This is a genomic window from Burkholderia sp. AcTa6-5 (assembly GCF_017815075.1).
Lineage (GTDB): Bacteria > Pseudomonadota > Gammaproteobacteria > Burkholderiales > Burkholderiaceae > Burkholderia > Burkholderia sola.
Genome location: NZ_JAGIQE010000041.1, coordinates 1 through 44960, shown reverse-complemented (window position 1 = coordinate 44960; position 44960 = coordinate 1). Strand labels below are relative to the sequence as shown.

41 protein-coding genes and 2 pseudogenes are annotated in these 44960 nt (G+C 68.4%); 27 read left to right on the top strand and 16 right to left on the bottom strand.

Annotation, left to right across the window (positions count from 1 at the left end):
* Positions 1 to 97: 97 nt before the first annotated feature.
* Together J8I33_RS32910 and J8I33_RS32905 are read right to left on the bottom strand one after the other, a co-directional pair.
* Positions 98 to 433, bottom strand: coding sequence for a cytosine permease (locus J8I33_RS32910; RefSeq protein WP_245172620.1), 336 nt, complete (start codon positions 431 to 433; stop codon positions 98 to 100).
* A 254-nt stretch (positions 434 to 687) separates the two neighbouring features.
* Positions 688 to 1029 (bottom strand): hypothetical protein, encoded by a 342-nt coding sequence (locus J8I33_RS32905; protein WP_239468967.1) that lies wholly within the window; start codon positions 1027 to 1029, stop codon positions 688 to 690.
* Positions 1030 to 1116: 87 nt separating this feature from the next.
* On the opposite strand from J8I33_RS32905, the gene J8I33_RS32900 reads away from it, so the two are divergent.
* Positions 1117 to 1671, top strand: a complete 555-nt coding sequence (locus J8I33_RS32900; RefSeq protein WP_050013744.1) for a DUF3005 domain-containing protein — start codon at positions 1117 to 1119, stop codon at positions 1669 to 1671.
* Positions 1672 to 1779: 108 nt separating this feature from the next.
* Here the strand turns inward: J8I33_RS32900 and J8I33_RS32895 are convergent, their stop codons facing one another.
* The gene (locus J8I33_RS32895; protein WP_209939841.1) at positions 1780 to 2541 is read right to left on the bottom strand and encodes a DUF4397 domain-containing protein; all 762 of its coding nucleotides are present in this window, start codon (positions 2539 to 2541) and stop codon (positions 1780 to 1782) included.
* Positions 2542 to 3050: 509 nt separating this feature from the next.
* Between J8I33_RS32895 and J8I33_RS32890 the strand changes: the two genes are divergently transcribed.
* On the top strand, positions 3051 to 3383 hold the full coding sequence (locus J8I33_RS32890; RefSeq protein WP_209939840.1) for a hypothetical protein: 333 nt from the start codon (positions 3051 to 3053) through the stop codon (positions 3381 to 3383).
* 115 nt (positions 3384 to 3498) lie between these two features.
* On the opposite strand, the gene mmsB is transcribed toward J8I33_RS32890, so the two are convergent.
* The 3 genes from mmsB to J8I33_RS32875 all read right to left on the bottom strand — a co-directional run bounded on the left by mmsB (position 3499) and on the right by J8I33_RS32875 (position 7369).
* Positions 3499 to 4389, bottom strand: coding sequence for a 3-hydroxyisobutyrate dehydrogenase (mmsB, locus tag J8I33_RS32885; RefSeq protein WP_209939839.1), 891 nt, complete (start codon positions 4387 to 4389; stop codon positions 3499 to 3501).
* Positions 4390 to 4406: 17 nt separating this feature from the next.
* Positions 4407 to 5933, bottom strand: coding sequence for a CoA-acylating methylmalonate-semialdehyde dehydrogenase (locus J8I33_RS32880; protein WP_124554077.1), 1527 nt, complete (start codon positions 5931 to 5933; stop codon positions 4407 to 4409).
* A 116-nt stretch (positions 5934 to 6049) separates the two neighbouring features.
* Entirely contained in the window at positions 6050 to 7369 is a 1320-nt protein-coding gene (locus tag J8I33_RS32875; RefSeq protein ID WP_209939838.1) for an MFS transporter, read from the bottom strand.
* A gap of 156 nt (positions 7370 to 7525) precedes the next feature.
* Here J8I33_RS32875 and J8I33_RS32870 point away from each other — a divergent pair, with 156 nt between their 5' ends.
* Both J8I33_RS32870 and J8I33_RS32865 read left to right on the top strand, forming a co-directional pair.
* Positions 7526 to 8485 (top strand): LysR family transcriptional regulator, encoded by a 960-nt coding sequence (locus tag J8I33_RS32870; RefSeq protein ID WP_209939837.1) that lies wholly within the window; start codon positions 7526 to 7528, stop codon positions 8483 to 8485.
* Between the two features lie 93 nt (positions 8486 to 8578).
* Positions 8579 to 9370 carry a uracil permease gene (locus tag J8I33_RS32865; protein ID WP_209939836.1) on the top strand — a complete coding sequence of 264 codons (792 nt, stop codon included), beginning with the start codon at positions 8579 to 8581 and terminating at the stop codon, positions 9368 to 9370.
* Positions 9371 to 9427: 57 nt separating this feature from the next.
* On the opposite strand, the gene J8I33_RS32860 is transcribed toward J8I33_RS32865, so the two are convergent.
* Positions 9428 to 10150, bottom strand: a complete 723-nt coding sequence (locus J8I33_RS32860) for a haloacid dehalogenase type II (RefSeq protein WP_050013752.1) — start codon at positions 10148 to 10150, stop codon at positions 9428 to 9430.
* A 490-nt stretch (positions 10151 to 10640) separates the two neighbouring features.
* On the opposite strand from J8I33_RS32860, the gene J8I33_RS32855 reads away from it, so the two are divergent.
* Entirely contained in the window at positions 10641 to 12890 is a 2250-nt protein-coding gene (locus J8I33_RS32855; protein ID WP_124630461.1) for an EAL domain-containing protein, read from the top strand.
* A 36-nt stretch (positions 12891 to 12926) separates the two neighbouring features.
* On the opposite strand, the gene J8I33_RS32850 is transcribed toward J8I33_RS32855, so the two are convergent.
* Positions 12927 to 13988 carry a diguanylate cyclase gene (locus J8I33_RS32850; RefSeq protein ID WP_050013754.1) on the bottom strand — a complete coding sequence of 354 codons (1062 nt, stop codon included), beginning with the start codon at positions 13986 to 13988 and terminating at the stop codon, positions 12927 to 12929.
* Between the two features lie 67 nt (positions 13989 to 14055).
* Positions 14056 to 15060 carry a chemotaxis response regulator protein-glutamate methylesterase gene (locus tag J8I33_RS32845; RefSeq protein ID WP_175974972.1) on the bottom strand — a complete coding sequence of 335 codons (1005 nt, stop codon included), beginning with the start codon at positions 15058 to 15060 and terminating at the stop codon, positions 14056 to 14058.
* A gap of 314 nt (positions 15061 to 15374) precedes the next feature.
* On the opposite strand from J8I33_RS32845, the gene J8I33_RS32840 reads away from it, so the two are divergent.
* The gene (locus J8I33_RS32840; RefSeq protein ID WP_124651123.1) at positions 15375 to 15803 is read left to right on the top strand and encodes a hypothetical protein; all 429 of its coding nucleotides are present in this window, start codon (positions 15375 to 15377) and stop codon (positions 15801 to 15803) included.
* Positions 15804 to 15852: 49 nt separating this feature from the next.
* On the opposite strand, the gene J8I33_RS32835 is transcribed toward J8I33_RS32840, so the two are convergent.
* Complete coding sequence (locus tag J8I33_RS32835; RefSeq protein WP_034179850.1) at positions 15853 to 16077, bottom strand: hypothetical protein; 225 nt, start codon at positions 16075 to 16077, stop codon at positions 15853 to 15855.
* A 275-nt stretch (positions 16078 to 16352) separates the two neighbouring features.
* On the opposite strand from J8I33_RS32835, the gene J8I33_RS32830 reads away from it, so the two are divergent.
* The 5 genes from J8I33_RS32830 to J8I33_RS32810 all read left to right on the top strand — a co-directional run bounded on the left by J8I33_RS32830 (position 16353) and on the right by J8I33_RS32810 (position 20877).
* Positions 16353 to 17042, top strand: a complete 690-nt coding sequence (locus J8I33_RS32830; protein ID WP_209928955.1) for a DUF969 domain-containing protein — start codon at positions 16353 to 16355, stop codon at positions 17040 to 17042.
* On the top strand, positions 17039 to 17989 hold the full coding sequence (locus tag J8I33_RS32825) for a DUF979 domain-containing protein (protein ID WP_209928953.1): 951 nt from the start codon (positions 17039 to 17041) through the stop codon (positions 17987 to 17989). The genes J8I33_RS32830 and J8I33_RS32825 overlap by 4 nt, the downstream gene beginning before the upstream one ends.
* A gap of 19 nt (positions 17990 to 18008) precedes the next feature.
* Positions 18009 to 19031, top strand: coding sequence for a DUF2891 domain-containing protein (locus J8I33_RS32820; protein WP_050013760.1), 1023 nt, complete (start codon positions 18009 to 18011; stop codon positions 19029 to 19031).
* Between the two features lie 20 nt (positions 19032 to 19051).
* The gene (locus J8I33_RS32815; RefSeq protein ID WP_209939835.1) at positions 19052 to 19501 is read left to right on the top strand and encodes a DUF4279 domain-containing protein; all 450 of its coding nucleotides are present in this window, start codon (positions 19052 to 19054) and stop codon (positions 19499 to 19501) included.
* A 314-nt stretch (positions 19502 to 19815) separates the two neighbouring features.
* A complete protein-coding gene (locus tag J8I33_RS32810) occupies positions 19816 to 20877 on the top strand; it encodes an asparaginase (RefSeq protein WP_209939834.1) in 1062 nt (353 codons plus the stop codon).
* 73 nt (positions 20878 to 20950) lie between these two features.
* Here the strand turns inward: J8I33_RS32810 and J8I33_RS32805 are convergent, their stop codons facing one another.
* Positions 20951 to 21925, bottom strand: coding sequence for a LysR family transcriptional regulator (locus J8I33_RS32805; protein ID WP_050013763.1), 975 nt, complete (start codon positions 21923 to 21925; stop codon positions 20951 to 20953).
* 142 nt (positions 21926 to 22067) lie between these two features.
* On the opposite strand from J8I33_RS32805, the gene aspA reads away from it, so the two are divergent.
* Both aspA and J8I33_RS32795 read left to right on the top strand, forming a co-directional pair.
* Positions 22068 to 23474 carry an aspartate ammonia-lyase gene (gene aspA / locus J8I33_RS32800; protein ID WP_050013764.1) on the top strand — a complete coding sequence of 469 codons (1407 nt, stop codon included), beginning with the start codon at positions 22068 to 22070 and terminating at the stop codon, positions 23472 to 23474.
* Between the two features lie 77 nt (positions 23475 to 23551).
* Positions 23552 to 25057 carry an amino acid permease gene (locus J8I33_RS32795; protein WP_050013765.1) on the top strand — a complete coding sequence of 502 codons (1506 nt, stop codon included), beginning with the start codon at positions 23552 to 23554 and terminating at the stop codon, positions 25055 to 25057.
* 84 nt (positions 25058 to 25141) lie between these two features.
* On the opposite strand, the gene J8I33_RS32790 is transcribed toward J8I33_RS32795, so the two are convergent.
* Positions 25142 to 25825 (bottom strand): phospholipase, encoded by a 684-nt coding sequence (locus J8I33_RS32790; RefSeq protein ID WP_124593776.1) that lies wholly within the window; start codon positions 25823 to 25825, stop codon positions 25142 to 25144.
* 147 nt (positions 25826 to 25972) lie between these two features.
* Here J8I33_RS32790 and J8I33_RS32785 point away from each other — a divergent pair.
* A pseudogene (locus J8I33_RS32785) lies at positions 25973 to 26134 on the top strand (type II toxin-antitoxin system VapC family toxin); the annotation flags it as partial.
* A gap of 56 nt (positions 26135 to 26190) precedes the next feature.
* Here the strand turns inward: J8I33_RS32785 and J8I33_RS32780 are convergent.
* Entirely contained in the window at positions 26191 to 26532 is a 342-nt protein-coding gene (locus J8I33_RS32780; protein ID WP_209939833.1) for a hypothetical protein, read from the bottom strand.
* Here J8I33_RS32780 and J8I33_RS32775 point away from each other — a divergent pair.
* From J8I33_RS32775 to J8I33_RS32750, 6 genes are all read left to right on the top strand, one after another.
* Positions 26531 to 28918, top strand: coding sequence for an MCP four helix bundle domain-containing protein (locus tag J8I33_RS32775; RefSeq protein WP_176015370.1), 2388 nt, complete (start codon positions 26531 to 26533; stop codon positions 28916 to 28918). The two genes, J8I33_RS32780 and J8I33_RS32775, sit on opposite strands and share 2 nt — an antisense overlap.
* A 22-nt stretch (positions 28919 to 28940) precedes the next feature.
* Positions 28941 to 29669: a methyl-accepting chemotaxis protein gene (locus tag J8I33_RS34805; RefSeq protein ID WP_209928970.1), complete on the top strand. Its 729-nt coding sequence runs from the start codon at positions 28941 to 28943 to the stop codon at positions 29667 to 29669.
* The gene (locus J8I33_RS32765) at positions 29666 to 30247 is read left to right on the top strand and encodes a hypothetical protein (protein WP_050013768.1); all 582 of its coding nucleotides are present in this window, start codon (positions 29666 to 29668) and stop codon (positions 30245 to 30247) included. The genes J8I33_RS34805 and J8I33_RS32765 overlap by 4 nt, the downstream gene beginning before the upstream one ends.
* Positions 30248 to 30269: 22 nt before the next feature.
* Positions 30270 to 31229, top strand: a complete 960-nt coding sequence (locus J8I33_RS32760; protein WP_209939832.1) for a chemotaxis protein CheX — start codon at positions 30270 to 30272, stop codon at positions 31227 to 31229.
* Between the two features lie 36 nt (positions 31230 to 31265).
* The gene (locus J8I33_RS32755) at positions 31266 to 31631 is read left to right on the top strand and encodes a response regulator (protein WP_006486240.1); all 366 of its coding nucleotides are present in this window, start codon (positions 31266 to 31268) and stop codon (positions 31629 to 31631) included.
* A gap of 145 nt (positions 31632 to 31776) precedes the next feature.
* Positions 31777 to 32235, top strand: a complete 459-nt coding sequence (locus J8I33_RS32750; protein WP_209939831.1) for a DUF3592 domain-containing protein — start codon at positions 31777 to 31779, stop codon at positions 32233 to 32235.
* Positions 32236 to 32257: 22 nt separating this feature from the next.
* Here J8I33_RS32750 and J8I33_RS32745 read toward each other — a convergent pair whose 3' ends face one another.
* Positions 32258 to 33136 (bottom strand): LysR family transcriptional regulator, encoded by an 879-nt coding sequence (locus tag J8I33_RS32745; protein WP_209939830.1) that lies wholly within the window; start codon positions 33134 to 33136, stop codon positions 32258 to 32260.
* Between the two features lie 137 nt (positions 33137 to 33273).
* Here J8I33_RS32745 and J8I33_RS32740 point away from each other — a divergent pair, with 137 nt between their 5' ends.
* Both J8I33_RS32740 and J8I33_RS32735 read left to right on the top strand, forming a co-directional pair.
* Positions 33274 to 34701 (top strand): MFS transporter, encoded by a 1428-nt coding sequence (locus tag J8I33_RS32740; RefSeq protein ID WP_209939829.1) that lies wholly within the window; start codon positions 33274 to 33276, stop codon positions 34699 to 34701.
* A gap of 188 nt (positions 34702 to 34889) precedes the next feature.
* The gene (locus J8I33_RS32735) at positions 34890 to 35684 is read left to right on the top strand and encodes an enoyl-CoA hydratase (protein WP_209939828.1); all 795 of its coding nucleotides are present in this window, start codon (positions 34890 to 34892) and stop codon (positions 35682 to 35684) included.
* A gap of 90 nt (positions 35685 to 35774) precedes the next feature.
* On the opposite strand, the gene alr is transcribed toward J8I33_RS32735, so the two are convergent.
* A complete protein-coding gene (gene alr / locus J8I33_RS32730) occupies positions 35775 to 36896 on the bottom strand; it encodes an alanine racemase (RefSeq protein WP_209939827.1) in 1122 nt (373 codons plus the stop codon).
* Between the two features lie 313 nt (positions 36897 to 37209).
* Between alr and J8I33_RS32725 the strand changes: the two genes are divergently transcribed.
* The gene (locus J8I33_RS32725; protein WP_209939826.1) at positions 37210 to 37581 is read left to right on the top strand and encodes an MAPEG family protein; all 372 of its coding nucleotides are present in this window, start codon (positions 37210 to 37212) and stop codon (positions 37579 to 37581) included.
* Positions 37582 to 37629: 48 nt separating this feature from the next.
* Here the strand turns inward: J8I33_RS32725 and J8I33_RS32720 are convergent, their stop codons facing one another.
* Positions 37630 to 38577 carry a LysR family transcriptional regulator gene (locus J8I33_RS32720; RefSeq protein ID WP_209939825.1) on the bottom strand — a complete coding sequence of 316 codons (948 nt, stop codon included), beginning with the start codon at positions 38575 to 38577 and terminating at the stop codon, positions 37630 to 37632.
* A gap of 119 nt (positions 38578 to 38696) precedes the next feature.
* Here J8I33_RS32720 and J8I33_RS32715 point away from each other — a divergent pair, with 119 nt between their 5' ends.
* The 4 genes and pseudogenes from J8I33_RS32715 (at position 38697) to J8I33_RS32705 (ending at position 44567) form a co-directional block, all read left to right on the top strand.
* Positions 38697 to 42236: an ABC transporter ATP-binding protein gene (locus J8I33_RS32715; protein ID WP_209939824.1), complete on the top strand. Its 3540-nt coding sequence runs from the start codon at positions 38697 to 38699 to the stop codon at positions 42234 to 42236.
* 155 nt (positions 42237 to 42391) lie between these two features.
* A pseudogene (locus J8I33_RS34675) lies at positions 42392 to 42607 on the top strand (hypothetical protein); the annotation flags it as partial.
* A gap of 45 nt (positions 42608 to 42652) precedes the next feature.
* Positions 42653 to 43987 (top strand): aspartate aminotransferase family protein, encoded by a 1335-nt coding sequence (locus tag J8I33_RS32710; RefSeq protein ID WP_209939823.1) that lies wholly within the window; start codon positions 42653 to 42655, stop codon positions 43985 to 43987.
* Between the two features lie 25 nt (positions 43988 to 44012).
* Positions 44013 to 44567, top strand: coding sequence for a carboxymuconolactone decarboxylase family protein (locus J8I33_RS32705; protein WP_209939822.1), 555 nt, complete (start codon positions 44013 to 44015; stop codon positions 44565 to 44567).
* Positions 44568 to 44960: the final 393 nt, after the last annotated feature.

Sequence of the window (44960 nt, the reverse complement as noted above, 5' to 3'; positions counted from 1 at the left end):
CAGTGACTGTGGTGTCGAGCATGATCGAGATACCAACGCTGCGCTGAACATTCTCCGATGCGGACGTGCATCGCCAGGTGTGGGGAATCCTTCGCTTTTAGGCGGACGAGGACGTCAAGAAGCAGTACACGAGCACCGCGCCGATCGCGAGCGACGCAAGCATCTGCCACCCCGACAGGCCGAGCGCGAACAGCCCGATCGCGAACGAGTAGTTCGCGATGTTGTGCACGTCGTTGGTCCATAGCGCGAAGATGCTGTAGCGGCCCCACGTGCGGCCTTCGGCCTGGGTCGGCGCGAGGTCGGCGTTGTGCAGCCGCGGGCTCGGCGCGGGATCGCGCGCGGCCGTGTCGGTTCGATGCGATGCGTCGTCCGCGCCGGGCCCGATGCCCGCGCGGTGGATGGCTTCCAGTTGCACGCCGTTGTCTCCTTCCATGTGCGGGGCGCGACACCGGCCGCATGTCGTACGCAGCGCGGGCCGGGCCCCGGTGGACGTTATGTCTCGGATTTGTTCGCGAGTATGGGCGGCGGCTACCGCGATGGGAAATTAAATATTCGGCTGGGCGTCATTTGAAAAATGAATGCAATGGCGCACGGCCGCGGAGACGGGCGACGGCACGCATATTGCGAGTCAACGGGTTCCATCCACATCGACATCAGCGGAGGTGTCATGCAGCGATATTCCATTCGTCACGTATCGCGAGCCGTCTTCGCCGGCATCCTGATCGCGGGCCTGGCGGCAGGCGCGGGTTGCCAGAAGAAGGGCGACAACGGCGCAGCCAGTTCGGATTCGAGCGCAGCGAGCGGCATGTCGGCCGCGCCTTCCACCGCACCGTCGGGCATGCCGAGCAGCGGCGCGGCCGGCACGACCCTGCCGGGCGCGGCTTCCGCCCCGGCCGGCGCGAGCGGCGGCGGTTGACCGGCATTCGGGGGATCGGGCGGGCGGCGCGCCAGCGTGCCGCCGGTTCGCCCACCGAGCGCCGTGTCCGTCGGCGCGTGCGCCGAACGGCGTACGTGCGGAGCGGTGCGCATGAAAGATTTGCAAGGACCGTTGTAGCGAATTCCGGCGCGGCGACGACGGCGTGACGCCGACGTCCGCCGGCCGGGCAAGGAGGTGCGATGCAGAACGCGGAATCGAACCCTACCCCGGAAAAGCAGCGGGAACAGATTGCGAAGAGCCCGGTGAAGACGCCGGCGGCCGGCGACATGCCGGACGCGGCGACCCAGGCCGCCCAGACGGCGCAGCGTCCGCTGACGCCGGAGGCCGTTGCCGGGAAAATGCCGACCGGCCTGCCGGAGATCGACGTCGACGCGCACGCGGTCGACAGCGGCGATCCGGTGCGCCGGGCCGCCGGCCGGATCGTCACGCTCGACAACGCGAACATGGCGATGACCGACAACACGGTCGACGTCGACGGCAAAGGCATGGAGGCGCGCACCGGCGCGTCGGAACTGCAGGACAACGTGATCTATTCGAACGCGTCGCTCGACGAAGCGGTCGATACGCCCGACGAAGGGCTCGGCGGAATCGAGAGCCGGCCGTCCGGCAACATGCCGCAGATCGCGACGCGCCCGGGCTGGCGCGTGCGCCATGTCGGCGACGTCGATGTCGAGCACGGCGACGGGACGCGCGCCGAGCACGTGATCTGCCTCGAACGGACCGACGACCGATAGCGGGCAGCGATATCGACGCTCGATACCGGTATGCGACACACGGCGGCCGATGCAATCGCACCGGCCGCCGTGTGTCGTTTTCGGCCCGTTGCCGCGTGAGTGGCTGCGTTATTGCGGCCCCAGTTCCTGCGCGGACGTATCGGCGTCGTTGCCCTGCGCGACGAGCACGTGAATGTCGTTAGGCGTCACGTCGCCGATGCCGCCGGACGGAATCGTCAGGAGCAGCCAGTCCGCGTTGTTGGCGATGCTGACCGGCGCGGTCTTGAGGATCGGCGACTTGCTGCCGGCCGTCGTGACGATCACCTGGTAGGTGCCGCCGTTCAGGTAGACCGAATCCTGCGTCGAGGCCGGCACGGCATTCTGGTAGGCCGCGCCTGCCAGCGTCGGGCTCTGCGTCGTGATGTCGGTGCCGGGCGGCACGACGTACACGTCCACGTTCTGCGCGTTCGGCGATGCGTTGAAGCCGCGCACGCGCGCCTTGTCCGACAGCAGGCCCTTCGCGTATGGATCGTCGATGACGGAGATCAGCGACGTCGTGCTCGGCAACGCGATCGTCGTGTAGTGGTGCCCGTTCACGGCGCTGAACGATTGGGATGCGACGGTCGCGGTCGTGCCCGACACGTCGTAGCTCGCGGTCTGCGTGCCCGAGTCGATGTCGTGATAGCGCGTCACGCCCTTGTATGCGACGCCCGACTGGTCGACCTTCGCGTTCAGGTAGTAGTCGAGGTTCGGGCCGGCCGGCACCGCGTTGATGAAGCGCGCCTGCGGCTTCGAGATGCCGAGTACGGTCCCGGCGTCGTCGCCGCCGCCGCACGCTGTGAGCACGGAAATGACCGAGCACAGGGCCACTATCGTTCGTATTGATTTCATGTCGTCCTCTCGTTCAGGAAACCTGCCTTGCGATGCGGGACCGCCGCGCAAAGGATCGCGCGGGGCGCAGCGCCGGTTGGAAGGAAGATGGCTGTCCGCCGGATGGCGGGCGCGGAGATGATGCAAGCGACGTGCCTGTGCGGAGAAAAAGCCGGCGAACGACGGCGGGGTGCCCGACGCGGGGCGTGGGGGGAGCGGGCTGCGCGATCGACGCGGTTGTAAAAAGCACATCCGCGCGCCACGCGCCGGGGTCAGCCGGCGTGCCGAACGCTCGCGGGAGCGTGCGCGAGAATCCGGCAGGCGGGCGTGCGTCGACCGTCGCGCCGGACGAAATGACCTGTCGGAAGAAAATGATGGCCGGCGACGGCTGTAAATCTTGCCAGATTCGACCATCGTTTAACCATTCGAAACAATGTGTTCACCGAAAGGGGCATGATCTCCGGCGATCGAGCAGGCATACTGTCGCCTATGTTGCTTAATGCACGCCGGCCGGCGTGCGCTTGCCCTCCATGCCCATTCCAGTCTCTTTTCGAACCCTGCGATGGTTGACCATTGCGGCGACTGCATGCTTGCTCGCCGCGTGTTCGACTGCTTCCGACGTGACCGCGACGTCGAACCCGAACGTATTCACCGTGACGACGCGCACGGTCGGCGTGTCGACGACGTGGGCCGACGCCCATCAGAAGGCCGTCAGCGAAGCCACCAACTACTGCTCGCAGCGCGGGATGCGCGCGAGCCTGAAGCAGGAATCGCTGACCGCCGGCCGCCGTGTCGACGCGCGCTCGGAACTCGCGTTCGAGTGCCATCCGACCTTCGAGACGGCGTCGAACCCGCGCGGTTGACCGATCGGCGGCATGATCGCGCCGCCCGCGTTTTCCTTCCCCCGCATGCAAACCGACCCGCGATGCCCTACGGGCACATCGCGGGTCGGCGCACGTCCGGCGTCGGCCGGGCGGGTCAGGCCGGCTGCGCCTCGTACAGCTTCACGCACGCGGAGAAGTCGAGCGTGCCGAGCCCCTGCTGGCTCATCGACTGATACAGCTGCTGCGCGAGCGCGCCCATCCAGACCGGCTGATGGGCGCCGCGCGCGGCTTCGGTCGCGAGCCCGAGATCCTTCAGCATCAGGTTCGCCGCGAAGCCGCCCGCATAGCCGCGCGCGGCCGGCGCCGTGTCGCTCACGCCCGGATACGGGTTGTACGCGTCCGAACTCCAGCAGCGGCCCGTCGACGTGTTGATGATGCCGGCCAGCACGGCCGGATCGATGCCGAGCGCGGCGCCGAGCGCCATCGCTTCCGATACGCCCATCATCGAGATGCCGAGCAGCAGGTTGTTGCAGATCTTCGCGATCTGCCCGGTGCCGGTGCCGCCGCAGTGCACGACGTTCTTGCCCATGTCGAGCAGCACGGGGCGGATGCGCTCGAACAGCGCGGCGTCCGCGCCGACCATGAAGGTCAGCGTGCCGGCCTGCGCGCCGCCGGTGCCGCCCGACACGGGCGCGTCGGCGAGCGGAAAGTCGCGCTGCGCGGCGGCGTCGGCCACCGCGCGCACGGTGCCGGGATCGATCGTGCTGCAGTCGATCAGCGTCGCGCCGGCGCGTGCGCCGGCCAGCACGCCGTCGTCGCCGAGGTAGACGGCGCGCACGTACTGCGCGGCCGGCAGCATCGTGATGATCAACGAGCCGCGCGCGGCGGCGTCACGCGGCGACGCCGCCGCGGTCGCGCCGGCGCGCACCGCGGCGTCGACCGCGTGCGCGTCGAGGTCGAATACCGTCAGCGCGTGGCCGGCCTTGAGCAGGTTGGCGGCCATCGGGCCGCCCATGTTGCCGAGTCCGATGAAGGCGATTTCCATGTGCGGGCTCCGTCGGATCAGCGCAACGCGATCGTCGTGTTCACGCCGCCGGCCGTCGCGTCGTCGTCGAACCAGCGCGCGGTGACCGTCTTCGTCTGCGTGTAGAACTGCACGACCTGCTTGCCGTACGGGCCGAGATCGCCGAGCTTCGAGCCGCGCGAACCGGTGAAGCTGAAGTACGGCACCGGCACCGGAATCGGAATGTTGATGCCGACCTGCCCGACGTCGATCTCGCTCTGGAACTTGCGCGCGGCCGCGCCGCTCTGCGTGAACAGGCCCACGCCGTTGCCCATCGGATTGCGGTTGACGAGCGCGATCGCGTCGTCGAGCGTGTCGGCTTCCATCACGACCACCACCGGCCCGAAGATTTCTTCCGTGTAGATCGACATGTCGGTCGTCACGCCCGAGAAGATCGTCGGGCCGACGAAGTTGCCGTGCTCGTAGCCGGGCACCTTTACGTCGCGGCCGTCGAGCAGCAGCGTCGCGCCTTCCTTCACGCCGGCGTCGATCAGCGACAGGATGCGTTCCTTCGCCGCCTTCGACACGACCGGGCCGACGTCGGTGCCGGCTTCGGCGCCGGCGTTGACCTTCAGCGCCTTCGCCTTTTCGACGAGATCGGGCAGCCAGTCGCGCGCGCTGCCGACCAGCACGACGACGGAGGTCGCCATGCAGCGCTGGCCGGCCGCGCCGAAGCCCGCGCCGACGAGCGCGTTGATCGACTGCTCGCGGTGCGCATCGGGCAGCACGACCGCGTGGTTCTTCGCGCCCATCATCGACTGCACGCGCTTGCCGTGCTGGCTGCCGAGGTTGTACACGTGCGTGCCGACGCGCGTCGAACCGACGAACGAGATCGCCTTGATGTCCGGGTGCGTGCACAGGCGGTCGACCACCGTCTTGCCGCCGTGCACGACGTTCAGCACGCCTTGCGGCACGCCGGCCTCGATCGCGAGTTCGACGAGCTGCATCGTCGACAGCGGGTCCTGCTCCGACGGCTTCAGCACGAACGTGTTGCCGCAGACGATCGCCATCGGGAACATCCACAGCGGAATCATCCCGGGGAAGTTGAACGGCGTGATGCCCGCGCACACGCCGATCGGCTGGCGCAGCGTGTAGGTGTCGACGCCGCCCGCGACGTTCTCCGCGAATTCGCCTTGTTGCAGCGTGCCGATCGAGCACGCGTGCTCGACCACTTCGAGGCCGCGGAAGATGTCGCCCTGCGCGTCGGGCAGCGTCTTGCCTTGCTCGGCCGTCAGCGTGTGCGCGATCCGTTCGAGATTGCGGCGCACGAGATCCTGGAACTTCAGCATGATGCGCAGCCGCGCGCCGATCGGCGTCGTCTTCCAGGTCTGGAACGCGCGCTGCGCGGACGCGATCGCGGCATCGACCTCGTCGAGCGTCGCGTACGGCACGCGGCCAATGACTTCCTGCGTCGCGGGGTTGACGATGTCGCCCCATTCGGCGCTTTGCGAGTCGACGAACGCGCCGTCGATCAGCAGCTTGGCGGTGGGCAGGGCGAGGGTGGTCTGGGGAACTGCGGCGTTCATGGAACTCTCTCCGGGGAAACGGTGTGGCGAGGACAAAGGGGGCCTGCGTCCGCCGCGCGTGCAGGCGCGGCGGGCGGCAGGACGAACTGGATTCGATCGAATGCCGGCCGGCGTGCTCAGGCGCGCGCCGGACGCATCAACGCGGTACACGCGAGCGCGAACACGCCGAAGCCGACGAGGTACGCGATCACGTAGTGCGGCTGGCCGCCGCCGGCCTTCAGCAGCGACGTCGCGATCATCGGTGCGAAGCCGCCGCCGATCACGCCGGCCAGCTGCACCGACAGCGAGATGCCGCTGTAGCGGATTTCCGCCGGGAATTGCTGCGCGAACAGCAGCGATTCCGGCGCATAGAGGATCGGGAACACGACGCCGAGGCCGAGCACGATCGCCCACCATGCGTACGACGTCTGCTGCGTGCCGAGCATCGTGAAGAACGGCGCGGCGAACGCGCACATCAGCACGAGGCCGATCGCGAACATCCGGCGCTGGCCGATGCGGTCGCTCAGATGCCCGCACAGCGGCATCGTGACGAGCGACAGCGCGGCGCCGGCCGTGATCGCGTGCAGCATCTCGGCCTTCGGCAGATGCAGCTGCTGCGTCGCGTAAGCGAGCGCGAACGTGACGACCATGTAGAACCAGGTGTTCTCGGCGGCGCGTGCGCCGACGATCGTCAGCACTTCGCGCGGATGGCGGCGCAGCGCGGCCGTCACCGGCGATTTCTCGGCCTTGCCCTGCTTGCGGACCTTCTCGAAGTCGGGCGATTCCGGCACCTTCGCGCGGATGAACCAGCCGAGGCCGACGAGCGCGATGCTCGCGAGGAACGGCACGCGCCAGCCCCACGACAGCATGTCGGCTTCCGGCAGCGCGGCCACCGCGGCCATCGCGACCGACGACAGGATCAGGCCGAGCCCGACACCCGTCTGCGGCAGGCTGCCGAACAGCCCCTTGCGGCCTTTCGGCGCGTGCTCGACGGCCATCAGCACCGCGCCGCCCCATTCGCCGCCCACCGCCATCCCCTGCAGGAAGCGCATCGCGATCAACAGCGCGGCGGCCCAGTAGCCGATGCTGTCGTACGACGGGATCAGCCCGATGATCATGCTCGGCACGCCCATCAGCAGCAGCGTGATCATCAGCATCGACTTGCGGCCGATGCGATCGCCGAAGTGGCCGAACACGATGCCGCCCATCGGCCGCCCGATGAAGCCGACCGCGAACGTGCCGAACGCGGCGAGCGTGCCGACGACCGGGTCCAGCGACGGGAAGAAGATGCGGTTGAACACGAGCGCGGCGGCCGTGCCGTACAGGAAGAAGTCGTACCACTCGATCGTGGTGCCGGCCATGCTGGCCCAGCCGGCCAGCAGGTAATGCTTCGCGGTGCGCTCGGGCGCCGGCGTCGCGATGGTCGCATGCTCATCGAGGGTGGATCGGGTCTGCATGGTGTCTCCGGTTTTATTGCCCGCGGCTCATGGTCCGCAGGTCACGGTCGAGTATAGTTATGCGCAGATTCATGATGTACCGATAAAGAAACCGGTTGGATGTGTATTTATGCATATCGACGGCCGGCCCGGAGACCCCCTCTTTTTTCCTCGCCGATGCGACACGCCACCGAGCCGGTTTCCGGCAACCTGAACTGGGACGACCTGCGCTTTTTCCTCGAAGTCGCGCGCACGCAGCGCGCGAGCGGCGCGGCGAAGCGGCTCGGCGTCGACTACACGACCGTCGCGCGGCGCATCCGCGCGCTCGAAGCCGCGATGGGCACGCTGCTGTTCGACAAGTCGCGCTCCGGCGGCTTCACGCTGACGGCCGAAGGGCAGCGGCTCGTCGCGTATGCGGATGCGATGGAGACGACCGTGCAGTCCGCGTGCGACCAGGTCGCGAACACGGGGGAGGCGCTGTCGGGCCACGTGCGGATCGGGTCGACCGAAGGGTTCGGCTGTTTTTTCCTCGCGCCGCAGCTCGCGCAGTTTCGCGCCGCGCATCCGCACGTGACGGTCGACCTGCTGCCGGTGCCGCATTTCGTCAACCTGCCGAAGCGCGAGGCCGATCTCGCGATCACGCTCGAGCGGCCCGAGCGCGGGCCTTACGTGGTCACGAAGCTGTGCGACTACCAGTTGCGGCTCTATGCGACGCGCGACTATCTGGCGAATCACGCGCCGATTACCTGTACGGACGATCTCGTGCAGCACGCATTCATCAGCTACGTCGACGATCTCGCGTTCAGCAACGAACTGCTGTACCTGGACCGCGCGGTGCCGGGTGCTACGGCCGGGTTGCGCACGACGAGCGTGATCGCGCAGGTTTTCGCGGCGCTACAGGGCGGCGGCCTCGCGATCCTGCCGTGCTTCATCGCGGCCACGCAGCCGGCGCTGGTGCCCGTGCTGCCGAACGACGTGGTCGTAACGCGGTGTTTCTGGCTGACGTGCCGCGAGGATCTGCGCAAGCTGCGGCGCGTGACCGCGCTGTGGGATTACCTGCGCGCGGCGGCGGACGCGAACCGCGCGCTGTTGTCGGGGGAGTCGGGCACGCTGAGGTTCGTCGGCGAGCCGGCGTAGCGGTCGACGGGCGGGGCGCGACGGCGACGCGATGATCGATCTGGATGACAACACGGCCGGCGGCGATTCGACCGGCTAGCGGGGAGAGGGCAAATGGCTTTGACGCATGCGGGCAAGGTGTTCGTGGTGTGCGTGGTGGTATTCGGCGTGACCGCCTACTGGCTCGCGTCGCGCATGGTGCGCCGACAGACGGGCGGCAAGCGCGGCTCCGGCGGCGCGGTCGCGTTCTGGTGGCTCGTGTGTTTTTGCCTCGTGTCGCTGTTGTTCCCGTTCGCGTACTGGATCGGCGACGAGCTTTACGCACTGGCGGTATCGCCGAAATACGAAGCGACCGTCGTGTCCTACCAGTCCGAGTGGGATACCTGCGAGCGCCGCGACAGTTCGGGGCGAACCTCGTCGTACCGGTGCATCAAGTACACGTCGATCCTGGAAGCCGTGATGCCGGATGGCGAACGTATCACGCTACCCGGCAACATTCGCTCGGGCGCCGTGCCCGAAATCGGCGAGAAGATCGATGTCGTGTTGCCGCAAGGGGCGCATCAGTGGCACGAACGCAGCGTGCGGAGTATCGGGTTGCTGGCCGGCGGCACGGTGATGGTCGCGATCGTCGGGTATTTCGTGTACCTGATCGCGGCGTACGGGGCCGGGAAGAAGATCGACGGCGCGGCGCGCTTCGGCGTGGCGGCGGTGCTGAACGGACTCGTGCCGCTTGGCGCGCTGTTGATGGAACTTGCCTTCCTGAGCGTGCCGTACCGTTACTGGGCGCACGGGAATCCGCAGCAATGGCCGGTGTGGGTGCTCGCGCTGTGCCTGCTGTTCGCGCTGGCGCTGCTGCCGTTGCTGCTTGTCTACGCGCGAACCGCATGGCGGGCGGTGGTGAAGTAGCGGAGGTGCGCCGCCTCGCGATCGCGGCGCGGGGGCGGGCCGCGCCGCCCGGTACACTCAGCCCGGGCAACCCAGCCGATCCGCGAGTTCGTTCAGGTCCCTGACGTCGAAATCCCACGCATCGTCGGCTTGCAGGTCGGTCGTCTGGCCGGGCCCGTGCTCGGTCGGCCGCAGCACGAACGCGGTCGACAGCCCGAGCCGGCGCGCGGCCGCAAGATCGCCGTTGTGCGCGGCCACCAGGCACAGCTCGGCCGGCGCGAGGCCGAGAATCTCGACCGCTTCGGTATAGACGGCCGGCGACGGCTTGTACGCGCGGGCCACCTCGGCGCCGAGAATCGCGTCCCACGGCAGCCCGCCGTGCTTCGCGACGTCGACCATCAGCCGGATGTTGCCGTTCGACAGCGGCGCGATGATGTAACGGCGCTTCAGCCGGTGCAGCCCGGCGACGGCGTCGGGCCACGGATCGAGCCGGTGCCACGCGAGATTGAGTGCGTCGATGTCGGCATCGGGCACGTCGACGATCCCGAAACGGTCGAGCGTACGGACGAGGTTCTCGCGATGCAGCACGTCGAGCCGCACGTAACGGCGGCGTCCGCTGCGGATTTCTTCCATCGACGGCGAATATTCGTCGCGCCACGCATCGGCGAACGCGAACGGGTCGAGCGTCGGCGCGTGGCGGTCCAGGAATGCGGCCGCGCCGCGTGCGACACCGCTTCTCCAGTCGACGATCGTTCCGAAGACATCGAAAACGAGCGCCTTGATTTCGGCAGGGTTCGTCATGGTGATCCAGTGAAGGTCGTTCGATGAGGGTCCACATCGCCGTGCCGCCGGATGGCGCGGCGCCGGTTCGATCGACATTGAATCACGGATACGGAAACGCGGTGGGGGAGGCCGCGATGCGGGCCCCCGCCGGAGCCGGAAGCAGGACAAGCGCGCGGTGCCGGCCTGACAGCGCCTGCCGTCGCGCGCGCCCGGCCGGTCAGCACATCCGGAAGGATTGACGGGCGGCGCGCCCGCGCCGTCGTGCGGCGCAGCAACCTTGCATCGCACCGGCCGCCGCCGCCCGCCGCGCGGCAACCGAGCGTATCCCCTGATGGAAGCAGGCACGCCGATCGTCACGGATTGGTGTTAAATACATTTCGGCGCGCCCTCGCTCGGCGCGCAAACGGGGCGCACCGGGGATCGGCGTAAACCCGGAGCGGAACAGGGCACGAAATATCGATAACGAACCGGGCGCACCAGACCCGGTCGGACAGACGGCAGGATTCACTTGAATACCGAACCGCAAAGTTCTCGCTACAGCCTCGGGCTCGCCGCGGAAGTGCTCGCATCCGAGCAGAGCGTGCTGAGGCTGATCACACGCAACACGCCGCTGCCGGAACTGTTGGTCGAAGTTTGCCGGCGTGCCGAGGCTTTGCTCGGCGACGGCGCGTCGTGCACGATCCTGCTGCTCGATACGGACGGCGTGCACGTGCGCGTCGGCGCGGCGCCGTCGCTGCCCGCGCAGTACAGCGCGGCGATCGACGGCGCGACGATCGGCCCCGCGGCCGGCTCGTGCGGCACCGCGATGTACGAGCGCCGGATGGTCACCGTGGAGGACATCGAAACCGATCCGCTGTGGGCCGACTATCGCGCCATCGCGTTGCCGCTCGGCTTGCGCGCGTGCTGGTCGGTGCCGTTCCTCGACGACGCGGGCGTCGTGCTCGGCGCGTTCGCCGTCTATCATCACCGGCCGTGCCGCCCGAGCGACGAGGAAACGGGGCTGTTGCGCGATATCGGCAACAGCGTCGGCCTCGCGGTGCACCAGGACCGGATCGCACGGCAGCTCGCGCGCAGCGAGGAACATCACCGGCTCGTCGTCAACAGCCTGAGCGAGGGCATCCTCGTCGTGTCGCGCGAGGGCGTCGTGATCGCGAGCAATCCGAGCGCGAACCGGATGATCCGCGCGAAGGGCGAACTCGTCGGCCGTCGGCTGTCCACGGTGATCCTGCGCAAGCTGTACGAGGACGGCACGCCGATCGACCCGCACGACTGGCCGAGCCGGCGCGCGCTCGAGACGGCCACGCCGATGCTCGACTACACGGTCGGCTTCGGTCTCGCGGACGGCGACATCATCTGGGTGCGCGGCAACGCGGTGCCGATCGTGCGGCCGGGCGAGACGCAGGCCGACTCGGTGCTCGTGTCGTTCAACGACATCGGCCCCGTGCGCGAAGCGCAGCAGCAGTTGCGCTACATGGCGACCCGCGACGCGCTGACGGGCCTCTACAATCGCCGCTGGCTCGGCGACCGCATGCGCGAGCTGTTCGGCGTACGCGATGCGGCGGCCGGGTCTGCGCGCGTCGCGATCCTGTTCATCGATCTGGTCGGCTTCAAGAAGGTCAACGACACGGCCGGCCACGACGCGGGCGACGCGCTGCTGCGCAGCGTCGCGGCGCGGCTCGCGGGCTGCGCGGACGGCCGCTACGCGCTCACGCGCGTCGGCGGCGACGAGTTCGTGATCCTCGTCGACGACTGCGACGATCCCGAGCGTCTCGCGGGGCTCGCGCGCGAGGTCATCGACGCGATCGCGAAGCCGTTCGCGATCGCGAACAACGAATACTGGCTCGGCGTATCGATCGGCATCAGCGTCGCGCCGCGCGACGGCGACGACGCCGTGACGCTGATGCGCAACGCCGATTCGGCGATGTACGACGCGAAGCAGCACGGCCGCAACCATTTCACGTTCTTCACCGCGCAGCTCAACCTGCGGCTGCAGCGCCGCTTCGCGATCGAACAGTCGCTGCGGCGCGCGCTGGCGTCGGACATGCTGCGGCTCGCGTATCAGCCCGTGGTCGACGCGCGCACCGGCCGCACGGTCGGCGCCGAAGCGCTGCTGCGCTGGACGAGCCCCGAGCTCGGACCGATGTCGCCGGCGGAATTCATTCCGGTCGCGGAAGACACGGGGCTGATCGTCGCGATCGGCCAATGGGTGCTCGAAACCGCGTGCCGGCAGGCGGCCGAGTGGCGCCGCACGATCGCGCCGGACCTGATGCTGGCCGTCAACCTGTCGCCGCGGCAGTTTCACGAAGGGCTCGTCGAATCGGTCGCCCGCTGTCTCGCGCAAACGCGGCTCGACCCGTCCGCGCTCGAACTCGAGATCACCGAAGGCGTGCTGATGAACGACACGGACACCGTGCTGCCGATGCTCGAAGCGCTCACGGACATGAACGTGCGGATCTCGGTCGACGATTTCGGCACCGGCTATTCGTCGCTCGCGTACCTGAAGCGCTTTCCGCTGCACAACCTGAAGGTCGACCGTTCGTTCGTGTCGGGCGTGCCCGATCATCACGACTCGGTCGCGATCACGCAGGCGGTCGTCGCGATGGCGCATTCGCTCGGCATGAAGGTCACGGCCGAAGGCGTCGAGACGCAGGCGCAGTCGTGGTTCCTGCAGCAGATCGGCTGCGACATGCAGCAGGGCTATCTGTTCAGCCGCCCGCTGGATGCGCACGACTACGCGCGCCGGCTCGGCGCCGCGTGAGCGCGGCGCGCTCGCCGGACCTGGCGCGTGAGTGCGCTAGCGCGCGCCGAACCCGCCGGCGCCCGGCGGCGTCGGCGACGGATCGATCTCGACCCGGTTCTTGCCTTCGTGCTTCGCGCGATAGAGCGCGCGGTCGGCCGCCTCGATCAGCACGGTCGTCGGCAGGCCGGGTGCGGGCACGATGCTCGCGCCGCCGATGCTGATCGTCACGATCTGGTTGCCCGTCGACGCATGCGCGTGCCGCACGCGCAACGCCTCGACCGCGAGCCGGATCTTCTCGCCGAGCAGCCGCGCGGCGCCCGGCGACGTGGCCGGCATCACGACCGCGAATTCCTCGCCGCCGAAGCGGGCGGCGAGATCGCCCGACTGCCCGAGGCAGCGCTCGATCGTCGACGCGATCTGCTTGAGCACGCTGTCGCCGGACACGTGCCCGTACGTGTCGTTGTACAGCTTGAAGTTGTCGACGTCGATCATCAGCAGCGACAGCTCGCTGCGCTCGCGCGTGCCGCGCCGCCACTCGGCGGCCAGGTATTCGTCGAGATAGCGCCGGTTCGACAAGCCGGTCAGGCCGTCGGAGTGCGTGAGGCGCCGCAGCTCGAGATTGGCCTCGAGCAGTTGCTGTTGCGATTGCCGCAGCGCGCGATAGGCTTCGTCGCGCTGCAGCAGGTTCATATATGAGCGCGAGTGGTAGCGGATGCGCGCGACGAGCTCGATGCGATCGGGCAGCTTGACCAGATAGTCGTTCGCGCCGCACGCGAACGCGGCGCTCTTGATCACCGGTTCTTCCTGCGTCGACAACACGATGATCGGCACGTCGCGCGTCGCCGGATTCGCGCGGTACGCGCGCACGAGGCTCAGCCCGTCGGTGCCGGGCATCACGAGATCCTGCAGGATCACGGTCGGGCGCGTCTCGATCGCGGCGGCCATCGCGTCGTCCGAGCGCGGGCAGTAGTGGAAGTCGATGCCGTCCTCGTCGACGAGCGCGCGGCGCACGGCTTCCGCGACGATCGTCTGGTCGTCGACCAGCAGCACCATCGCCGGCGCGTCGGCGGGCGACCCGGTCGGGCCGCCCGGCGGGCGAGTCAGGTCAATCGTCATGGTCGATGCGGGTTGTTGCGGTTGTTGCAAGGGCAGGCATGGGCGTTGCGCGCGGTCATCGTCGGGCTCAGATCCGCGCGAGCGCCGCCAGCTCGCCCGCGATGCGCCCGAGCGGCAGGATCGCGCGCGCCGCGCCGAGCGTCGCGGCTGCCTTCGGCATCCCGTACACGGCGCTGGTTGCCTCGTCCTGCGCGATCGTATGGTAGCCCTTCATTCGCAGCGCCTTCAGGCCGATCGCGCCGTCGCGCCCCATCCCGGTGAGCAGTACGCCGATCACGCGGCCGGGCCAGTGCTCGGTCAGGCTGTTGAAGAATACGTCGACCGACGGACGATACGGCGTGGCGGCGGGTTCCCGCGTGTATTCGAGCGTGCCGGCGCGCGTGATGCGCAGGTGATCGTCGGTCGCGGCGAGCAGCGCGACGCCCGGCTGCGGGCGGTCGCCTTCGTGCGCGACGCGCACGGCGAGCCGGGTCTGACCGTCGAGCCATTGCGCCATGCCTTCGGCGAACGCGCGATCGACGTGCTGCACGATCACGATCGGCGCATTGAAATCGGCCGGCAGGCTGCCGAGGATCGACGCGAGCGCGCCGGGGCCGCCGGCCGATGCGCCGATCGCGACCAGCGGGCCGGCGCCGCCGCGCGCGGCCGCGCCCGTGACGCGCGTGCCGCCCGGCGCGTCGAGCAGACGGCCGATCTGGTCGATCTTCGCGAGCAGCAGTTTCGTCGTGTCGCCGGCCGCGCCGTCGCCGAGCCGCGGCGTATCGACCGCGTCGAGCGCACCGGCGCCCATCGCCTCGAACACGCGCCACGCGTTCGCGCCGATGCAGCTCGTCACGATCAGGATCGCGCACGGTCGTTCGGAGCGCATGATCCGCCGCGTCGCTTCGATCCCGTCGAATTTCGGCATGATCAGATCCATCAGCACGATGTCGGGCGGCTGCGCGGCGCACAGTTCGACGGCCTGCGCGCCGTCGGTCGCGACCCACAGCACGCGGTGCTCGGGCCGTCGCGCGATCGCGCGGCGCATCGCCTCGACGGCAAGCGGGAGGTCGTTGACGATGCCGATGTTCACAAGCGGAATTCTCCGGTCGGTTCGTAGTGTTGTTGGAGGTGGGCCGGGTTCATGGAAGGTGCAGCCGGTTCGGCGCGTCCGGGCGGCATCGGCGGCCGGACGGCGCGGCATTCTTTTGGGTTGACGACGCCCGAATGCTGTCATGCGGCGCGGGCGGCGGCAATCGAAAAATTTGCGCATGGTGCCGTTTCAGTGCGTTTCCTCTATGGCGATGCCGCATTGCCTGCAAGCGGGCCAGTCGATCCCGTCCGGACACGCCGCAAAAGTCCGCATGTTACCGTGCCGGCATCGACAAAAAGAAAGGAGAGCACCGGATGACCGTGCCCGATACCGTCCTCGTCAGCCGCGACCCGCATGCGCCGATCGTGATCGAGCAGGACGGCCGTTTGCTGTACCGGATCCACATCGAGAGCGGACACGCGTCGTTCTACCGCGATTTTCCGGTCGAACCCGATGCGGTGCGCGTGCTGCGCGACGACGCCGAACGCTATTACTTCCTGTTCGCGGCGCTTCACCATCCGTACCAGTTGAGCGAGACGAACCTCTGCGACGCGGAGCGCGAGCGGTATTTCAGCACGATCCTGTTCGCCGGCCGCGACGCGGTCGAAGCCTTCATGACGGAACGCGATCGTGCCAGCAACGGCGCGGTGGCGAATTTGCTGAGGATCTTCACGCAGGCCGATTACCGACAACTGCGCGACGGCCGGTGGTTCGGCGTGGGCGCGGGCACGCCGGCTGCATAGCGGCCCGTACCGCGGCATCGGGCCGCGCAGCGGCCCCGCCGCCGCGCCGTCAGTGGCTGCGCGCGTAGCCCTGGATCAGCGCGCGCATCATCCCTTCGACCGTCGCGTCGAGCAGGTCGCTTTCCTGCTCGGCTTCCTCGACGAGCGCGGCATAGGCGGTCGCGAGCGTCACGCGGTCGACTTCATGGCGTTGCTCCATCAGCGTCACCATCCCGTCCTTCGCCAGATGGGCGGAGAACGCGCGGCTGCCGATGGTCTGGAATACGTCAATCATGGCGGCTCTCCCGTACGTTGCCGATGCTTTTCAGTGTAGTCGGCGTCCCGGGCCCGCGCCACGCGTGCGGGCCGGCCCGCCCGATTCGTCCGATGAAATGTGGCCGACACACGGCGCGGGCACGGTGTCCGTCGGCTTCAACGTTTACCCGAACCGGCGAATTATCGACTTTTTATCGATAAAGTCTCGTGTTAGATTTCGCCGTCCGAGCCCGATGCAAACCGGGCCGGCCGCGCGCGGACGCCGTGCCGCGCGTCCAGACACAAGGAGCGGAAATGCTGGTGCTGATTGGCGTGCCGATCGTCGTGATCGGCTTCGCGCTGCGCTTCAATGCGCTGCTGGTGGTCACGATCGCGGGGCTCGCGACGGGGCTGGCGGGCGGGCTGAATTTCGTCGACATCGTCAGCGCGTTCGGCAAGGCGTTCGCCGAGAACCGCTACATGGGGCTGATCTGGCTCACGCTGCCGGTGATCGCGCTGCTCGAGCGCAACGGGCTCAAGGAGCAGGCGAAGCGGATGATCTCGCGGGTCCAGGCGGCCACCACGGGCCGCGTGCTGATGCTGTACTTCGTGCTGCGCCAGGCGACGGCCGCACTCGGCCTCACGTCGCTCGGCGGCCACGCGCAGATGGTGCGGCCGCTGATCGCGCCGATGGCCGAGGCCGCCGCGGTCGGCCGGCACGGCGAGCTGCCCGAGGCGGTGCGCCAGCAGATCCGCGCGCATGCGTCGGGCGCCGACAACGTCGCCGTGTTCTTCGGCGAGGACATCTTCATCGCGATCCAGTCGATCCTGCTGATCAAGGGCTTTCTCGAACAAAACGGCATCGCCATCGAGCCGCTGCACCTGTCGGTGTGGGCGATCCCGACCGCGATCGCCGCGCTGCTGATCCACTGCACGCGCCTCGCGCTGCTCGACCGCCGGCTCGCGCGCGGCTTCGGCCTGGTGAAGCAGGAGGGCGCGCGATGATCGGCCTCGAATCGCTGTACACACTCGCGGGGCTGATGTTCGCCGCGTTCGCGTACTTCAACCTGACGGACCGCACGAACCCGCGGCGCGTCGTCAATTTCGCGTTCTGGGCCATCTACGCGATCACGTTCCTGTTCGGCGCGCTGCTGCCGCATGTCGTGATGGGCTGCCTGGCGATCGCGCTCGCGCTGATCGCCGGCTCCGGCAAGCTCGGCCGCGGCCAGTCGGACGAGGCAGGCGTTGCGGCGGCCGTGCGGCGCGAGACGCTCGCGCAGCGCTTCGGCAACCGGCTGTTCCTGCCCGCGCTGCTGATTCCGGTCGTCACGCTGATCGGCACGTTCGCGCTGAAGCTCGTGCCGTTCGTCGAGCCGAAGAGCGTGACGCTGATCTCGCTCGTGCTCGGTACGATCGTCGCGTTCGTCGTCGCGCTCGCGATGCTGCGCGATTCGCCTGTGCATGCGCTGAAGGAAGCGCGCCACACGATGGACGCGGTCGGCTGGGCCGCGATCCTGCCGCAGATGCTCGCGGCGCTCGGCGCGCTGTTCGCGGTCGCGGGCGTCGGCGGCGTGGTGTCGGGGCTCGTGAAGGAGTGGGTGCCGATCGATTCGCCGTTCGCGGTGGTCGCGGCCTACACGGTGGGCATGGCGCTGTTCACGATGATCATGGGCAACGGCTTCGCCGCGTTCCCGGTGATGACGGCCGGCATCGGCCTGCCGCTGATCGTCCACCAGTTCCACGGCAATCCGGCGATCATGGGCGCGATCGGGATGCTGAGCGGCTTCTGCGGTACGCTGATGACGCCGATGGCCGCGAACTTCAACATCGTGCCCGCGGCGCTGCTCGAACTGAAGGACAAGAACGGCGTGATCAAGGCGCAGTGGCCGACGGCCGTGCTGCTGCTGGCCGTGAACACGCTGCTGATGTACGCGTTCGTATTCCGCTTCTGATTCGATGGACGAGATCCTCATGACCGACCGACTGACCCCCGAACTCGCGTCGAAATTCGCGTCGCTCGCGCTCGCACACCTGACCCGCGAATATCCGAACAAGCTCACGCATGCGCTCGAAGGTCCGCACGACGTGCAGGGGCCGCGCGCGCTGCACCCGATCTTCTACGGCAGCTACGACTGGCACTCGTGCGTGCACGGTTACTGGCTCGTGCTGCGCGTGCTCGAACGCTACCCGGCATTGCCGGAGGCCGAGCGCATCGTCGCGATCGTCGACGCGCACTTTACCGACGCCAACGTTGCCGGCGAACGCGCGTATCTCGCGCTGCCGCACAACAGCGGCTTCGAGCGGCCGTACGGCTGGGCATGGCTGCTCGCGCTCGTCGCGCAGCTCGAGCGGCTCGCGCTGAAGGGCGTGCTGCCGCAGGCCGCGCGCTGGGCGAAGACGATGGCGCCGCTGGCCGACCTGTTCGTGTCGCGCTTCGAGACTTTCCTGCCGAAGGCGACCTATCCGCTGCGCGTCGGCACGCACTTCAACACCGCGTTCGCGCTGGCGCTCACGCTCGATTTCGCGCGCGATACGCAGCGCGACGGGCTCGCGGCGCTGATCGTCGATACCGCGAAGCGCTGGCACCTGAACGACGTCGCATGCCAGGCGTGGGAGCCGTCGGGCGACGAATTCCTGTCGCCCGCGCTGATGGAAGCCGAACTGATGCGGCGCGTGCTGCCGGCCGCCGAATTCGACGGCTGGTTCGCGCGCTTTTTGCCCGACCTCGCGCGCGGCGAGCCGGCGACGCTGTTCGAGCCGGCGACGGTCAGCGACCGCAGCGACGGCAAGATCGCGCACCTCGACGGGCTGAACCTGAGCCGTGCGTGGTGCCAGCGTTCGCTGGCCGGCGCGCTGCCGGAAGGCGATGCGCGGCGCGCGAAGCTGCTCGATGCGGCCGACCGGCATCTCGCGAGCGCGCTCGCGCACGTGGCGGGCGACTACATGGGCGAGCACTGGCTCGCGACGTTCGCGCTGCTCGCGCTGGACGCGTAGCGCGCGAAACCGACACGTTAGTGAGCGACAAACTCCTACCGAGTAGGGCGACGCCCACCGATAGCGCTCTTGCGCACGCGACGTTCATCATTTCATCGGACGGCGCGCACCCGGACACGTGGACCGCTTTCTTCGGCATCTTCCCGAGTCGAACGATCACGAAAGGAAAGCCCTATCTGCTGCCGTCCGGGCGGCTGAGTTCCCGGCCCGGAAAGCTCAATCTGTGGGCGCTGGAAAGCAGGGCTGCCGTTCAAAGCGATCGGTTGGAGCCGCACCTGCGCTACCTGATCGAACGACTCTCGTTGCCGCGTGACGGTCTCGTCGAGCGTATCGAACAAGCAGGGGCGCATATGCGGTTCTTCTGCTACTGGGACAACGAGAAAGGTGATCGTGTGCCCTACGTGTCGGACACTACCCGCCAGCTGATTGAATCAGTCGGGGCAGTGATCGAGATCGACGAGTATCGATAGCGTCTAAGGCTGCTCGCGTCTCCGAGACGCCTGACGCGACGCCCGTACTACCTCAATCCGCCCCCCGCTACGACACGGGCGCGAGCTTGCGGGCGGTTCCCACTGCAGTGTGCCGCCGAGCGGTAAATAGGTAACCGATGGAAGGGTTTTTGTACTAATTCAGTCAATCTTTCGTGGAAGGCGACCGCCTTTGCGTCGCATGCAACACCGCTTTCCATGACGAGGGCCGACGCGCGGCGGCGGCGACTCGCTACACTGCCGTACCGGTTGGACGGGCCCCGGCATCAGGCCCGCGAGCAAGGAGACAGAACAGGATGGACACCCCACGCGCAGCGGTCGTCACGTACCGCGGGAATGCGATCGAGAACACGCACATCGCCCATGTGGCGGTCGTCGATGCACGCGGCCGGCTGCTGGCCCGGTTCGGCGATCCGTTCCGGATGACGCTCGCGCGGTCGGCGGCCAAGCCGGCCCAGGCGCTGTCGGTGATCGAGACCGGCGCGCCGGAGCGCTTCGGCTTCGACGACGCGGACATCGCGCTGATGTGCGCGTCGCACAGCAGCGAGGATCGTCACATCGAACGCACGCGCGCGATGCTCGCGAAGGTCGCCGCGCACGAATCGGATCTGCGCTGCGGCGGCCATCCGCCGTTGTCCGACGCGGTGTACCGGGCGTGGATCAAGCGCGACTACACGCCGACCGGCGTATGCAGCAACTGTTCGGGCAAGCACGTCGGGATGCTGGCCGGCGCGCAGGCGATCGGCGCCGCGATCGCCGATTACCATCTGCCCGACCATCCGATGCAGGTGCGCGTGAAGCAGGTGGTGGCCGATGCATGCGGGCTGCGCGACGACGAGGTCGACTGGGGCATCGACGGCTGCAACCTGCCGACCCCGGCGTTCTCGCTGGATCGGCTGGCGCGCCTGTACGCGTCGCTGGCCGACGGCGCGGACGCGGTGGAAGCGGGCGGCGCGCTCACGGACCGCATTCGCGCACTGGCGCGCATTCACCGTGCGATGACCGCTCATCCGGAGCTGGTGGCCGGCGAAGGGCGCTATTGCACGGTGCTGATGAACGCGTTCGGCGGGCAGGTGGTCGGCAAGCTCGGCGCGGATGCGTGCTACGGGATCGGCGTGCGCGCGTCGGAACGCACGCGGCAGCTCGGCGCGGACGGCGCGCTCGGCATCTCGGTGAAGATCGAGGACGGCAATCTCGACGTGCTGTATATGGTCGTCAGCGAAATCCTCGAGCGGCTGCAGATCGGCACGGCCGAGCAGCGCGCGCAACTGGCCGCGTTCCACCGGCCGCGGATGCTGAACACGCAGGGCGTCGAGTTCGGGCACGCGACGTTCCCGTTCGAATTGCAGGCGGCCTGAACGCGGTCGCCGCGCCGATGATGCCTCCGGCCCGCGAGCCGGCCCGCGGGCCGGCCTCGCGCATCGGCGCGCGCTACGCGCGTGCGTCGCGAATCTTCGCCAGCTCCCGCTCCGACAGCTCGCCGATCTGCGCGAGGTGTTCCGCGAGAAAATCCTTCAGCACGCGCAGCTTCGCCGAGCTGCGTCGGTTCGCCAGATACGCGATGTAGATGAATTCGCCGGTCAGCCGGTTCTGCAGCCGGTAGCGCGGCAGCACGGCTTCGAGCTGGCCGCTCGCGAGCAGGTCGCGCACCAGCCAGATCTCGAATTCCGCGATGCCGAGCCCCGCGCAGGTCGCCTCCAGCAACAGCTCCGAATGGTCGGTGACGAGATTGCCGGCCGGCAGCACGCTGTGCCGCGTGTCGCCGCGCACGAGCTCCCAGCGCGGATCGCCTTCCGGGTGCACGTAGCGCAGGCAGTTGTGATGCTTCAGGTCGTCCGGCGTCGCCGGGCGCCCGCAGCGGTCGAGGTAGCCGGGCGTCGCGCACAGGATGCTGTCGTTGCGCGACAGCCGGTGGACGACCAGGTTGTCCAGGTAGTTCTCGCCTTCGTGGATGTCGAGATCGAAGCCGCCGGCCACGAGGTCGTTGTGGTTGTCGGTGAGCCGCACGTCGAGCTGGATCGTCGGGTAGCGCGCGAGAAACGGCGCGATCAGCGGCGCGAGATGGCGGCGGCCGAACGCGACCGGCGCGGTGAGCTTCAGCGGGCCGCTCGGCTGCGCATTCAGCTCGGCGACGACACGCAGCGTGTCGTCGAGATCGGCGATCAGTGTGACCGCGCGCTCCAGATAGATATGGCCGGCCTCGGTGAGCGTCACGCTGTGCGTCGAACGGTGCAGCAGCGCGACGCCGAGCGCTTCCTCGATCGCGGTCACCTTGCGCGCGACCGTCGACGTCGACACGTGCATCTCCTTCGCGACCGCCGAAAAACTCCCCGTTTCGACCACCCGCACGAACGCGCGCATCGCGCCCAGGTGATCGATGCCGGTTTCTCTCGCGCCTTTTTTCATTCGATTCTCGCTGTTGCGTCCCACGCAAAACCGCTTTCGATAATACAGAAGGGAGCATGTTTTTGCAAAGGCATAGAATGCGAACCCGTCGCGTCGGCAAGCGGCGGCCGGCGAGCGGCACGAGACATTTCAGGAGGGCACGATGGCAGAACACGGCTTCCGCGTCGAAGCGGATCTTTTAGGGAAACGAAGCATTCCGGATACCGCCTATTACGGCGTCCACACGCTGCGCGCGAAAGAGAATTTCGACATTTCGGGCCGCACCATCGCGTCGCTGCCGTACCTCGTGATGGCGCTCGCGTCCGTGAAGGAAGCGGCGGCCGACGCCAATTGCGAACTCGGGCTGCTGCCGCGGCCGTTCCGCGATGCGATCGCCGCCGCGTGCGTCGAGATCCGCGAAGGGCGGCTGCACGACCAGTTCGTCGTGGACGTCATCCAGGGCGGCGCCGGCACGTCGACCAACATGAACGCGAACGAGGTGATCTGCAACCGCGCGCTCGAAATCATGGGCCACGCGCGCGGGCAGTACGAATACCTGCACCCGAACGAGCACGTCAATCTCGCGCAGAGCACCAACGACGTCTATCCGACCGCGATCCGGATCGCGACGTGCTTCGCGGTCGAACATCTGCTGGAGGCGATGGCGCGGCTGCGCGATGCATTCGCGGAGCGGGCCGACGCGTTCGCCGGCTTGCTGAAGCTCGGCCGCACGCAGTTGCAGGACGCGGTGCCGATGACGCTCGGCCAGGAATTCTCGACCTACGCGGTGATGCTGACGGAAGACATCGCGCGGCTGCAGGAAGCCGGCTGGCTGATTCGCGAGATCAACCTCGGCGCGACCGCGATCGGCACGGGCATCACCGCGCATCCGCAATACGCGGAGAAGGCGCTGGCCGCGCTGCGCCGCATCACCGGGCTCGACCTGAGCACCGCGCCGAACCTGATCGAGGCGACGCAGGATTGCGGCGCGTTCGTCCAGGTGTCGGGCGTGCTCAAGCGGATCGCCGTCAAGCTGTCGAAGATCTGCAACGACCTGCGGCTGCTGTCGAGCGGCCCGCGCGCAGGCTTCGGCGAAATCAACCTGCCGCCCGTGCAGGCCGGCTCGTCGATCATGCCCGGCAAGGTCAATCCGGTGATTCCGGAAGTCGTGAACCAGGTCGCGTTCGAGGTGTTCGGCAACGACGTGACCATCACCTTCGCGGCCGAGGCGGGCCAGCTTCAGCTCAACGCGTTCGAACCGGTGATCGCGAGCGCGCTGTTCCGCAGCTTCAGCCACCTGACGGCCGCGTGCACGACGCTCGCGCAGCGATGCGTGAGCGGCATCACCGCGAATCCGGAACGGCTGCGCGAAACGATGGAGCGCTCGGTCGCGCTCGCGACCGCGCTGAATCCGTATATCGGCTACAAGCGCGCGACCGCCGTCGCCGCCGAAGCGCATGCGACCGGCAAGTCGATCCGCGAGGTCGTGCTGGCGCGCGAACTGATGACCGAGGCGCAACTCGACGAAGCGCTGCAGCCCGAAGCGCTGATCCGGCCGCGCGCGTTCTGACGCGAGCCGGTTCGCGGTCGTACCGAAAGCGCCTCCGGAGCGGGGCGCGACACATCTACAAACAACGGAGACTCACGATGACACACCCCAGCGAGCGCCCGGCCGGTCCGGCCGGCGGCGCGGATGCCGCGCATGCCGATCCCGATGCGATGTTCGCGTCGCACGAAGCCGGCTATGCGAAGCAGTTGAAGCCGCGGCACGTGCAGATGATCGCGATGGGCGGTGCGATCGGCACCGGCCTCTTTCTCGGCGCGGGCGGCCGCCTGCAAAGCGCGGGGCCCGCGCTCGCGCTCGTGTATCTCGTGTGCGGCGTGTTCGCGTTCCTGATCATGCGCGCGCTCGGCGAACTCGTGATGCACCGGCCGACCAGCGGCAGCTTCGTGTCGTATGCACGGGAGTTCATGGGCGAACGCGCGTCGTTCGTCGCGGGCTGGATGTACTACCTGAACTGGGCGACGACCGGCATCGTCGACATCACCGCGGTCGCGATCTACATGAAGTACTGGGCCGTGTTCACCGACGTGCCGCAATGGGTGTTCGCGCTCGGCGCGCTCGGGATCGTGTCGGTGATGAACATGATCGGCGTGAAGGTGTTCGGCGAGATGGAGTTCTGGTTTTCGCTCGTCAAGGTCGGCACGCTCGCGGTGTTTCTCGCGGTCGGCGCGGTGTTTCTCGCGAGCGGCCATCCGGTGGCGGGGCAGATGACGGGGCTGCATCTCGTCGCGGATCACGGCGGGATCTTCCCGCACGGGATTCTGCCGGCCGTGCTGATCGTGCAGGGCGTCGTGTTCGCGTATGCGAGCATCGAACTCGTCGGCGTCGCGGCGGGCGAGACGGCCGACGCGCGCAAGGTGCTGCCGAAGGCGATCAACAGCGTGATGTGGCGCATCGCGCTGTTCTACGTCGGCTCGGTCGTGCTGTTGACGCTGTTGCTGCCGTGGACCGCGTACAGCTCGCATGAAAGCCCGTTCGTCACGTTCTTCAGCAAGCTCGGCGTGCCGTACGTCGGGACCGTGATGAACGTCGTGGTGCTGACCGCCGCGCTGTCGAGCCTGAATTCCGGTCTCTATTCGACCGGCCGCGTGCTGCGCTCGCTTGCGATGGGCGGCTCGGCGCCGCGCTTCGTGTCGCGGATGAACGCGCGCGGCGTGCCGTACGGCGGGATCCTGATCACGGTCGCGATCAACGCGATCGGCGTGCCGCTGAACTACATCGTGCCGGCGCAGGCGTTCGAGATCGTGCTGAACATGGCGTCGCTCGGGATCATCACGACGTGGGGCTTCATCGTGATGTGCCAGATCCTGTTCCGCCGCGCGGTCGATCGTGGCGAGATGAAGGCCGTGTCGTTCCGGATGCCCGGCGCGCCGTTCACGTCGTGGCTCACGCTCGCGTTCCTCGTCGGCGTGCTGGTGCTGATGGCGTTCGACTACCCCGGCGGCACGTGGACCATCGCGATGATTCCGGTCGTCGTGCTCGCGCTGGTGATCGGCTGGAAGCTGGCGAAACGTGGTGCCGAGCGCGAACGGGCGGCGGCGATGCCGGCATCCGTGCGCGCCGTTGCGGATCCCGCGCAGAACGCGTGATGAACGCTTGACGTCATGCACCGGGGCGTCGGTCCGTTCGCGGGCCGACGCCCCCGGTGCGTTCGGTTCCGGTTCAACTCACATTCAGTTCAGCCCGGCGCGCTCGCCGACCCATCGGCCGAAATCGCCGGCCATCTCCGCGGTCAGCTCGTGGCCGGCCGCATACAGCCGCGTGTCGTGCGCGACGCCGAGCGCCGTCAGCTTCGCGTCGGCCGTGTCGGCCCACGCGATGGGCAGCTTGTCGTCGAAGCGGCCGTGCATCACCAGCGCGTGCAGCGTGCTCAATGCATCGCGCGGCGCGATCAGCGGATCGATTTCCGGCAGGACGCGCCCGCACAACACGGCGAACGCGCTCACGTCGCCCGGCGACGTGAGGCCGACGCTCGCGCTCATGATGCCGCCCTGGCTGAAGCCGGCGATCACGGTCGGCAACGCGGGGGCCGCGCCATCTCGCGCGCGGAACGCATGCAGCAGCGTGATCAGTTGCATGCGGCTCTCGTCCGCACGCGCCGCATCGATTTGAGGGCCGTTCGGGCCGAAACGCACCGGAAACCATGCATGCTGATTGGGCCCGAACGTGAGCGGGCCGCGCAGGAACGCGATTTCGATGCGCGGATCGATCGTATCGGCCACGTTCAGCAGGTTGGTTTCGTTACCGCCGACGCCATGCAGCAGCAACAGGCGGGCGGCGGCGCGGCCGGTGGCCGGACGCAGCCGGTATTGAAGGCCGGATTCGGGTTCGGTGGTCAGCGGCAGGACGTCGGTCATTGCGTGGGTCCGGAAGAGGATCGATGCGACAGTCTAGAGCGAGCGGATCGGCAGGGGAATCGCCGGGACGGGATTGATTGTTTCCTGTTGGGAATGAATCGGGGCACGGGTCGTTTCGAGAGCCGGTCACGACGTCACGCGGCCACGCATCTGATCGCGGCCGGCACGCCGATCGGCCCCTACGGCTCATTGATCGCAGGGCAGGCGCGTGCCCGGCACCTGGTGCTCGTCACGCACAACGTCCGCGAATACGAGCGCGTTCCGCGGCTGCAGTTCGAAGACTGGCTCGCCGAGCCGGACGAAGGCTGAACGGTCGATCATGCAGAGTCGACACTAACGAACCAGCCGGGGGAATACTGAGACGATTATAAAAAATACCAAAACAAACCGCCCGTCGATAATGCGCAAACGTTTTGCCGGAATTCAATAAGACGGATGTTGCGCGCATGAATAAAACAATGAATTTCCGCTATTCCGGCAATTCGTCGAGCGCCGCAGCCATACGGGGCATGGCGGCGGAAAGTTAACGGCAAATCCGCGAAAAACTTTAGGCATTTCCGTGCGCAATTAATCATTGCGATTTCCTCGATGATCGATTGGTTTTCGGTCATCGGACAGTCATACACCATCCCCGATAATGCGGCGCTCATTCTTTCAATAGACAAATGGGCGATCGAACCCGGATCGCCGCGGGGAGCTGTACTCATGACCATCCGTCATCGCATTACGCTGCTAGTCGTCCTGACGTTCTTCGCGCTGTCCGCGATCGGCGTCTACGCCGTGTACCAGACGCGCAAGAGCGCGTCCGAGGTGCGTCAGGTCACCCAGGGAATCGTGCCGAGCGCGCTTGCGTCGGCGGATCTCGTCGCCGACGTGAAGAACATCCAGATCGCGACGATGACGCTCGTCTACGCGCCCGACGCGAACACCGCCGCGCAGGCGCGCGACGAGCTGAAGGCGAAGCAGGCTGCACTGCGCGCCGCGCTCGACGGGCAGGCGAAATCGGCGGTCGGCCGCGCGCAGGAAGGGCTCGTCGCGCAGGCGAAGGACAGCGCCGCGAACTATTTCGCGGCGATCGACGACACCGTGAAGATGAAGACGGACGGCAAGGTCGAGATGGCGCAGGCGTACCTGTTCGCGAACGTCGCGCAGTATCGCGACGAACTCGAAAGCATCGTCGACACGCTGCGCGTCGAGAAGAACCGCCAGAAGGACGACGCGATCGGCGCGTTGAACGGGATGCTCGCGACCACGGCGACCGCGATCGCGGGCGTCGCCGGCACGGTGATCGTGCTGCTGACCGCACTCGGCTTCGTGCTGTATCGCCAGATCACGCGCCCGCTGATCGGGATGCAGACGGCGATGAGCGAGATCGCGACGAGCCAGGATTTCACGCGCCGCGTGCCGGTGGGCCGGATGGACGAAATCGGCCATTCGATCGTCGCGTTCAACGGGATGATCGAGAAGATCCAGGAGAACGCCGCGCAACTGAAGCAGAAGACAGCCGACATCCAGGCGATGCTGCAAAACATGCAGCAGGGCATCCTGACCGTCGTCGAAGGCGGCGTCGTGCATGCGGAGTATTCGGCGTACCTCGAAACCATCTTCGAGACGAACGACATCGCCGGGCGCGACCTGATGGCGCTCGTGTTCGACGATTCGGCGATCGGCGCCGACGCGCGCTCGCAGGTCGACGCGGCCGTGCATGCGTGCCTCGGCGAGGACAGCATGAACTTCGAGTTCAACGAGCATCTGCTCGTCAACGAAGTCGCGAAGCGGATGCCGGACGGCCGAGAGAAGTGGCTCGACCTGAGCTGGTCGGCGATCACCGACGAGACCGACACCGTGGTGCGCCTGATGTTGTGCGTGCGCGACGTGACCGAGATCCGCGAGCTGACCGCGCAGGCCGGCGAACAGCAGCGGCGCCTCGAGATGATCGGCGAGATTCTGTCGATCAGCCAGGACAAGTTCCACGACTTCGTGCACAGCGCGAAGGGCTTCCTCAGCGAGAACGAACGGATGATCCGCCAGCACGAGCGCGTCGATCACTCGATCGTCGCGGCGCTGTTCCGCAACATGCACACGATCAAGGGCAATGCACGCACGTACAGCCTGCAGCACCTGACGAACATCGTCCACGAAGCGGAGCAGGCGTACGAATCGCTGCGCCGCGCGGACGGCGGCCCCGAGTGGAACCGCGACGCGCTGATGGACGACCTGGCGCGCGTGCGCGAGGCCGTCGACCACTACGCGACGATCAACGCGGTCACGCTCGGCCGCAGCGGCGAGCCGGCACCGAATGGCGCCGATTTCCTGATGGTCGAGCGCGCGCACATCAGCGAGAGCCTGCGCGTGCTCGACGGCGCGGATCCGGCGAACGCGTCCGACTGGCACGCGGCGCGCGATGCGGTGCGCCGCATGTTGAGCCAGCTCGGCACGCAAGGGATCGGCGACGCGCTCGGCGGCGTGATCGAATCGCTGCCGTCGCTCGCGGCCGAGCTCGGCAAGCCGGCGCCCGTCGTGCATATCGACAGCCACGGCCAGCGCGTGCGCAGCGAGATCGTCGCGACGCTGAAGAACGTGTTCATGCACCTGCTGCGCAATGCGATCGACCACGGGATCGAATCGTCCGACGCGCGGCGCGCGGCCGGCAAGCCGGCGTCCGGCACGATCGACATCGCGGTCGGCGTGGGCGGCGGCGAACTGTGGTTCGTGCTCGCCGACGACGGCCGCGGCCTCGCGCTCGACCGGATTCGCGGCATCGCGCGCGAGCGCGGCTGGATCGATGCCGCGAGCGAAGCGGCGCTGTCCGACGAGGACGTCGCCGAGCTGATCTTCCGGCCGGGCTTCTCGACCGCTCAGATGGTGACCGAAGTATCGGGGCGCGGCGTCGGCATGGACGCGGTGCGCAACTTCCTGAAGCGCGACGGCGGCGATATCGCGCTGCGCTTCACCGACGATCGCGTCGGCGCGCCGTATCGCGCGTTCGAGACGATCGTGTCGCTGCCGGCGCGCTTCGCCGCGGACGGTGCCGCGCACGGCGCGGGGCACGCGCAGCGCGCGCGCAGCGCGGATATCGGCGCGGCGGAGTGACGGCGTGATCGTGCAGGCATGGATGATCCAGATGGCAGCCGCGCTGGCGGGCGGAGGGGGTGTCGCGGTCGCGGCGGCGGTCATGTTTCGCGTGATGCGCCAACGGCTCGTCGCGTCGATGGAACGCGACACGCACGCGTTACGCGGTGCGCTCGACGCAGCCGCCGCACGCGCCGATGAAGCGGCGTCGGCGCATGCGCAGGCAGCCGACGCATGGGCGCAACGCGAGGCGCAGCTGGAGGAGGCGCTGACGCGCGAGGCATCCGCGAACGGCGCGCAGCGCGACGCGGTGCAGGCGCTGTCGGCCGAGCGCGCCGCGCTCGCGCAGCATGCGCTGAAGATCGCCGACGAAGCCGCGCGTTTGCGCGGGCTCGCCGGCACGTTCGAGCGCTGGCACGAGCAGATGATCTCGCTGACCACGCAGAACCAGGACATGCGCGCGAAGAACCAGGAGCTGTCGGCGATCGTCGCGCACGTGTCGATCGTGTCGCTGAACGCGTCGATCGAGGCCGCGCGTGCAGGCACGGCCGGGCGCGGCTTCTCGATCGTCGCGAGCGAGGTGCGCGGGCTGGCCGCGCGCTCGCAGGAGCTGTCGAACAGCTATCGCGACAGCCTGAACCGCAACGATCTCGTGACGGCCGCGACGTTCCAGGACATCCAGGCCGGCGGCAAGATGATCACGGCCGCGCTCGCGACCGTCGAGACGCTGGCCGGGCAACTGCATGCACGGATCGAAGGAGAGGCCGCGTGATCAGCGCGCAGGCGAGGGCCGGTTTCGAGCGGATCTTCTTCGATGCCGCGCGCACGCGGCTCGCGGCCGGCGGCGTGTGCGACATCCGGCCGGCCGCCGGGCATGAACACGATGCGCCGGATCGCGTGCAAGCGAAGTCGCGATCGAAGCCGAAAGTGACCGGACATGTCGTCGTGCTGACGATCTCGGCGCTGCATTTCCGGCTGCTGCTCGCGCTGCGCTTCAGCGACGACGACGCGACGCGTCGCCATTTCGCCGGTGCGACGGCGGGCGCGAACAGCCAGCGGCCGCTGACCGACGCGTTCATGGAAGTCGCGAACCTGTGTTGCGGCGCGATCAACCAGGCGCTGACCGCGCCGTTTCCCGATCTCGGGATGTCGACGCCTTACCTGCTGAGCGGCGCGAGCCTCGACTTCATGCACGCGCTCTCGCCCGATTACGTGGCCGCATACGACCTGACGCTCGACGGCGACGTGCGGGTCGGCGCGACGCTGTGCGTGTGCGCGAACGCGCCGGTCGATTTCCACGTGCCGGAAACGGCCACGGTCGATACCGGCGGCGAGCTCGAACTGTTCTGACCGACCATCACGAATCCATTAGATGACCGAAGACCAACCCGTCAGCAAGGTGCTCGTACTCGACGACAGCCGCGTGCACGCCGACGCGCTCAAGCGCTTCTGCGACGCGCACAACCTGGTCGGCCTGACCGTGCGGCGCAGCCGGCTGTTGAAGGTGCTGCGCTCGAACATCGATCTCGGCGCGATCCTGCTGGCCGAGGATTACGGCGGCTCGCCGGCCGAGAGCGCGATCATCGCGACGCAGATCGACGCGCTGCGGCCCGAGCTGCCGATCATCCTGCGCCGCGAATCGCTCGCGTCGCGCGACGGGCTGCCCGATGCGCTGGCACGCGTCGCCTGCGCGGCCTACGTCGCCGACGACATGACGCCGCTCGCGCGCGCGATCGACGAATATCTGTTCGGCCGCGACTACCCGAACGCGCTGGTGCGCGGCATCTCGGAGATCACCGAGGCGCGCCTCGACAGCCTGTTTCCGGGCATGACGATCGAGCACGACACGCCGTGCATCGTGCGCGACCAGATCATCTTCGGCGAAGTGTTCAGCCTGATCGCGCTCGAAAGCGCATGGTGCCGCGGCTACATGCTGCTGCAGACGAGCGAGCAGCCGCTGCTCGACATGCTCGGCGGCACGCGCGACGGCGGCCGCGCGCCGGATTTCCGCGACGTGAACAGCGTGCTGGGCGAGCTGACCAACCTCGTGTGGGGCGCGTTCAAGAACCGCTATCTCGGCGACGCCGAGGCGCTGGCGCGCCATCCGGTGCAGGTGCCGCTCGTCGTCAATCACAAGCAGAAGTTCATCTCGTTCGGCGGCGACTGTCCGCAGCTCTGCTTCAAGTACTGGATGACCGATCCGGCATCGGGGCGCTCGGTCCGTCTCGACCAGCGTTTCGTGTTCAGCCTCAGCTGGTCGCCGGAGGATTTCCGCGAATCGGTGCAGGACGTCGGGCCGATGGTCGAGTCCGGCGAACTCGAACTGTTTTGAATGTTGAAGTCGGCAACGACGAAAGGGGAAGACGACATGGCAAAGATTCTGGTGGTCGACGATTCGGGCACGGTGCGCGACGAAGTCGCGGGCTTCCTGCGCAATCACGGGCTCGACGTCGCGACGGCCGTCGACGGCAAGGACGGGCTCGCGAAGCTGAAGGCGACGCCCGGCGTGCGCCTCGTGATCAGCGATGTGAACATGCCGAACATGGACGGGCTGACGATGGTCGAGAAGATTCGCGGCGAACTGGCGAACACGGCGGTCAACGTCGTGATGCTGACGACCGAGAGCAGCCCGGCGATGAAGGAGCGCGGCAAGGCCGCCGGCGTGAAGGGCTGGATCGTGAAGCCGTTCAAGGGCGACGCGGTGCTCGACGCGCTGAAGAAGCTCGCGGGCTGACGCGCCCGCGGGCCGTCGAACGGTTGCGCGCGCAATTTACAGCGCGCCGGGATGTCCGTATCCTGCCGGATGCCGAGGGCGGCGTGGCGGCGCATCGTGCGCCGCACGCCCGGCATTGACGAACATCAGGAACGGAACGAAACCGATGGCATCCGAATACGGGCGACCCGCTGCGCGGCACACGGGAATGCAGATCGCGAAGGGCGTCGTTTTTACCATCGTGGGCACGTGCATCCTGATCGGCGTCGCGCTGTACGCGCAGTCGATGCGCGAATTCCTGCGAACGTCGGTCGTCGTGCCGGGGCGTGTCGTCAAGCTGAACGCGGGCACGCATCATCCGGAGATCGCGTTTACGACGCTCACGGGCGAGCGCGTCGAATATGCGCAGGGCGGCGACGTCAGCGTGCAGGACGGCGCGACGGTCGAAGTGCGCTATGCGCCGGACGCGCCGAAGATGACCGCGCGGATGAATACGTTCGGCGCGATCTGGGGCGGCGTGCTGGCGATCGGCGCGATGGGGGCGGTGTTTTTCGCCGTCGGCGTCGGTCAGTTGTGGTCGGGTGTGCGTGCATGGCGCAGCGGGCGGAACGCGACCGCGCGCTGACGCCCTGAAGCGTGGAGGCTGGCTATCGGCTCGCCGCCGCCGTCGCGAACTCCTCGACGACGGCTTCGATCACCGCCTGCACGCGCGCGGTCTTGTAGAGATCGGCATGGGCGACGAGCCACACGTCGAAATGATTGCACCGCTGCGGCATGAGTCGCACGAGTTCCGGCTCGGTGTCGGCGCGGAAGCACGGCAGTTCCGAAATTCCGAGCCCCGCCAGCGTCGCCTCCACCAGCATCATCGTCGACGAGGTCTGGAACATCACGCGGCCGCGCGACGTCGGCTCGCCGCACAGCGCGTCCCACATCGTCGGCACCACCGGCTGCTGATACATCACCAGATCGTGCCCGTCGAACGCGCTGCCCGCGACCGGTTCGCCCCGTTCGGCCAGGTAGGCGCGCGATGCGTAGATGCCCGTTTCGAGATGCCCGAGCCGCCTGGCGATCAGGTCCGGCGATTCCGGCCGCAACGTGCGGATCGCGAGATCCGCCTCGCGGCGCGTGAGGTTGGTGATTTGCGCCGACGTCACGCACACGACGTCGATGCCGGCATGCCGGCGCCGCACGCGGGCGATCGCGGGCACGACGAAGCGCCTGCCGAGCGTGTCGGTCGTCGCGATCCGCACGGACCCGGCCAGTTGCTCGTCGAGCCCCATCACCCGGCGTTCGATCGTGAGCGACGCGCGCTCCATCGTTTCGGCCGGTTCAAGCAGCGCTTCGCCCGCGGTCGTCAGTACATAGAGGGACGGCGTGCGCAGAAACAGCCGGGCCGACAGTTCGTCCTCGAGCGCGGCGATCCGGCGCCCGACCGTCGCCTGGTCGACGTTCAGCTGCGCCGCGGCGCCGCGCAGCGTGCCGGTGCGCGCCAGCGCAAGGAAGAAGCGGGCGTTGTCCCAGTTCATACGGACTGATTGTGTCATCGGGCAGGCGGCGACGGACGGGAAACGATGATGCAAATCTGCATCGGGGAAATGCGAAATTATCACTTTTCCGCATCGCGCGCCCGGTCCTAGACTTCCGGCATCCGCATGGAGGTGTCATGTCCGATTGCCGTTCCGTTTCCGTCCCCGTTCCCCTCGCTGTGGCGGCCCCGAGCCGCGCGACGAAGCGCGAGCAGCGCCTGACGCTCGCGCTCGTCGCGGTCGGCATGTTCATGGCGGTGCTCGATTCGACGATCGTCAACGTCGCGCTGCCGGCGATGCGCACGAGCCTCGGCGCGACGGTCGCGGAACTCGCGTGGATCGTCGACGCCTATACGCTCAGCTTCGCCGCGCTGATCCTCGCGGGCGGTGCGCTGTCCGACCGGTTCGGCGCGAAGCGCGTGTACCTTGCCGGATTGGCGCTGTTCGTCGGCGCATCGGCGGCGTGCGGCGTCGCGTCGTCGGTGGCGATCCTCGTGGCCGCGCGCTTCGTGCAGGGCATGGGTGCCGCGCTCTTTTTGCCCGCATCGCTCGCGATCGTGCGCAGCACGTTCGACGTGCCGGCCGAGCGCGCGCGGGCAATCGCGGTGTGGGCCGGCATCGCGTCGGTCGCGGTCGCGGTGGGGCCGGTGCTGGGCGGCATCCTCGTCGACGATTTGGGCTGGCGCAGCGCGTTCCTGATCAACGTGCCGACCGGCGCGGTCGCGTTTGCCGGCGCGGCGGCGCTCGTTCGCGCATCGGTCGCGCGGGATGTGCGCCACTTCGACTGGGCCGGCCAGTGCGTCGGTGCGGCGGCGCTCGGCGCGCTATGTTTCGCGGTGATCGAATTGCCGACCCGCGGCGCCGGCGCCACGGAGGTCCGCGCCGCATTGCTGATCGCCGCGCTCGCCGCCGGGGTACTGGTCGTCGTCGAGCGGCGTGCGCGCCATCCGATGGTGCCGCTCGCGTGGTTTCGCAATCGCGTGTTCGTCGCGATGAACCTGATGGGCAGTCTCGTCTATGTCGGCTACTTCGGGTTGCTGTTCGTGTTGAGCCTGTACCTGCACGGGCGCGTCGGCATGAGCGCGCGGCAAATCGGGCTGACGCTGCTGCCGTTCGCGCTGAGTCTGTCGCTCGGCAATCTGCTGTCGGGAAAACTGCATGGCCGCGTTCGTCCGGTCACGCTGATGGCGAACGGTCTTGCGATGGCCGCGCTGGCCATTCCGGCGATCGCGCTTGCGCTCGCGCTGCATGCGCGGTGGCCGGTGGTCTGGATCGCCATGGCCGCCTTCGGCACCGGGACCGCGTTGTCGGTCGCGCCGATGATCGCGACGGTGCTCGAACAGGTGCCTGCCGACGCGGCGGGCGTGGCATCCGGGTTCCTCAACGCGGCACGTCAGGCCGGCAGCCTGCTCGGCGTGGCCGTGGCAGGCGCCGCGACGATACTGTTGCCGGATCTGACCGATGCGCTGTGGGCGGTCGCGGCGCTCGGCTGCGTCGCCTATGCGATCGCCGCACTGGCCGCGAGGACGGCAGGCCACGCGGACGCCGCGCAACGACGCCGCTGACGCGAGACGGGCACGGGCGTTGCGCATGGCCGGCTGACCGCCACGCATGCGCGTGCGCGTGCGGCACCGCGGCTGGACGCCGTGCGGAATGTGGAGGACCATTTCGTGACGATGCCGCGAACGGACGGATAAGCGTTTCGCCCGGTCGCGCTGCATCGAAACCTGCCGAACCCGTCAAGCGGAACACCATGGAACCCATTCACGAGACAGCCGAGCCGATCCTGCTGCGCGACGCGCACGACGGCGTCGTCACGCTGCGCCTGAATCGCCCGCAGCAGTTCAACGCGTTGTCCGAAGCGATGCTCTCGGCTTTGTACGATGCCTTCGATACGCTGGCCGCCGATCCGCACGTGCGCTGCGTCGTGCTGGCCGCCGAAGGCAAGGCGTTCTGCGCCGGCCACGACTTGCGGCAGATGCGCAGCAAGCCCGAACTCGACTACTACCGCACGCTGTTCGCGCAGTGCAGCCGCGTGATGCTCGCGATGCGCGCGTTGCCGGTGCCGGTGATCGCGCGCGTGCATGGCATCGCGACGGCGGCCGGCTGCCAGCTCGTCGCGGCATGCGACCTCGCGATCGCGGCCGATACCGCGCGCTTCGCGGTGTCGGGCATCGATGTCGGGCTGTTCTGCTCGACGCCGGCCGTCGCGTTGAGCCGCAACGTCGCGGCCAAGCGCGCGTTCGACATGCTGGTGACCGGCCGTTTCGTCGATGCGGCGACGGCCGCCGCGTGGGGGCTCGTCAACGAAGCCGTGCCCGAGGACGCGCTCGATGCGGCCGTCGCGCGCAAGGTCGCGGAGATTGTCGCGAAGAGTCCGGCCGCGGTGCGGGTCGGCAAGCAGATGTTCTATCGTCAGCGCGAGTTGCCGCTCGACGAAGCGTATGCGTACGCGGGCGACGCGATGGCGCGCAACATGATGGAAGAGGATGCGGGCGAGGGGATCGACGCATTCCTCGAGAAGCGCAAGCCGACGTGGCGTTCGTGATGCGGTGACGGAGGTGGGCAGGGACCGCGTTGTCTCCCCGACGGTGGGGGCAACGCGCTACGACGTGGCGCGTCGCCGCAGCGCCTCCGGTCAGCGTCCGTAGCTCCCCGTCCGCAGCGCCGGCTGCACGGTCGACGCGCCGGGCGGCACGATCACGACCGGCACGCGGCGCGCGAGCGCGCACATCAGCTCGTAGCCGATCGTGCCGCTGGCTTCCGCGACATCGTCCACCTTCACCTGGTCGCCCCACAGCTCGACGCTCGCGCCGATGCCCGCGTTCGGGCACGGCGTCAGGTCGACCGTCAGCATGTCCATCGACACGCGGCCGACGACGCGCGTCATCACGCCGTCCACTGCGATCGGCGTGCCGGTCGGCGCGTGGCGCGGATAGCCGTCCGCGTAGCCGCACGCGACGACGCCGATCCGCATCGGCCGGTCGGCCGTGAAGCGGCGGCCGTAGCCGACCGTTTCGTCAGGCGCGAGCGTTTGCACGCCGATGATCTTGCTGGTCAGCGTCATCGCGGCCGTCAGCGGCGTGTCCGCGATATCCCGCGCCGCGCCGGTCGGCGACGCACCGTACAGGATCGTGCCGGGCCGCACCCAGTCGCGGTGCGCGCGCGGATGCCACAGCACGGCCGCCGAATTCGACACCGAGCGCTCGCCCGGAATCCCGGCCGTAGTCGCATCGAACTGGTCGAGCTGCCAGTCGACTTCGCCTTCGTCGGCGTTCGCAAAATGCATCATCAGCGTGATCTTGCCGATCGATGGCGCGCTCGCCGCGCGTTCCCACGCGGCGCGGAACACGGCCGGCCGGTAGCCGAGCCGGTTCATGCCGGAATTCATCTTCAACTGGATGTCGATCGGCTGCCGCGGCTTCGCGGCGATCAGCAGGTCGAGCTGTTCGTCGCAGTGCACGGCGACCGTCAGCCGGTGGCGATCGGCCAGCTCGACGTCGGCCGGTTCGAAGACGCCTTCGAGCAGCAGCACGGGCTTGTCCCAGCCGAGCTCGCGCACGCGCACGGCTTCGTCGAGATCGAGCAGCGCGATGCCGTCGGCGGCCGCGAGGCCCGGGTAGATCCGTTCGATGCCGTGGCCGTACGCGTTGGCCTTGATCACGGCCCACACGCGCGATGGCGCGACGGTGCGGCGGATGAAGTCGAGGTTGTGGCGAACGGCGTCGGGGCGGATATGGGCGACGATGGGACGGGGCATGGCAAGGGCTCGGGTCGGATGTCGTTCGGCGCAGGGTAGCGCGGGGGAAAAGGGGCTGGCCGGGGCTGGCCGCGCGCGGGGCGCGTCAAGCCAGTGTTGAGCGCTATGTTATGGGTGTTCGACCAGTTTTAATTAACGTATTTATCGACGATTTGGTGGAAATTTTGGCGGCGGCGCGGGCCGGGCGCCGTCATCCGCGGCGTGTGCGGCCGAGTCTCCCGTCTAGAAAACCCGTGCGCGAACGGCACGGCGCAATGCTAAGCTCTCGGCGATCTTGTCATTGATCAATGTAATCATAACGGAGGAGACTTTGATGACGACGTCCCAGCTGTGCCTGTTCATCGTGGCGCTGTTGCCGTTCCCGATGACGTTGCTCGCCAAGGCCCGCAAGGGTTACGACAACCGTACGCCGCGCGATTACCTGGCGAAGCTCGAAGGCTGGCGCGCCCGCGCGCAGGCCGCGCATCAGAATTCATGGGAAGCGCTCGCGCTGTTCGCGGTCGCGCTGCTGGTGGCATGGCACAACGGCGCGAACGTGCATCGCGTCGACCAGCTCGCGATCGCGTTCGTCGCAATCCGCGTCGTCTATGCGCTGATGTACCTGCTGAACTGGGCGTCGCTGCGTTCGCTCGTGTGGTTCGGCGGCATGGCGTGCGTCGTCGGGCTGTTCTTCGCGACGCCGTAAGCGGCTGCCCACCGGCAACGCGCAGCCGGCATTGCGTGCGGGCGCTCGTCAGGTGCCGCCCGCGCCTCGTGCGTGACGGTCATTGGATGCGGGCGCAACGATCTTCGACACGAACGGCGGCGCGTCCGCTTCGCTGCGCAGGAACGCGATCAACGGATCGAGCAGCCGGTGCCGCGTCGACGGATGGCGACGCAGCACGAAGCGCCATGACGCATCGCGTGCGAGACCCGGCACCAGCGGCACCAGGCGCCCGCTGCGCAGTTCGGGCTCGATCAGCGGCACGCGGCCGAGCGCGATGCCCGCGCCGCCGACGGCCGCGCCGATCACCTGGCTGAAGCTGCTGTAGCGGACGATCTTCGTGTCGAAGTCGTCCGGCAAGCCGAAGTGCACGGCCCAGTTGCGCCAGTCGATCTCGGGGCTGTCCTCGTGCATCTCCTGCAGCAGCCGCGAGCGGCAGACGTGCTCCGATGCGTACGGAAACAGTTCGGGGCTGCAGACCGGAAACACGGTTTCCCGGATCAGCACGTCGTCGTCTGCGCGCAGCCGATGCACGGGCACGTGCACGATCGCCAGATCGACGCTGCTGCGCGCGAAATCCGGCTCGTCGTCGAGCACGACCGCATGCAGCGGGGTGTCGGGATGCAGCGACGAGAATTCCGCGAGACGGCGCGCGAGCCACATCGACGAAAACGGCGCGTTGGCGGACACGGTGAGCCGTTGCGCGGTGCCGCGAATCTCGGCGCACGCGTCGGTCAGACGCGACAGCGCATCGCCGACCGCCGGCAGCAGCCGCGCGCCGGCCGGCGTGAGGCCGATGCCGCCGAGCCCCGTACTGCGTTCGAGCAGCCGCGCGCCGAGCGATTCCTCCAGCGAACGGATCTGGTGGCTGACCGCGCTGGTCGACACGTTCAGCTCGGCCGCCGCGCGCGCGAACCCGCCGAGGCGGACGGCCGCCTCGAAAGCACGCAGTGCGCTGAGGGGGGGAAGGTGCGACATGCGGGGTATTGTAGTTGACTCAACACCCGTTGAAAAATCATCTTTTGCCGCGCGCGGGCGGCGCGGGTAGCCTCGATCCGGTCCATAAAAACGCAACGAAACACCGACCGGAGGGCTGCATGTATTTCGACCGACGACTATGGGCAATGATGGCGGGACTGCGCTGGCGCGTGGCGGCTGCCGTCGCGCTCGGGCTGCTCGCGATGGGTGTCGGCATCCTGCGCTTCGTGTTTCTCGGCCGCGTGCTGGCGCTGGTGTTTTCCGGCGCGCCGGCGCGCGGCGTCGGCGAGGCCGTCGCCGCAACGGCGGCTTGCGTGCTGCTGCGCGCATGGCTCGACCATCGCCGCACGGTGCTCGCGCAGCAGACGGCGGGCCGCGTGCAGGCGACGCTGCGCGCGCGGCTGTTCGACCGGATCGCCGCGCTCGGCCCCGCGTGGTTCAGCGGCGAACGCACGGGCGGCGTGATGCTGGCCGTCGTCGACGGCGTCGAGCAGTTGCAGACCTTCTTCGGCGTCTACCTGCCGCAGCTCGTGATCGCCGCGTGCGCGCCGGTCATGATCTTCGCGGTGCTCGCGTGGTGGGATGTGCCGACGGCCGCGATCCTGCTGGTCGCGGCGCTCGTCACGCTCGCGCTGCCGCAACTCGTGCATCGTGCCGACAAGCGCGCGGCGCTCGCGCGTTCGACCGCGTTCAAGGCGTTCGGCGAGGAGTTTCTCGACGCGGTGCAGGGCCTGCCGACGCTGAAGGCGTTCGGGCAGAGCACCGCGTTCGGCGCGAAGCTGGCCGCGAAGGCGCGCGCGCTGTCGGACAGCACGTTCTGGGTGCTCGCGCTCGGGCTGCTGACGCGGCTCTTCACGGATCTCGGCACCGGCCTCGGCGCGGCCGCGGCGATCGCGGTGGGCGCGTGGCGCGTGCAGCACGGCGACATGAGCCTCGAAGCGCTGCTGATCGTGCTGATGGCCGGCAGCGAGATCTTCCGGCCGCTGCGCGACCTGCGCGCGGTGCTGCATCAGGGGATGATCGGCCAGTCGGCGGCGAATGCGGTCCATGCGCTGCTCGACGCGGGCGGTCATGCGCGTTCCGTCGACGCGCCGCGCGTAGCGGGCCTGCGGCCGGAGATCGTGTTCGACGACGTCAGCTTCGCGTATCCGGGGCGCCGCGCGGACGCGCATGCGGCGCTGAGCTTCACGGTGCGCGAGGGCGAGACGGTCGCGATCGTCGGGCCGAGCGGGGCCGGCAAGTCGACCATCGTGCGGCTGCTGCTGCGCCAGCACGACGCGCAGGGCGGTGCGGTCCGGATCGGCGGCCACGACGTGCGCACGCTCGATGCCGACCAGGTGCGCGAGATGATCGCGGTCGTCGCGCAGGATGCGACGCTGTTCGACGGCAGCGTCGCCGACAACCTGCGGCTCGGCCGCCCGGACGCGAGCGACGCGGACATGATCGCCGCCGCGCGCGCGGCCAACGCGCACGATTTCATCTCGTCGCTGCCCGACGGCTATGCGACGCGCATCGGCGAACGCGGGCTGATGCTGTCGGGCGGCCAGCGCCAGCGGATCGCGATTGCCCGCGCGCTGCTGCGCGACGCGCCGATCCTGTTGCTCGACGAGGCGCTGTCGTCGGTCGATGCGGAGAACGAAGCACTGATCCAGCAGGCGCTCGACCGGCTCACGCGCGGGCGGACGACGCTCGTGCTCGCGCACCGGCTGTCCAGCGTGATCGGCGCCGATCGCATCCTGGTGCTCGACCAGGGGCAGGTCGTCGACGAAGGGACGCATGCGGCGCTGATCGCGCGCGACGGCCCGTATCGACGGCTGATGGGGCCGCAGCTGGAAGCGGTCGCCGAAACCGTCGGCGCGGCGGCGGTGGCCGGCGCGACCGCGCGCGCGTCGTCGGCCCCGCAAGTGCGGCCGCTGAACGACGACGCGGCGACGATCGGCTGGCCGGAGACGTTGCAGACGCTGCTGCGCTTCGTGCGTCCGTGGAAGGGCAAGGTCGTGCTCACCGTGCTGTTCGGGATCGGCCGCGTGCTCGCGTTCATCGGTGTGGGTGCGATCGGCGCATGGGTGGTCGGCGCGGTGCCGACCGGCCATGTCGGCACCGGGCTGGTGGCCGCGCTGCTCGTGATCGCGCCGGTCGCGGCCGTGCTGCACTGGCTCGAATCGTGGCTCGCACACGACATGGCGTACCGGCTGCTCGCGGAAATGCGCATCGTGCTGTTCGCGACGCTCGAACGGCTCGCGCCGGCCGGGCTGCTGCGCCGCCGTTCCGGCGATCTCGTGGCGCTCGCGACGCAGGACGTCGAGACCGTCGAGTATTTCTACGCGCATACGCTCGCACCCGCGTTCGTCGCGGTGCTCGTGCCGGCCGGCGTGCTGGTGTTGCTCGCGTCGGTCGCGTGGCCGCTCGCGCTGGTGCTGCTGCCGTTCCTGCTGTGGGCCGGGCTCGCGCCCGTGCTGGCCCGGCGCGACGTCGACCGGCTCGGCACCGGCGCGCGCGACGCGCTCGGCCAGCTTGGCGCGCATCTGACCGAAACGATCCAGGGGCTCGCGGAACTCACCGCGTTCCAGGCGATTGCGCGCCGGCGCGCGGCGTTCGTCGCCGAAGTCGATGCGTACCGCCGGCAGCGCGCGAAGCTGCTCGACGATCTGTCGATGCAAAGCGCCACGCTGGAAGTTGCGAGCGGGCTCGGCGGACTGGCCGTCGCGGCGCTCGGTGCGTGGTGGTGCGCTCGCGGCGGGTTTCCGCGCGAGTCGTTGCCGCTGCTGGTGCTGGTCGCGGGGGCCGCGTTCATGCCGGTGGCCGAGATCGGCCAGGTCGCGCGCCAGCTTGCCGACACGATCGCGTCGACGCGCCGCTTGCGCGCGCTGGAGAAGGAACCCGTAGCGGTGACGGACGGCGCACACGCGATGCCGGGCAATTCGGCGGTGCGGTTCGACGCGGCGTCGTTCACGTATCCGGGGCGCAGCGTGCCCGCGATCGACCGCGTGAGCTTCGAGGTGCCGGCCGGCAGCACGGTCGCGCTGGTCGGCGCATCGGGCGCCGGCAAGTCGACGATCGCGAGCCTGCTGCTGCGCTTCTGGGATCCGCAGCAGGGCCGCGTGACGCTCGGCGGCGTCGACCTGCGCGACCTGCGGCTCGACGATCTACGGCAGCACATTGCGCTCGTTGCGCAGGATACCTACCTGTTCAACGACACGCTCGAAGCGAACATCCGGCTCGCGGCGAGCGGCGCGTCGGACGCGGACGTGCGGCGCGCGATCGACCACGCGGCGCTCGGCGACTTCGTCGCGCGGCTGCCGGACGGGCTCGCGACGCGCGTTGGCGAGCGCGGCGTGCAGTTGTCGGGCGGCCAGCGTCAGCGCGTGGCGATCGCGCGCGCGTTCCTGAAGGATGCGCCGGTGCTGATCCTCGACGAGGCGACGTCGCACCTCGACACGATCAGCGAACAGCAGATCCGCGCGGCGCTGGAGGACCTGATGACGCAACGCACGTCGATCATCATCGCGCACCGCCTGTCGACCGTGCGCCATGCCGACCTGATCCTCGTGATCGAGCAGGGCGCGGTGATCGAGGCCGGCCGCCACGGGGAGCTGATGGCGCGGCAGGGCGCGTATGCGCGGCTCGTGTCGCATCAGGCGAGCGGGGTCGCGGCGTGACCGCGCGGTGTGCCGGCCGCATCCGGTGTTGTCGATCGCGGGCTATTGACAACATATGTTGCGTCATTGTCTAATTCGTCATCGTGCGTTGCGAACGTCTGGCCGCGTGCGTCCCGACATCGTTTGACGGGGCCGGCCAATCGGGCGCACGCTGCATGGCGGCCGAATTGATCCTATTGCACGACATCCGCGTGCGCCTGGGCGAGCTCGCCCGCCCGGTATGCGACGCGTACATGCAGTAGAGCGACGCATGGCAGGCCGTGCGCCGCCGGCGCGGCCGTCCGTTCGTCGATGCGCTGCGGCAGGCTGCGCTCGCCGCATACCGCGGTCTCGTCGCGGAACTGGACGGGATCGCGGCTGGCGTCGGATGGCCGTCCGGGCACGCGCCGCACACATCCTGATCCATGAGGCCACGCATGACGACCGTTTTCCATCGCGCCCCGCGCGCCACCTTGCCCGTTGCCGTCGCAGGCGACGGCATCGAGATCATCGATTCGACCGGCAAACGCTATATCGACGCGTGCGGCGGCGCGGCCGTATCGTGTCTCGGTCACAGCAACCAGCGCGTGATCGACGCGATCAAGCGGCAGGTGCAGCAATTGCCCTACGCGCATACGTCGTTCTTCACGACGGAAGTGGCCGAGGAACTGGCCGACCGGCTCGTCGACGCCGCGCCGGCTGGGCTCGACCACGTGTATTTCGTGTCGGGCGGCTCCGAGGCGATCGAGGCCGCGCTGAAGCTCGCGCGCCAGTATTTCGTCGAGAAGGGCGAGCCGCGGCGCCGTCATTTCATCGCCCGGCGCCAGAGCTATCACGGCAATACGCTCGGTGCGCTCGCGATCGGCGGCAACGCATGGCGGCGCGAGCCGTTCCTGCCGCTGCTGATCGAAGCGCACCACGTGAGCCCGTGCTATGCGTACCGCGACCAGCAGGCCGGTGAAACCGACGAAGCGTACGCGCAGCGCCTCGCCGACGAGCTCGAACGGAAGATCGTCGAACTCGGCGCGGAAAACGTCGCGGCGTTCGTCGCGGAAACGGTGGTCGGCGCGACGGCCGGCGCGGTGCCGCCGGTGCGCACGTACCTGAAGAAGATTCGCGCGGTGTGCGACAAGTACGGCGTGCTGCTGATCCTCGACGAGATCATGTCGGGGATGGGGCGCACGGGTTACCTGTATGCGTGCGACGAAGACGGTGTCGCGCCCGATCTGCTGACGATCGCGAAAGGGCTCGGTGCGGGCTACCAGCCGATTGGTGCGACGCTGGTGAGTGACCGTATCTATCGCACGATCGTCGACGGCTCCGGCTTCTTCCAGCATGGTCACACGTACCTCGGCCACGCGACCGCGTGCGCGGCCGCGCTCGAAGTGCAGCGCGTGATTGCGGAAGACAAGCTGCTCGACAACGTGAAGGCGCGCGGCGAGCAGTTGCGTGCATCGTTGCGCGAGCACTACGGCGCGCATCCGCATGTCGGCGACGTGCGCGGCCGCGGGTTGTTCGTCGGCGTCGAACTCGTGCGCGATCGCGACACCCAGGCGACGTTCGACCCCGCGCTGAAGCTGCATGCGGCGGTCAAGCGCGAAGCGATGCAGCGCGGGTTGATGGTGTATCCGATGGGTGGCACGATCGACGGCGTGCACGGCGATCACATCCTGATCGCGCCGCCGTTCGTCTGCACCGCGCAGCAGATCGACACGATCGTCGAGCGGCTGTCCGGCGCGATCGGCGCGGCGCTCGCGTCGGCCGGCGCGTAACCCCCGACCTCACCGATTCCTCACCATGACAGACAGACTGCCTCCTTTCGATCCCGCGTCGGCCACCGACGAACAGAAGGCCGTGCTCGCCGATATTCTCAGCGGCCCGCGCGGCAACCTGAACGGGCCGTTCCTCGGCTGGATCGCGAGCCCCGAACTGGCTCAGCACGCGCAGAAGCTCGGCGCGTTCTGCCGCTATCGCACCGGGCTGCCGCTGCGGCTGTCGGAGCTCGCGATTCTGGTGACGGCCGCGCGCTGGCGCTCGCAGGCCGAGTGGCACATCCATCATCCGATCGCGCTCGAGGCCGGCGTGCCGACCGCGACGGCCGACGCGATCCGGCTGGGCGTCGCGCCCGCATTCGAATCGGACGACGACGCGCTGATCCATGCGTTTGCCACCGAGCTGTACGACACGAAGCGCGTGAGCGATGCGACGTTCGCGCGTGCGCAGGCGCGCTTCGGCCACGAGACCGTGGTGAATCTCGTCGCGCTGCTCGGCTATTACGCGCTCGTCGCGATGACGCTCAACACGTTCGGTATGCGCGCAGACGGACAAACTGATTTGCCGTTTCCGGAATAATCGCCGCGGGTGCGTGCGTCGGCAGCCCGCCGCGCATGCATGCAGATTGCCGGAAAAGCCCGTATACGCGGGCGTTTCGGCACGGATCGGTCGGCTGTCTCGCCGCGTTGTAAGACGTACACCGCACGACTGCACCGTCAGAGCAGGAAATTTTCCCCGTCTCTAGAATTTCTTCGAAAGAGCTACGGGGGAAATATCGATGCGCTGGGTCCTGTTGATCGTGTTCATCAGAATTTGCTCCGAGAAACCCCGCCATTGATGGTGGGAAGGAAGGGCGTGCTGTTGACAGGCAGCTTCTTCCACGGGTTAGGATCATCGGCATGATCCTTGTCTACCGCTACCGCGTGAAGTCGCTCAACGGACTGCTCAACAAGCAGAGCCGTGCGGTGAACT

Coding starts and splice junctions, on each gene's coding strand:
- J8I33_RS32910 (WP_245172620.1), bottom strand. CDS start 433: ATGGAAGGAGACAACGGCGTGCAACTGGAAGCCATCCACCGCGCGGGC.
- J8I33_RS32905 (WP_239468967.1), bottom strand. CDS start 1,029: ATGCGCACCGCTCCGCACGTACGCCGTTCGGCGCACGCGCCGACGGAC.
- J8I33_RS32900 (WP_050013744.1), top strand. CDS start 1,117: ATGCAGAACGCGGAATCGAACCCTACCCCGGAAAAGCAGCGGGAACAG.
- J8I33_RS32895 (WP_209939841.1), bottom strand. CDS start 2,541: ATGAAATCAATACGAACGATAGTGGCCCTGTGCTCGGTCATTTCCGTG.
- J8I33_RS32890 (WP_209939840.1), top strand. CDS start 3,051: ATGCCCATTCCAGTCTCTTTTCGAACCCTGCGATGGTTGACCATTGCG.
- mmsB (WP_209939839.1), bottom strand. CDS start 4,389: ATGGAAATCGCCTTCATCGGACTCGGCAACATGGGCGGCCCGATGGCC.
- J8I33_RS32880 (WP_124554077.1), bottom strand. CDS start 5,933: ATGAACGCCGCAGTTCCCCAGACCACCCTCGCCCTGCCCACCGCCAAG.
- J8I33_RS32875 (WP_209939838.1), bottom strand. CDS start 7,369: ATGCAGACCCGATCCACCCTCGATGAGCATGCGACCATCGCGACGCCG.
- J8I33_RS32870 (WP_209939837.1), top strand. CDS start 7,526: ATGCGACACGCCACCGAGCCGGTTTCCGGCAACCTGAACTGGGACGAC.
- J8I33_RS32865 (WP_209939836.1), top strand. CDS start 8,579: ATGGCTTTGACGCATGCGGGCAAGGTGTTCGTGGTGTGCGTGGTGGTA.
- J8I33_RS32860 (WP_050013752.1), bottom strand. CDS start 10,150: ATGACGAACCCTGCCGAAATCAAGGCGCTCGTTTTCGATGTCTTCGGA.
- J8I33_RS32850 (WP_050013754.1), bottom strand. CDS start 13,988: ATGACGATTGACCTGACTCGCCCGCCGGGCGGCCCGACCGGGTCGCCC.
- J8I33_RS32840 (WP_124651123.1), top strand. CDS start 15,375: ATGACCGTGCCCGATACCGTCCTCGTCAGCCGCGACCCGCATGCGCCG.
- J8I33_RS32835 (WP_034179850.1), bottom strand. CDS start 16,077: ATGATTGACGTATTCCAGACCATCGGCAGCCGCGCGTTCTCCGCCCAT.
- J8I33_RS32830 (WP_209928955.1), top strand. CDS start 16,353: ATGCTGGTGCTGATTGGCGTGCCGATCGTCGTGATCGGCTTCGCGCTG.
- J8I33_RS32825 (WP_209928953.1), top strand. CDS start 17,039: ATGATCGGCCTCGAATCGCTGTACACACTCGCGGGGCTGATGTTCGCC.
- J8I33_RS32820 (WP_050013760.1), top strand. CDS start 18,009: ATGACCGACCGACTGACCCCCGAACTCGCGTCGAAATTCGCGTCGCTC.
- J8I33_RS32810 (WP_209939834.1), top strand. CDS start 19,816: ATGGACACCCCACGCGCAGCGGTCGTCACGTACCGCGGGAATGCGATC.
- J8I33_RS32805 (WP_050013763.1), bottom strand. CDS start 21,925: ATGAAAAAAGGCGCGAGAGAAACCGGCATCGATCACCTGGGCGCGATG.
- aspA (WP_050013764.1), top strand. CDS start 22,068: ATGGCAGAACACGGCTTCCGCGTCGAAGCGGATCTTTTAGGGAAACGA.
- J8I33_RS32795 (WP_050013765.1), top strand. CDS start 23,552: ATGACACACCCCAGCGAGCGCCCGGCCGGTCCGGCCGGCGGCGCGGAT.
- J8I33_RS32790 (WP_124593776.1), bottom strand. CDS start 25,825: ATGACCGACGTCCTGCCGCTGACCACCGAACCCGAATCCGGCCTTCAA.
- J8I33_RS32775 (WP_176015370.1), top strand. CDS start 26,531: ATGACCATCCGTCATCGCATTACGCTGCTAGTCGTCCTGACGTTCTTC.
- J8I33_RS32780 (WP_209939833.1), bottom strand. CDS start 26,532: ATGAGTACAGCTCCCCGCGGCGATCCGGGTTCGATCGCCCATTTGTCT.
- J8I33_RS34805 (WP_209928970.1), top strand. CDS start 28,941: ATGATCCAGATGGCAGCCGCGCTGGCGGGCGGAGGGGGTGTCGCGGTC.
- J8I33_RS32760 (WP_209939832.1), top strand. CDS start 30,270: ATGACCGAAGACCAACCCGTCAGCAAGGTGCTCGTACTCGACGACAGC.
- J8I33_RS32755 (WP_006486240.1), top strand. CDS start 31,266: ATGGCAAAGATTCTGGTGGTCGACGATTCGGGCACGGTGCGCGACGAA.
- J8I33_RS32750 (WP_209939831.1), top strand. CDS start 31,777: ATGGCATCCGAATACGGGCGACCCGCTGCGCGGCACACGGGAATGCAG.
- J8I33_RS32745 (WP_209939830.1), bottom strand. CDS start 33,136: ATGAACTGGGACAACGCCCGCTTCTTCCTTGCGCTGGCGCGCACCGGC.
- J8I33_RS32740 (WP_209939829.1), top strand. CDS start 33,274: ATGTCCGATTGCCGTTCCGTTTCCGTCCCCGTTCCCCTCGCTGTGGCG.
- J8I33_RS32735 (WP_209939828.1), top strand. CDS start 34,890: ATGGAACCCATTCACGAGACAGCCGAGCCGATCCTGCTGCGCGACGCG.
- alr (WP_209939827.1), bottom strand. CDS start 36,896: ATGCCCCGTCCCATCGTCGCCCATATCCGCCCCGACGCCGTTCGCCAC.
- J8I33_RS32725 (WP_209939826.1), top strand. CDS start 37,210: ATGACGACGTCCCAGCTGTGCCTGTTCATCGTGGCGCTGTTGCCGTTC.
- J8I33_RS32720 (WP_209939825.1), bottom strand. CDS start 38,577: ATGTCGCACCTTCCCCCCCTCAGCGCACTGCGTGCTTTCGAGGCGGCC.
- J8I33_RS32715 (WP_209939824.1), top strand. CDS start 38,697: ATGTATTTCGACCGACGACTATGGGCAATGATGGCGGGACTGCGCTGG.
- J8I33_RS32710 (WP_209939823.1), top strand. CDS start 42,653: ATGACGACCGTTTTCCATCGCGCCCCGCGCGCCACCTTGCCCGTTGCC.
- J8I33_RS32705 (WP_209939822.1), top strand. CDS start 44,013: ATGACAGACAGACTGCCTCCTTTCGATCCCGCGTCGGCCACCGACGAA.